Genomic DNA, 57,671 nt, shown 5'->3' on the forward strand with positions numbered 1-57,671 from the left:
CCCCGCGTATTGGGTCGCTATTGTCGAGATGAAAAATTATTAAGCTTATCTAAAGCTATTCACAAAATGACGGGATTGTCTGCGCGTGAATTTAAATTAAAGCAAAGAGGCTTTATTCGCGTCGGACATTACGCCGATATTGTGCTTTTTAACGCTGATACTATTGCTGATCTAGCAGATTTTTCCCATCCGGTAACACTATCTAAGGGCATAGAGTATGTTTGGGTTAATGGGCAATTAAGCTATCAAGCGGGACATAGCAACAAACAAATGACCGGAAAAAATAAAGGTGCAGGACGCTTTTTGAAACACGAAGCGGTTTCACCTAACGATTAACAAAAACACTCTTAGTTAAGGAATATGAAATGACAATTAAGCGCTATGGCAGTGAAGGTGGACAAGGTACTGGCGGGCAACATTTACCCTTTTCACGAGCCGTTGAAGCGGGTGGCTGGCTCAGAGTCTCAGGTCAAACACCTATGCGTAATGGTGAAGTTGTTGAAGGCGGTATTATTGAGCAGTCACGTATCGCGATTGAAAACTGTATTGAAATTATGGCTGAAGCAAATTATCGCCTTGAGCATGTTACCCATGTGTCAGTGGTGTTAACTGATGCCCGCTACTTTCAGTCTTTTAATAAGGTATTTAAAGAGTTTTTTGGCGAACATCCACCAGCACGTATCTGTTTAGTGGCTGATTTAGTGGTGGACTGTAAAGTCGAAGTGGATGTGACTTGCTATAAAGCACCGTAAACCGCTGACAGTGAAAGAGTGAACATTTTTTAAAAGGAGTCAGTGTGAGTATCGTATTTACCTTAGCTTTTATTGGCTACATGTTGTTAATGATAACGGTCGGTTGGTGGGTTTCTCGACAGCAGAAATCTGGCGATGATTTTCTCCTTGCCGGGCGAAATGTGCCTTTATTGCTGTCGTTAGGAACCACCATTGCGACTATGGTAGGCACAGGCTCTTCCATGGGGGCGGTTGGTTTTGCTTATCATAATGGCTGGGCTGGTGCTTTATATGGTTTAGGTGGCGCGTGCGGCATTTTACTCTTAGCGTGGATTTTTGCACCTGTACGAGGTTTGCAATTTACCACCATGAGTGAAGAACTTAGCTATTATGTGGATAATAATGCTTATGTTAAAAACATTGTCGCTTTTATTATTTATGCGGCCAGTATCGGTTGGCTTGGTGCCCACATTATTGGTGGAGGTATGTATCTGTCTTGGTTGACGGGTATGGACCTTCAATGGGCTAAGTTACTCATCGCATTAAGTTTTGCCATTTACGTCATCATAGGTGGTTACACTGCCGTGATCTGGACTGACTCTATTCAAGCTTTAATACTCTTTATCGGCTTTATTGCGATGGCTTATTTCTCTGTTGAATATGTTGGTGGTTGGCAAGTGATGATGTCAGCACAGCCTACCGAAAATACTAGTTTCTTGGCTTTTGAAAAAATGGGCACCTTACCAGCATTTTCTTTGGCACTCGCTGTTTTAGTTGGTGTACTCGCAACTCCCTCATTTCGTCAACGGATATATTCTGGCAAAAACGTTAATACGATTCGTAAATCATTTATTTACTCTGGTGTACTTTATTTAGGCTTTTCAATCATTCCAGCCATTATCGGCATGAGCGCATACAGTATCAACAATGAATTAGATAATGCCGCTTTTGCTTTCCCCTATATTGCGTTAAATGTGATGCCGTTGGCGCTAGGGGTATTAATTATTATCGCTGGTATTTCGGCCACCTTATCGAGTGCTAGCTCTGATGCCATTGCGGGTGTTAGCGTCTTGTTGACTGATATATATCGCTTAGTAGTAGGTCAGCCACCAGAGCAAAATAAAATGATTTTGTTTTCTCGCCTTGGGCTGGCTTTTACCATTGGAACCGCGTTATTACTGGCGATGATGTCAAATGACATTATTAGCTATATTACTAAAATGATTGCTATTTTAATGTCAGGCATGTGCGTCTGTGGTTTATTGGGGCGCTTATGGTCGCAATATAATTGGTATGGAGCAATAGCCACGTTATTTATCGGCACGGTGACCGCTATTGTCGTTAGCATCAATAAACCTTTACATGAATACTTTGGTAATCCGATATTGCCGGCTATTATTTTTTCGGCGCTAGCCGGTATAACGATAACGCTACTGACGTCTCGTTTGCTAAAAAGTGAGCAAGTTGCCGATAGCCAAGCGAATGTTACCAGCCAAAGGGCAGCGAAATGATAAGTATCCTGTTTTTTGGCGAATGCATGATTGAAAGTCATGCTAAAGGAATGTTTCGGTTTGGCGGAGATAGCTTAAACAGCGCACTTTATCTTGCTAGGGTGACATCTCAAGAAAAAATTATGGTGAGTTATGCGACCGCTATAGGTCAAGATAACGAAAGTTCACAGCTGCTGGCAAAATGGCGGCAAGAAGGCATTGATACTGGCTTTGTCAGCAAGTTAGAGGGAAAGCCGCTTGGGCGATATTCAATAAGTAATAATGAACAAGGAGAGCGCAGCTTTCGTTACGAGCGTGATGATAGTGCTGCTAAATATTACTTTTCTCAATCCAACAAGGCCTTTGAAGCCGCCTTGCTCAACAACACAATAGATTACTTTTATTTTACCGGTATTAGTCTTGCGATTTTATCAGTTCAAGATTGCCAGTATCTGTTTCGACTGCTAACAAAGTTTAAGCGTCAAGGTGGGCGAGTTATTTTTGATAACAACTACCGACCGATATTATGGCAAAACCGTCAACCTTTACCGATTTATCATCAGGCGATGAACTTAGCTGATATCGCCTTTCTCACCGATGAGGATGAATATGCTCTTTATGGTGGCGATACTATTGCATCGATACTGAGCCGTTATCCATTGTCCTCACTCTGTGACGGAGTTGAACTTGTCATTAAACAAGGTGCTAAGCCTTGTTTAATTAGAGCGGCAGAAAAAGATATAGCTCTACAACAGATCTCAACTCCTGAACTAGCTAAAGAAAAAATTATTGATACTTGCGCCGCCGGCGATGCTTTTGCCGCAGGCTACTTAGCAAAGCGCTTAAGTGGCGAATCAATAACAGTATCAGCGCAATTTGCTCATGTACTTGCAGGTCGAGTTATTCAATATCCAGGTGCCATTATTGCGCCTGAAGATATGAGTGACTTAATGCCGTTTAGCGCCCCTGAAAAAATTAGAGGTTGAACTAACATTGAAACAATTAACATTGAAAAAACTAACAAGAATAATCGTTAACATAAGAAAGCTTGTATCGCGCCTGCGACTACTCGTTATCTCTTTGAGTATAATACTTTGCGCTTTTAGTGGTCTTGCGAGTGACTCGATACGACAAGACAATGTTAATACGCCTAATGATAATTGCCTGACACTTATGCCATGCCCTAAGCAGCTGATAAAAGCTGATGGCAGTTTTATGTTAACGCAAGCACCTAAGCTGTTTGTTTCAGGTATGAGTGAAAAAAGAAAACAGGCTGCGCTCAAACGTTTTACTGAGCAAGTTAAAAGGGTACCGGGTTTTGCTTTTCAAGGCTTTATACCGGTTGAAGATAGCAATTTGGCTGATGTTAAATTAATTATTGGGCGCGATAATAATGCAGAACAGGGCAATTATTTGCCTCAGTTAGGTGATAACGAAAGCTATCAACTGACCATCACCAAAGCTGCTATTCATATTGAAGCGGTCAGCGATTTTGGCGCCTTGCATGCATTAACTAGCTTGCTACAAATTATATCGATACCTGAACTTTCAGCGACAGTGACGCAAAAAAAGTTCTTAACATTACCAGCGCTACAAATTAATGATCAACCACGTTTCCAATGGCGAGGTTTACTTATTGACAGTGTTCGGCATTTCATACCGCTTAATGCCATCAAACGGCAGCTTGATGGTATGGCGGCGGCTAAGCTCAATGTTTTTCATTGGCATTTAACCGATGATCAAGGCTGGCGTATTGAGTCTAAAACTTACCCTAAATTGCACCTACTTGCCTCAGATGGCTTGTATTACACCCAAAAAGAAATCAAAGAATTAGTGAGCTATGCCAGTCATTTAGGCATCAGGGTTGTGCCTGAATTTGATTTGCCGGGTCATGCTTCAGCGATTGCGGTTGCTTACCCTGAGCTTATTACTGAAAAAAACAACTACGTTATGGAGCGTCAATGGGGAGTATTTGAGCCATTACTTGATATCACCAACCCTAAAACTTATCGATTTATTGAGGCTGTTATCACAGAGTTAACGGATTTGTTTCCTGATGAGTATCTACATATTGGTGGGGATGAAGTCAATCCAAAGCAATGGCTTGGCAGTAAAGATGTCAGCGCCTTAATGCTAAAGCACAATTTGAAAGACGCTGATGATGTGCAAAGTTTTTTCAACGTAAAGCTGCAAAAAATTCTTAGCAAGCATAAGCGAAAAATGATGGGCTGGGATGAAATTCATCACAAAGACTTGCCTCAAAATATCGTTGTACAATCATGGCGAGGCTTAGATTCACTTAATCGCATAGCGGGTAGTGGCTACCAAGCATTATTATCAGCAGGCTTTTACATCGACCAACCGCAAACGACAGCTTATCATTACCGTAACGACCCGTTAGCCAATATTGCCTTAGCGAGTCAAAAAGCCAACCAAGTACAGCAGCTGCAAACAGGCCATCAGTGGCGCACATGGTCGTTTACTATGCCGAGGTTAAAGGGCAGTGCGGTAAAAGGCTCATTAACCTTAATCTCTAATGAAAAAAACAATAAGCTTATTGGCTATTTGAAGCTTAATGAACATCACCACAAAGAAGTCGCAATTCATTCTTCACTTCAAGAGTTACAAGATAATCAGGTTATTTTTTCGCACGACAGTTGGATGGGGCCAATGCGTTTTGAATTATCACTGTCAGCAGCAGAAGGGCTTAGTGGCTTTACTTTGCTCGGTAATAGCTATTACCCGATAGAGCCGAATGGCGCAGCGCTTAAGGGGCAAGTACCAATTACCTTGCAACCGCTGCTTGCTATTGAGCAGGCTGAAAATATATTAGGCGGCGAAGCGACATTATGGTCAGAGCTGGTTGACGAACAAAATATCGATTTACGCACTTGGCCACGCTTGTTTGCCATCGCCGAACGTTTTTGGTCACCCGAGTCGCTAAAAGACAGTGATGATATGTATCATAGGTTAATGATTATTGATGACTATGCTGCTGATATTATTGCTTTACAGCATCAGGAACAACTACTGGCAGGATTTACCAATTTAATTGCTAAGCCCTCTGAAGAGCAGCAAGAACTTGCTGCGCTAGTTACTTTAGCTGAGGCATTAGAGCCTGCCCATTATTACACCCGCCATCATCTGAAATATCAAAAAAATCAGTACCATCAAAATGCAGCGTTAAATAACTTTGTTGATTACCTGCCCGTTGAAAGCTATAGCCTGATCATGATGGAAGGTCACCTAAGAGATTATAAATTAGGGGATAAATCAGCATTACTAAAACTGGAGCAGAAATTCTTGCTTTGGCAAGAAAACGCTAAAAAATTATCCATGTTAATAGCTCAAAACAACAAGTTATCTTCGTTGTCAGCAGTTGTTTCTGATCTGCAAAAATTTAATCACCTAGCGTTAACAATAGTAGATGGTTGTATGAGTGATAATTTCTACAACAAAAAGTCGCTAAGGAAATTGGATAATAAATTACTTGCCTTACAGCAAACACCAAAAGAGATAGTGATAGCTGCAATACCTTTGGCGCGTAGCTTATTAAAACACTGCCAAATGACGAGCGAATAAAGCTTATTCACACAATTTTAATGAGAAGAATTTATGTTAAAAATTTTATCGCTGGCGTTTGCCATTTCCATGTTGGCTGTTTTTCAGGTAGCAAGTCATGAAGTAAATAATAACTCAAATAAGTTATATATCAGCTCTGATTGGATAACTGATGGTGTTTTTACTCATGGTGTTGAAGGCCCAGCAGTGGACGAAAATGGCGTGTTATATGCGGTAAATTACCAACAACAAGGCACTATCGGAAAAGTTACTGGCAGGAATAACAGTGAAATACTGTTAAAGCTTAGCAACAATTCGGTTGGCAACGGCATTCGCTTTGACCGCAATGGCAACATGTATATTGCGGACTACATTAATCATAATATTTTAAAAGTCAGTGCCGCAGGTCTTAAAGATAGTGATAAGCACGCACCGATAGCAGAAGTATACGCTCATTCACCCTTAATGAATCAGCCAAATGATATTGCCATTATGTCAAATGGGATCTTGTTGGCGAGTGATCCTAACTGGACAAAAAACACGGGGCAGCTATGGCGCATCAACCAAAACGGTGAAGTGGCTTTATTGGAAAAAAGCATGGGCACCACCAATGGCATAGAAGTGAGCCCTGATAATAAAACGCTTTATGTTAACGAAAGTGTGCAAGGTAACGTTTGGCAATATCAGCTATCTGCCGACGGCAGCATTAGTCATAAAAAACTTTTGATTCACTTTGATACACATGGTTTAGATGGCATGAGAGCAGACAAGCGCGGCAACTTATATATCGCGCGTTATGGCAAAGGCGTTATCGCTATTGTTTCACCGCAAGGTGTGCTTTTACGTGAAGTAAAACTTAAAGGCCAATTTCCAACCAATGTCGCTTTTGGCGGCAGTGATGGTAAAACCGTATTTGTTACCATGCAAAAACGTGGTGCGATAGAGACGTTTGTTAGTGAATTTTCAGGTCGCAGTTTTCTTGAAAAGTAGGCAGAAGGAACTAAAAAGGCTCCCTGAGGCTTCCGGTTATTGTCTATAGGCTTGGATAAATGAGCTTAAAAAATAAGCGAGAGAAAAATAACTAAAAGCATTCTAACCCAGCAGAGATAAAATAAAGGCACTCTTATGAAAAGATATAGAAGATTTTTTAGCAAGCTGTTGATTAAAATTTTAATTATGCTGCCTGTAACCGTATGGGCTGTTTCAGAAGCAGAAAAACTACCTGTGCGTGGTTTTGCCATTGCTTCACCAACCCCAGCTAATTTTAATCATTTTATCGATTTTGTTAACAACGATTTGTCAAAAACAGCGGTTAATCAGTTGTTTCTTAGAATTAACTACAATTATCAGTTTAAGTCTCACCCAGAGCTCGCAGAAAAAAATGCCCTGACTGAGTTGCAAGTAAAAACAATCGTTAAAACCGCGGCACAATATAATATCGAAATTATTCCGATTATTAATATGTTAGGACATCAATCTTGGAAAAAAGACATTATTCACTCATTGCTCAGGGTTTATCCTGAATTCGAAGAAAATCCCGGTCTGAAACTACTCGATAAAGATTTTTATACCCGTGCTTATTGTCCGAATCACCCTGATGTTCATGATGTGGTGTTGGCAGTGATCGACGAATTGATTGAAGTGTTTGGTGCTAAGGGCATACATTTGGGGATGGATGAAGTGTTTATTTTGGGTGAAGATGGCTGTGAACGCTGTAAAGGAAAAAATAAAGCCGAACTCTTTGCTAATGAAGTGAATCTGTTCCAAGCGCATTTAGCAGAAAAAAATATTGCTATGTATATATGGGGCGACAGGTTACTAAACGGCCACACCACAGGGCTTGGCAAGTGGGGCGCTTCAAAAAATGATACTGACAGTGCAATCGATTTGATTTCTAAAAACGTTATTATTTGTGACTGGCAATATGAGTCTGCACCACCAACACCTGGCTATTTTGCGGTAAAAGGCCTAAATGTTATTAGTGCATCATATCAAGTGCCCAGTGTTGCTGAATTTCAGGTAGCTAATATGATAGCGATGCGCGCAAACAGCAACGACACCATTAAAAACCGCTTGCGTGGAGTAATGCATACCTACTGGGGAAGTTTTGATAGTTTTTATCAATGCTATCAAGGTAAGGCTTGCGATCATAAAGAACGCGCGAATGCGGTGAAAACCTTTAACAAGATTTACCCTAAGATAAAAGCTAATAACTAGTGCTACTTTTTGTTTTGTGAAGGCTAAATTATATTGTTTAGGGATTATTGTTTTATGTATATATTGGCGACTATATTTGATAGTATTTTATTGTGAATTATCTGCGTTCTCGTTAAATTTGTGAGTTAACTTATCTGTCAACTCACAAATTTCAGTAACCGCTTGGCCTATACGATAAAAGTCGGGTGTTTTGTTAAAATTCCTTTTAATCAATGCTTTACATTCAAAAAATGGTGCGCGGCATTACTCAGTGGCTTGATAATATTTCTAAGTTGATTTGTCTATTACACTTATTATCTAGATAGTACATACCGGAACTGAAATTTTGACAGCTAAAAATCGTTTAGTGAAATCAGTGTACTCAGAAATCCAATTCAACCTTTCCTAGATTGGTTTTTACTAATGAGCGTATTTGCTCTGCTAAAAGTTTATAAAAACTGCGATTAGGCGAGTTTATTCGCCATGCCAAGACATGAGTACGATAGAGTTGTAACTTCTCCACTTTTCTGATGCTTAGATTTTGTAGTTGGTGTATTTCAGAATGTATGTAAAGTGAGGGGAGAAAGGTTAATCCCATCTTCATCATTACCATTTGACGTAAAGCGTCGAGGCTGGTGCCCTCGTAATCTCTGGCAATATTAGCACCGAGTTCTGTGCACAAGAACTCTATTTGATGATAGCTACTATATTGCTCTTCCAGCGTTAGTATATTCTGCCCGCTAAGGTGGTGGCTTTCGATTTTTTTTAACTTAGCCAACTGATGATCCTTAGGGATAGTTAGTTGAAGCGGTTCATGAAATAGCACCTCGGTTGTCAAGCCTGAGTTGCTGAAAGGCAAAGGAGTCAGTACCAAGTCCAGACGCCCTTCCAATAGGTCGAGTTCTAGTGTTTTTGGCATATTTTCCCTGACAAAAAGTTTCAGTGATGAGTAGGCATCTTGTAGGCCGGGCAAAATATGTGGAAGCAAGTAGGGGCCAACGGTTGGGGATACACCAACAAGGAATGTGCCTCCCGGCCCGCGATTGATCATATCCGCTTGATCCATAAATCCGTGCATTTGCTCAATAACTTGTCGAGCACAACCCAACAAATCTCTACCTGCTGGCGTTAAGGTAGCGCCGCTACGACTGCGCTCAATTAAGGTCAGATCTAAGGTTTTTTCTAGGCTGTAAATTTGAGCTGTCAGCGTTGGCTGACTGATATTTAGGCGCTCTGCTGCACCACGAAAAGTAGTGGATTCTGCCAGACTGACAAAGTATTTAAGCTGTTTAATTGTTGGGGTGTTAAGCGCCATTTTAATACCTATTTTATTAGAGTTTTTTTCGTAGGTGATAGCTATATGCTATCAATAAAATGTAATAATTTCTATTGCCCTATCACAGCCCGATCTGCAAAGTAGGTTTGTACTAACAGTGCAGGCGAAGAGGAAACGGCAATGGATAAACTGGCCAAAGGCGCTCAGAAAATCCAGCAGTAACCCAGAGAACCGTGATTATCAAGCCATTGCTTAGTACTACGGAGCTGCTTATTTTTATTCACTAGTATAATTATATGGAATGTGATTATGAGCCTATTATTTGTTGATATTCTGATTTGGAGGTTTCGCACATGACCAAATCAATACTTGTTGTTGCAGACGAACATGACAATTTATCTATCGAAAAAGCTCATAGTATAGCCTCTTCGCTAGATGCAAAATTGGAAGTGGTTCGCTTCTTGTGCAACCTAGATACTGAAGAGGAATCTCAGCGTCAGCAAGCTATAGAGGAAGCTAAACAAATTCTAGTTCATGACACTGCCAATATTTGTGGTGAAGACGTCCAAGTAACTTGTAGTGTAGTCGCCACCGACGATATTGCCGATTCAATAATGAACGCATGTAAGCAAAAGAAGTTTGATTTTGTCGTGAAAATAGGGCATCGAACAGAAAGCCTTTTTCATACCCCATTGGATTGGCTCCTCATGCAAAAGTTACCATGCCCAATCTTTTTAGCAAGCAATCGGAAATGGAAAAGTAAACAAGTTATTGTGGCAGCCTTAGATTTGTCAACGAAAGATAAGCTAAAGCAAGATTACAATAATATCGTATTAAAGTGGACGGCCCTGTTGTCTGATGTTTTTAATTATGAAACCCATATTATTTATAGTATTCCCGTTGCGAGGCCTTTATTAGAATTTGATGTTGTTGATAAACGAGAAGTTCAACAAAGAAAACAGCCTGAAGCAGAAAAGAATCTGTCATCGCTGACAACGAACTTTAATTTAGGACATGCCCATACCCACATCACTGTAGGCCCAGCGGAAAAAAATATTCCTTCTCTTGCTAATAAGCTAAAAGCTGATTTAGTCATCATGGGGTGTGTTGGACAAAAAGGACTGAAAGATTTTCTATTCGGTAAAATCGCAGAAAACACCCTGCATTATTTACGCACCGACATTCTAATTTGTAGAGGCCGGCGAGCCAAAATTAGAAAATAGATTTTGGCATCGTATGTAAGGAGTATTTATGAATATAAGTCAAAAGCGCTTTGTTAAATGCTTTGCAGGTAAATTATCTTTGTTATCTATAAGTTACATCAAAATAAATCGGGTTTTTATTAATGTATTTTACTAAATGGGCAATATTACTTTCTATATTTTGGCTGTTGCTTTCAGGCTACATCCAACCTTTGTTACTTGGATTTGGCGTAGCATCGGTTGCTGTTGTGCTTTTAATTCTAAAGCGTATGGATGACATTGATAAAGAGCCACTGGAAATTGGTACAGGCCTTAAATTTATTCAATACCTTCCGTGCTTGTTCGGGCAAATTATTCGTTCCAGCATTCAGGTAACTCAACTCATTTGGGGGTCACCAAGAAAGTTGACGCCAGCCTTAGGCAAAGTAAGAGTGAAAGATATTCCTCAACATAAACGTGTTTTATATGCAAATTCAATAACACTGACTCCCGGCACATTGGCCGTGGATTTGGTTGATGACGAACTAACGGTTCATGCATTGCAAGAATCTTCTGTTGATGAACTAGCAAATAGTGATATGGAAAGGAAGATAGTCAGCATATGGGGTAAAAACAAATGACTATAGTTTACGCCGTGGTATGTATTGCAATTTTAGTTGTGATGGTAATAGCGCTAGCAAGAGCATTTTTCGCACCAACCGTGTATGACCGTATTTTAGGTGTCAATATGTTTGGCACAAAGACAGTGTTATTTATCGCTGCGGTTGGTTACCTGATGGGACGCCCTGAGTTTCTCGACATTGCTATTGTTTATGCACTTATTAACTTTATAGGAATGGTCGCGGTACTCCGTTTTTTTGAGGATACGACACCTGCTAAATAGGTGCCTGATTTATAAGGATGAATATGCTTTTATTAGACGTTATCAGTAGCATCCTGCTAATTGCAGGTGTATTTTTTGGGTTAAGTGGAGCAATGGGGATTTTCAAGTTTCCTGACTTTTTTACCCGCATTCATGCTGCAAGCATTACTGACTCGATCGCCACTATATTGATTATTAGCGGGTTGCTTTTACAAACCTCTTTCGACTTAAACACTGCAAAGCTTATGTTTATTCTAGTGTTTCTAATGATCACTAGCCCAACTGCTTCTCATGCACTTGCTAAGTCTGCCCGCCATGGAGGATTACTGACACTGACGGAAGTTAAAGAGAATCAACAGGAGAAGATGCGTTAATGGCTGAGCTGATTAATTTAGTGTTGCTAGCAATGCTGGCACTTACTGCTTTGCGGGTTATATTCTTAAAAGACTTATTAGCTGTTGTTATGCTGTTTGGTATTTTTAGCTTTTTGTCTGCGTTGATATTCATAAACCTTGATGCTGTTGATGTTGCCTTTACCGAAGCGGCAGTGGGAGCGGGAATTTCTACGGTTTTAATGCTTAGCACTTTGACTTTAACTGGCCGGAAGGAAAAAGAGAACTTTCACTCTTCGTTTTTGCCTTTATTGGTTGTATGCATTACTGGCGCCGCACTGATATACGGTACGCTTGACATGCCCGCTTTCGGCGACCCAAATAACTCCATACATCAACACGTCGCCCCTCGATACATAGAAGAGTCGCAAAAAGAGGTTGGATTGCCCAATATGGTGACCTCAGTTTTAGCTAGTTACCGGGGATTTGATACGCTTGGAGAGGTGGTGGTTGTATTTTCTGCCCTTATTGCTGTACTTTCTTTGTTAGGCGTTAGTAGAGAAAATAAGAAAGATGCTCCAGAGTCGGGTCTAAAAAGCCACTACGTACTCCACGTTGTCGCCAAACTTATTATTCCTCTTATCATTCTTTTCGCACTCTACGTGCAGTTTCATGGTGATTTTGGCCCTGGTGGCGGCTTTCAGGCTGGAGTAATAGCCGCCGCAGCGATTATTCTATACGCCTTGGTTTTCGGCTTACCCAATGCATTCGCCGTGATCGGACCTAAATTTTTGTATTTTATGGCTTCCGCGGGCGTTTTACTATACGCAAGTGTGGGGGTGTTCAGTATGTATAAAGGTGGAAATTTTTTAGATTACAACAAAATCGCAGCGGAGCCATTAGCTGGTCAACACTACGGCATTATTATTATTGAATTAGGTGTTGGTATTACCGTTTTTGCCGTTATGTTGAGTATTTTCTATGCCTTTAGTAGCCAGATAGAGAGGTCAAACGTCAAGTGAATTTTATTCTCGAACATTATAACTACTGGGTCGTCGTCTTTCTGATGATGACTGGTTTTTACATTGTTATATCTGCTAACAATCTTGTTAAAAAAATTGTTGGTTTGAATGTATTTCAAGTTTCTGTATTCATGCTGTATATCACTATGGGTAAAGTTACTGGCGGCACGGCACCTATTGCTGTTGAAGGCGCAACTCAATATTCAAACCCCTTACCTCATGTACTTATTCTTACCGCTATTGTTGTAGGAGTAGCCACAACGGCGGTCGGGCTAGCACTCATTGTTAGGATCAAACGAGCTTATGGCACGGTTGAAGAAAATGAATTTGTAGATAAGGATGACGCCATCTAATGCTTGAACAACACTTAGCTGCACTTCCTATAATAATTCCTTTAATTGCAGCACCTATCACATTACTTCTGGGGCGTTCATTGTTTACGTGGCTTTTTGCAACGTTAATCAGTGCACTAGCCTGTTTTTTCTCTTGGCAATTGTTAGTTACTGCGTTATCTGATGGTGTGCTCAGTTACGCACTTGGTGGTTGGTCGCCGCCATGGGGAATCGAGTTACGTGTCGATACTGCCAATGCCTTTGTGCTGTTAGCTGTCTCTGCACTTTCAACCTTGGTATTAGTCTATTCTAAAGACAGTATCGAAAAAGAAATTGCAGCATCTAAGCATTCTTTATTTTATACCGCACATTTGCTTTGCCTTGCTGGCCTTTCCGGTATTTTATTGACGGGTGATGCCTTTAACCTATTTGTATTCTTAGAGATTTCTTCTCTGGCAACTTATACATTGGTGAGCTTAGCGTCTGATCGTCGTTGCTTAACGGCGGCGTTTCGTTATCTGGTGATGGGGACCATAGGGGCCACCTTTATTTTGATTGGTGTTGGCATGCTCTACATGATGACCGGCACCCTTAATATGCTCGATTTAGCGAGTAGAATAGATCTCTACGATAGCAGCCGCACGATCAACACTGGCTTGGCGTTTATTATCGTTGGCGTCAGCATTAAGCTTGCATTATTCCCGTTACATATGTGGTTACCTTCCGCTTATACTCACGCACCGTCCGCTGTTACTGCATTTTTAGCTAGTACTGCTACTAAGGTCGCTGTATACGTGATGATTCGTTTTGTCTTCACGGTATTCGGGGTGGATCATGTCTTTGAAGAAATGAGGATGGATCTGATTTTGATGGTATTAGCTACTGTTGCTATCTTCAAATCTTCATATACGGCAACCGTACAAAGTAACATCAAAACCGCACTTGCCTACAGTAGTGTTGCTCAGATCGGTTATATGATTCTCGGCCTCAGTTTAGTCAGTGTAACAGGGCTGATGGCTAGCTTTATTCATATATTTAATCATGCGCTTATGAAAGGTGCGTTGTTTATGGCCGTTGGCGCGGTGTTTTATCGGGTTGGCTCCGTCGATATAAAAGCATTCAGGGGGTTAGGGAAGCAGATGCCCCTCACTATGGCAGCATTTACTATTGCTGGTCTCAGTATTATAGGCGTACCTTTGACTGTTGGCTTTGTAAGTAAATGGTACTTAGTCAGTGCAGCACTTGAGCAAAACCATTGGCTTATTGCGGCTTTAGTTTTGGCGGGATCTTTGTTGGCTGTCGTTTATATTGGCCGCGTTATAGAGGCTGCCTATTTTCAAGAGTTACCTGAATCGCAAGACTCAGATAAGATTAAGGAAGTCTCTTGGCTTATGTTGACGCCAATGTGGATTCTCGTGTTGGCCAACATCTATTTCGGGGTTGATACAAGCCTAACTACCGAAGCCGCCAGTTCTGCGTCTGAATGGCTCTTCCAAAATACAGAAATAACAACTATTAGTCAGGAGATGCGCAAATGAATCTCTGGCAGGGCGTAGAGCCTTCACTACTCATTAGTCTATCTATTTTGATGCCCTTGGTTGGTGCGTTACTTGTTATCATAACTGGCAAGATACCGAACCTAAGAGAAGCGGTAACCCTAACAACGGCAACAATTTTATTTACGATTGTACTTGCCATCACAGACCACACCTTCAAGGGTGTAGAGATGCATTTGCCGTTAGTTGAATTATTTCCAGGGCTAGGCATTAGCTTTAATGTTGAGCCACTGGGAGTGCTTTTCGCCCTAGTTGCCAGCTTTTTATGGATTATTACTAGCATCTATGCCATTGGCTATATGCGGGGACATAACGAACAAAATCAAACACGATTTTTCTGTTGCTTTGCGCTGGCGATAAGCTCGGTCATGGCTATTTGTTTTTCCGGCAACTTGCTTACCCTGTTCATCTTCTATGAAGTGCTGACCCTTTCGACTTACCCGCTTGTTACCCATGCCGGTAACGACGAAGCCAAAAAGGGCGGGAGAATTTATCTGGGTATTTTACTTGGCACTTCTATCGCTTTTTTACTTCTTGCGGTGCTCGGAACCTACAGCCTAACCGGAACCTTAGATTTTCGCGCGGGCGGAATTTTTGATGACTCTCACAACAAGGCTATTCTTGGCGCCCTGCTTGTTTTATTCTGCTACGGCATTGGTAAGGCGGCAATTATGCCTTTTCATCGTTGGTTACCCGCCGCAATGGTTGCGCCAACCCCTGTGAGCGCACTGTTGCATGCGGTAGCGGTGGTGAAAGCAGGTGTGTTTAGTATCTTAAAAGTTGTTATCTATATTTTTGGTTTGGATGAACTTAAAAACCTCGGCACGACAGATGTTATGCTTTATATCGGCGCCGCGACAATACTGCTTTCTTCTTGCATTGCGATGAGCAAAGATAATCTTAAGGCACGTTTAGCTTATTCTACCGTAAGCCAGTTGAGCTATATCGTTGTTGGTGCATTGTTAGCATCTTCAATAGCAAGCGCCGGTGCGGCATTACACATCGCAACGCATGCGGTGGGTAAAATCACATTGTTCTTCTGTGCGGGCGCCATTATGGTTGCTAGTCACAAAAAAAATATCAGTGATATGGTTGGTTTGGGTAGGCAGATGCCGATCACTATGATTGCTTTTGCTATCGGTGCCATCAGTATCATTGGTTTACCACCAATGGCCGGAACTTGGAGTAAGTGGTACCTCACGATAGGCGCACTGGAGGCAGATAAATTATTTATTGTCGCCATTTTGATGATCAGCTCGCTGATCAATATCGCTTATTTGCTACCTATACCTATCAAAGCGTTTTTTAATCCTCCGGCTGGAGAATCAAAACCCTGGAAATGGGCAGATACCAAAGAAGCTCCTCTGCCAATGTTAATTGCTCTAGGTGTGACTTCGCTGGGGTGCCTGGTACTGTTTATTTATCCTCAGCCTTTGATCGACTTAATCAATCTAATTCCAGGCGTTTCGACTCATGTTGACATAACTAATAATTTAAATGGAGAGGGCTAAATGGCTGAACAGCATGAACCCAGTGGCTTTTTCGATAAGCCAGAAAACATTAAGAAAATGCTCAAAGTTTTCTATGTAATCTGTGGCCTTTTAGTTGTCGCCGACTTTATTGTCCATCGCCACATATATCACGACTGGGAAAATATACCGGCTTTCTATGCTATCTACGGTTTTGTGGGTTGTGTAGTTCTAGTTTTAATTGCCAAAGAATTACGAAAAGTGATAATGCGTGGGGAAGATTATTACGATGAATAGTGTCATACCATTTCTTCCTTTGCTGATTGGAGCGATTGCTGCGATTGTATTACGAGGCTGGTTACGCAATATATTAATGCTGGCTGCCCCTATTGTAGGGGCGCTTAATTTAATGGGCTTAGAGCACGGCGTATTCTGGTCACTTGAGTTTATGGGTTATGCACTTGAGCCTGTTCGTGTTGACAAGCTCAGTCTGATGTTTGGCTACCTCTTTCACCTCGCGTCATTTATCGCGATTGTGTATGCACTTCACGTAAAAGATACCATGCAACACGTCGCTGGCCTTGCTTATGCGGCAAGCGCAGTAGGTGCAGTATTTGCCGGTGATTTACTGACGCTATTTGTGTTTTGGGAACTACTGGCGTTGACGTCTGTATTTCTCGTCTGGGCTCGCAGAACCGACCGGGCGTACTCTGCTGGAGTTCGCTACCTAATCTTTCAAGTGTTATCCGGGGTTTTACTGTTAGCGGGACTTTTGATCTTTTTGCAGGTTAATAACAGTCTGTTGTTTAATCAAATATCTTTGCAGCATGACGGTATGGCACAAATAGGCGCATGGCTAATCTTTTTCGCCTTCGGAATTAAATGTGCCTTCCCATTTATGCACAACTGGTTAACTGATGCCTATCCTGAAGCGACACCGACAGGTACCATTTTCTTGGCTTCATTCACCACTAAGGTGGCTGTGTACGCTTTTGCTAGAGGATTTCCTGGTGAAGAAATTCTTGTTTGGATTGGCGTAACCATGGCATGTTTCCCAATTTTCTTTGCGGTTATCGAAAATGATCTTCGTCGCGTATTAGCCTACAGTTTGATTAACCAGATCGGATTTATGATGGTTGGTATCGGTATTGGGACCGCTATCGCATTAAATGGTGCAGTTGCTCATGCCTTTAACGATGTCATATTTAAAGGCCTGCTCATGATGACAATGGGAGCCGTATTGCACATGACAGGCAAGATTAATGGTTCTGAGCTCGGAGGTTTGTATAAGAGTATGCCCAAAACCACAATACTTTGTATTGTCGGCGCAGCTTCTATTTCAGCATTCCCGCTTTTCAGCGGCTTTGTATCGAAGTCGATGATCATGGCGGCAGCAGTAGCAGAAGGTTATGACGTTGTTTGGTTGTTATTACTGTTTGCTGCCGCTGGGGTATTCCACCACGCGGGTATTAAAATTCCATATTTTGCATTTTTCGCCCATGATTCTCGCATTCGAACTACAGAGCCTCCTAAGAACATGCTCATTGCCATGACCTTAGCAGCTATTGCTTGCGTTGTATTAGGTAGTTTCCCTGCGCAAACAGTTTACGCCCTGTTACCTTGGGAGCATAATTATCAGCCTTATGATGTTACTCATATTTTAACACAGCTTCAGTTGCTATTCTTCTCGGCACTCGCTTTTGTTTGGCTAAACCAGCGCAACATGTACCCACCTGAGCTGCCATCAACTAATCTCGATACTGACTGGTTCTATCGTAAACTAGCACCTGCATTTGTTAGAAGGTTTGCCAGTAAAACTTACGGCGCTTACGAGAAACTGGAGATGCTTGCGATTATGTCGATCAAGCAAATGATCCAGAGTTCATATGATTCGGAGTCGGGTAAACCAAAAGGATACTTCGCAAAGCTTTGGCCAATAGAAACTATGGTTGTATGGGTGGCTGGATTGCTAGCGCTTTATTTAATGCTCTATTACATGCTTGACTTGTTTTGATCGCACAGAGTAATACCACAGGGAGATTATTCGTCTAAAGAGATAATATGGCCGATAAATAATTAATTATTTATCGGCCGCCGAGCTGGGGCTCTTGTTAGCCACTAGCCATTTATCTTTTAAAGTTCATTTTTTATATTTTTCTCAAATGCGTGAATTTTAAATTCTTTAATAACAATGAGCTATCTATGTTGTAGACGTTAACTTAGGTGTCAGTTTACATTTTCTACCAAGCCTGGCAGTAATGCGGTGGTTTACTTTTATTGAAGTTAAATCTCTGCGCCAATATAGTGCTTTAAGCTATTTCTCCCTCACATTTATTATGGTTTAGTTTATTGAACTATTGATAATTATTTGATGCACCCTCTGGGGCGAAGTTGTTGCAAAACCACTTCAATACTAAAGATATCGAGTGAATGCAAATATGAAACAATTAAGGAAGCATATTAAAGACTGTTTAACGTTTGTGATTTAAACGTTAACATTAGTAATATCGTAAATAAGGTTTGCTGAATGATGGATTAGGCAGCAAATATGTGCCTAATGACAGAAAAACAGAAAATTTTAATTGTTGAAGATGACCTCGATATAGCTGAAAGCCTTACCCTTTTTTTTCAGCATCATAATTACCTTGTTAAACATATTAGCGATGGAGCTATTGTTGTAAAAGAGGTTAGCGCCTTTCTGCCGGATCTGATCATTCTTGATATTATGTTGCCAAACCAAGACGGGGTAACCTGTTGTAAGAATATCCGGCAATTTAGTAATGTCCCCATAATAATGCTAACAGCAAAAGTAGAGCAAGGGCATAAGCATGAGGGCTTAGTTGCTGGCGCTGATGATTATGTTTGTAAGCCATTTGATGTGATGGAGTTAGTGTTACGCACTAAAGCTATTATATCTCGCACCTATGGACAAGTTAGTTATAGCAAGGTTTCGGTAAATCAAGCAAAAGCACAAGTTAGTTATCAAGGGAAAAACGTTGTTTTATCGACGATTGAATTTAACCTGTTTTATTTGCTTTTTAGTCACCCAGAGCGCATTTATTCTCGTGAAGATATTTTGCATTTAGCCTATCCACAATATCGCCATATCACCGACAGAACAATTGATAGCCATGTAAAGAAGATCAGAAATAAATTCAAAGAGCTAAACATTGATGAAAATCCTATAGAGTCTATCTATGGTGCTGGTTATCGCTATGGCCTTAAGTAACGTGCCACCTGTTATAGCTTTAGCGCTACGCTCGTTAGTGTCGCCAGCGTTAGTTTTAACGGTATTACTTAGCTGCATTTTTGTTAATGCAGCAAAAGCTCAGTTGTCAATACAAGCAAAATTAGCTGAAGTTATAGGCGCATCTAAGGCCGATGAAGCGAAAGTTGAGCATTTGTTGACTGAGGCGACTGGATTAGAGCTTATAGCCGTTAAACTTAAGCTGATTAGCATTTATCGAAAAAGTGGCCAGCCAAGTAAGGCTGAATCTATGTTGTCAGGCTTGCTTGAAAACTTACCCCAGTATGACAATAAAATGAAAATTGAAGTGCTTATTAGTCAAGCTCAACTGTTACGTAGCGGTAATAATTATGCTCAGGCAGCGGACGTTATGTTGTCAAAAGTATTGCCGCTAGTTCCTTCAAATTCCCCAGAACTGGGTAGAATTTATCAGTTAACTGGCGTGTTCTTTCGACTACAAATGAAGTTAGCAAAAGCCAAAGAATACTATATTTTGGCATTGAAGCATTTCCGTGCAGCGAACGACAAAAGTGGTGAAGCGAAAGTTTATAGTAACTTAGGCGTATTGCATGAGTCATCTGGTGATTTAGCTTTAGCAGCGGAATATCAAAAAAAAGCGATGCGCTTTTTTGAGCGGATCAATGATGTTGAAGAATTGGCGACGAATTACTTTAACCTTGGCGAACTTTATTATCGTTCGAAAGATTATCAAAATGCTTTAACTTTCTATGAACGAGCATTGTCGATCGACATGAAACTTAATAATATGCAAGATGTCGGTTATGATTATCACCGTATCGGAACTTTGTATTTTCAACAAAAACGCTTTGATAAAGCGCTAGCATCTACACAACAAGCCATTGAGATATTTTCTCAAGAGTCGGCATTTCAAGTTTTGTCTCGTTCATATATACAACAAGCTAAAATCCATCGAGCAATGGGTAATAGTGCGGCGCAGTTTAAAAGTTTACGGCTGGCTGAAAGCGCAATAATAAAAGCGCCGTCTGATCATCAGCTAAGGATTGTTTGGCATAGTTTTGGCCAGTATTATTTAGATCATGGCGACTATTTAAAGGCGAAAGTTTACGCTGATAAATCTTATGTATTAGCGGATGATTTAGGGCTACTAACTTATCAATTAAGTGGCAGCTTATTGCAGGCAGATATTTATCAAAAACTTAAAAACTTTGAACGTGCAAATCACTTTTTACTTAAGTCTATTGATTTGAGGGCGCAACTAACAACAGAGCAGCATATTAAGGAAACTGAGCGCCACAAACATGATATTAATTTGTTACAAGAACAAATTAAGGTAAACAAATTAGAAGAAAAACAGCAACAAACCGAGAAAGAAGTTGTTGCACAAAAATCAATGAACCAGCGTAATTTAGCCATTTTTATAGCTGTTACTGTGTTATTTATTGTGCTGTTTTTCTTACTTTATCAGCGTCGAAAAATTGCGCTATTAAAAGCTAACCTTTATGAAGATGCGTTAACACAGAAAAATCAACTATTGGCGGACGTCTCTCATGAACTGCGCACACCTTTAACGGCGTTGAAACTGCAAGTAGACGCTTTGAAATACAATTTGGTTGAAAATGTTGATTTAAGCTATCAAAAATTAAGCGAAAAAGTGATGGATATTAATCGCTTAATAACGGATGTTTATGAATTAGCTACCTCAGATGTTAATGGTTTATCTTTTAATGCCGAGCCTTGTGATGCGATTGAGCTGATTAATAAATGGCAGACTGAGTTTCAGCAATATGTTGAACCGCAAGGGTTCCAGTGGCGTCTTAAATGCCATGTTCCTTCAGCACAAGTAAACATTGACCAAGATAGAATTAAGCAAGTTTTATCTAATCTTATTTGCAATAGCGTTAGCTATACCGAAAAACCAGGTACAATCCAGCTCTCTGCAAATATCAGAAAGCAATCACTTGTTCTCATTGTTAAAGACACAGCACCAAGTGTTAATGAAGATGAGCTAGAACAAATATTTGAGCGTTTATATCGTGTTGAAAAATCGAGAAGTCGGCAATCAGGTGGCTCTGGTTTAGGGCTGGCGATTAGTCAACGAATTATTGAAGTACACCACGGAGAAATATTTGCAAAGCAAAGCAATATTGGTGGCTTGGCTGTGATTATAAAACTACCGCTACTTTAAGCTATTTCTTCTTTTAGTTTTGTTTCCACATTTCTTCCTTATTTGTTTGTTAAGTTTGTTTCAAGAACTTAATCAAACGATACATAGCTTATGTTATTTTTTATTTTGGCGGTTTGCTCTCTTTTGGCATTAATTGCTGTTTGCTGGCCAAGTCGTGTTAGCAGTGCGCGAAAGTTACGCAAAACTAGGTTTGTAAATGCTAACAAACAATTTGTTGCTAATACTAGCTATCAGGCACAACAACCAAGTGATGCTTGTCTTGAACAAGCCATGCAAAAAAAAATTCTACAAAGCAATGTACGCACAGTTGCTGCGCTTAATACTGAGCTAGAAATTTATCGTGCCTATGATGATGCGCCATTGCCAGAAGCTGTCGTTGATAAAGTTTTAGCAATTACCTTAATAGATGAGACGGCTTGTAGTCTCGAAAAGCTGGTTGTTCTTGAGTATCTATATGGTTCGATCCAATTCAAGCATTTCGACAGCTTAAAAAGCTTATTTTTACGTTACGGAAAGGACAACTACTTGTTCGCCATTGAAATTTTTAAGTTAATAAAAGCAAGTAGTAAGCACACAAAACCAAGCCAAGTTACCAATATTACAACAGCTGAACACATTAGGGCGCGGTTTGAGCTACTTGATTTTATCTGTCAGCAAGTGGCTATTCCCCCCGAGCTAATATCCACTGCCAATGAAAGCATACCTGTGCTTGACCGAGCGTAAACAAAAGTTCAACACCATCAAACCAAGTTGCCCCAAAAAATTTTAGAACAGCAGGAACCGTAAACGATGCAAATGAATGCTCAGCTGGTAAAGTCAGCAATTAAGATTGTTAATATTATATCGCCACAACTCGCTTATGATTTGTTGAAAAAGCAATTACTGTTTCCGAAAAATCAGCCAGAACAATGGCCTGATGACGTTATCAAAGTTGTCTTTAAAACACCGTTTGGTAATGTAAATACTTACAAATATGGTAGTGGTAAATGCATATGGTTACTCCATGGCTGGTCTAATGCTTTTCAGTATTGGCCGCTGATGAAAAAACTAGCTAGCCAAGGTTATAGTTGCATTGCCATTGAAATGCCGCCAGTAAATCAAGTACATCGTATATCAATGTCATTACCAAATTGGATAAAGGCGTTTGACCTAGCAACAAAAAATATTCATGAACCTGCGCATGTTATTGCACAAGGTATAGGAGCGAGTGTGCTGGCAAATAGTTGTTGGCTATCTAACTATCAATATGACTTAACCTTGATCTCTCCGGTATTGCATTATTTAAATAGTTTAAAGTCTTTTGTGCGTAAAAATAATATCCCTGAAGCCTTACTTAACCGTTTGGTGAATGAAGTGCTTGCACAAGATAAAGTGCACTTAAAAGACCTTGATGCCACCGTTTCAATTAATAACTTTCCAGGGCGAGTGTCAATTTTCTATAGCAAGCTTGATGATTTCACCTCGATTCAAGCGATTAAAACCATTGCCAGCAGTGAAAATCGCAAAGTTGTGCATTTTAAAGGAGCAACCACACACAAAATAATTAACAGTCGTTCACTTGTTTGCGCAATTAATGCCAAGGATAATTCTTTAGGTATGGCGGTTTAATTCAGTTTTGTCTATTACTAAACTCACTTTGTACTGCGGCTATATTGGCAAAGTGTTTTACATTAAAAGTTTGCCTTTCATGCCACTTGTATTGGCTATATACTTTTTACTATCAAGTAACTAAAAGTGAAATGCCTAGCTTTTGTTTAGGCTAAATATCGTGAAAATTGATAAAACAAAGCTGAACAACCTGTTACGTAGTGGTTTAAATCCGGAAATAAAAACCCGTAAACAACTTGCTGCCGTTTTAGGCTTAGATCCTACCTCATTAACACGTTGGTTTGCGACCCGAGATCGCTTGGGTAATCCTAGATACCCAGTAGTACCTGATCGGCATGTTACTAAAATATTGCAGCTCTTCAACCTTGAGGCAAAACATTTATTACTTGATGATGAAGAGTTTAGAGAGTATTGCTTTCAAAAATCTTTGGTACAAAAGCAAGGACAATCGGAGTTTGAGCAGAAAAACCTACGTCGGCTTGAGAACATTGCGCAAAGAAGGCTGTCAATTCCTAGTCGCTCGGACGCCACCATTAACAAAAAACACTATTTGCTAGCAACACCTTTAGCTTTGTTATTTATTGCCTTTGGTTTCTTCGCGTTCAATGACCAGTATCTAGCGGCAGATAATAGTGAACGCTTGTATTTTGATAGTGGTGAGGCTTGCTGGACAGGTTACTCTTCAGCGCTAGGGCAGTTCGCTAAAAAAGATCCTGCCGACCCTTGTCACTATGCTAAATTGTTTCACCGCGCATTATATTTATTGAAAGTGAGTAATGAAGAAAATAGTGCGGGGTCGTTAAATGGTGAAGGCTTGTCGGCCAATGAATTTTACATCACTTTTTTGTCAGAAAAGTTAGATGAGCGTCGCAATCAAGAGAAAGTTTATTTGAATATTGAACTTGGTAAAAAAGAGCTAAGTCGACGCAATCATCTAAAGGCCCATCAGCACTTTCAAGTGGCGAAAGAATTACAAGCCATGTTGAATAATCCCGATGCTAAATTAACCAATGAAATATCTGCTTATTTAACTAAGTTGGATGCCAAACTACCTTAATTTTACATTTTCTAGCCTAAATTCTTATTTACGCTGTTAAGGCGGATAATCTCCAAATTAGCCGAATTAATAGACGAAATTGACACATAGTTGGCACTTTTATGTGTTTTTTATTACTTTTTTATTGGATTTTAATGTTTTTTATTTCAAATTGTACTTGAGATTTGACACACATTGGGCCTTTAGAACGCTGGAATTAACGCTTAAATTTAGTAGCACAAAGCACTGTTGTAACGGTTGAACATGTTCAATAGCAACAGGGCTAATCTTGAAACTAAATTGGAGAGTTAGCATGACAGCAGTGAGTGCAACGGGTCTATCCGAAAGTCGTGAATTTACAAAAAACTTCTTAGCATTAAGCGCTAAGTTTTGGTTGATTACCGCTATTGCCGGGCAATGGCTTTTTGCTTATTACATCATGGTTTTTTATGGCAGTAGCGCCTTAGAAGGTGATTGGCAGACTTGGTCGCGCAGAATGATACACGGTATTATCGAAGGAGATTGGCTTGGTAATCTTGCGGTTTTTCTCCATATTCTTTTGGCATTTGTCATATCATTTTGTGGACCATTGCAACTAATTCCGCAGCTACGTAATAATTTCCCGCAGTTCCATCGTTTCAATGGCCGTTTATATATCACTACTGCATTAGTGATGAGTGTTGCATCCATTTATATGATTTGGACCAGAGAGGCTATTATTGGTGGTTTCTTCGGCCAGCTTGGCACATCTTTAGACGGTGTGCTCATTTTTGTCTTTGCGATCATGGCACTAAAAACAGCAATGGCAAGACGCTTTGATCTGCACCGACGTTGGGCATTGCGCCTATTTATCGTTGTTAGTGGCGTGTGGTTTTTTCGTGTTATCCGTGGCTTTTGGATGTTTATACATGACGGCAGCTCACCTGGCACCAATGGCAATCTAACCGGCCCTTTTGATTTAGTTTTAAACTTTGCTGGCTATCTTGTGCCGTTACTTATACTTGAAATCTATTTACGCGTTCGAGATAAAGGCCAATATTCCGCGCAACTTGTCTTATCAAGTGTCATATTCGCATTGACCATTGCCATGGCAATAGGCATCTATTCAGCGGCTCATATATTTTGGCTACCTAATATTTAATGAGCAGTTTTATATTTGTTTAGTGATGTTGATATTAATCATTATTTTTAGCTTTGATAATGGCGTGAATGATCAGGAGGTAAAATGCATATTCCCGATAAAAGAGTAGCGAGTAAGCGTTTAATTACATGGCTTGTGCTAATAGTAACTTCATTGATAGTGCTCTTTTTTATTTGGCAGTATTTAAATAAAAATAGCCAGCAAGTAAATGTATCTCGTGACGAGTTAATTATTGCTACGGTTGAGCAGGGCGATTTGTTGCGCGAGGTTCGGGCACCAGGAAAATTTGTGCCGATTGAGGCCAATTTTATTGCCGCAACATCAAGTGGCCGTGTTAAGCGTGTATTGCTGCATGCCAGTGATGAAGTTGACGTTGGCAGCACGATTATGGAATTAGAGAACCCGCAATTATCTCAGATGGTGGCAGAGGCAAAGTTAGATATCGAGGTGTTAAAAGCGCAATATCATGCATTGGTGCAAAAATGGCAACAAATGACACTCAAACAGAAAATTGTTGTTGCCGATTTTAATGCCCGCTATGCCATGGCGAAATTGCGAGAGAAAGCTAACCAAAGTTTGGTTGATACCGGTGCTGTTTCGAGTATTGACCACGAAGAATCAATCGTTATGTCACAACAATTAAAAATTCAATCTCAGTTAGAGTTTGAATTACTGCAAAGCTTACCTAAGATGCAAGCAGCAGAATTGTTGGCGGCACAAGCGAAAATCGATAAAGCACAAGGGCTTTTGGCACTGCAAGAACAATTAGCCGGTGAATTGTATGTTAAGGCAACGAGCAAAGGCGTTATTCAAGATGTGTCGGTGCAGGCTGGCGAGTCTTTTAGAACCGGTGCCGTATTGGCAAGAGTTGCTGGTAAAAATAATTTAAAGGCCCAACTTAACGTGCAAGAAAGCCAAGTTAAGGACGTTCGTAAAGGGCAAACGGTAATTGTGAAAGTGAATGGGCGTCAAGCACAAGGCTATGTGCAACGAATAAACCCCGTTGTGCAGTTGGGGGTTGTCAACGTTGATGTGCACTTTGATGACGATATTTTTAAAGATGCCCGTGCAGATATGCGCATCGAAGGAATTATTGAATTAGAGCATATTACCGATGTTTTAAAAATAAAGCGCCCAGTGTTTAGTCAAGAATATTCGGCTCGCAGTTTATTTGTTGTTAACCCAACCGCGACAGAGGCTGAACGTAAGCTGATCACATTTGGTCGCTCGTCTGTTGACGATATTGAGATTGTTTCGCCGCTGAAAGTGGGTCAGAAAGTCGTGGTATCATCGACACAAAAGTATAGCGAAATTAACAAAATATCATTGCGCTAATGAGCCCGTTTAATAAAGTAAAAAGGACACCTATTAATGCAAAGCTTAATTGAAGATATTTTATTTGCCGTCAAGAGTTTTACACGGGCGCCAGCGATATGTGCGCTAATTGTATTAACGCTAGCGCTCGGAATTGGCGCTAATGCGGCGATTTATAGCTTAGTGCACAATGTATTACTTGCACCTTTGCCTTTTAAAGAAGGTGAGCAATTAGTTAAGTTGAAAACCAACCAGCCTAATATTGACCGCTATGACGTACCGGTTTCAGTACCGACGGCATTAGATTATATCGACAAAAATCAAAGTTTTTCACACTTGGTTGAATATCATCAAATGCCCTTTACTTTGCTTGGCCACGGCGATGCATCTAATGTTGAAGCGGGTGTGGTTAGTTGGGATTTCTTTGAAATGTTATCTATTCAACCTCTGCTAGGGAGAACCTTTCTACCAGGGGAAGATGAGCCAGGAGCATTACCATTAATTGTGCTCTCTCATCACTATTGGCGAGAAAAGTTTGGCAGTGACCCTGATGTTATTGGCCGTAATTTAGAAATGAATAACGCCGTACACCAAGTGATAGGCGTATTACCACCTCTACCGGCATACCCGTTTAAAAATGATATTTGGATTGGCTCTTCTTCATGCCCAGGCCGAGGCAGTGAAATGTTCATTAGTCGTCGAGATCGACCTATTTCTATGATGTACGGCAAATTGAAAAAACAAGTGAATTTGCAAAAGGCGAGTCTTGATTTAAATACCATTGCCGGTCAATTGCTTGCGCAATATCCTGAAAGTTATCCGAAGGCCGCAGGTTTAAGCAATACATTAACACCTATGCGCACTGATATGGCGGGTGAATCTGGCCCTACTTTTTATTTATTGATGGGCATTACCAGTTTGGTGTTACTGATCGCGTGTGCGAATGTTGCGAATTTGAATTTGGCACGAACCGCAGCACGTAAGCAGGAGTTAGCAATTAGAGAAGCCTTAGGTGCTGATCCTCGCCGAATTGCGCGGCAGGTATTAACTGAGAGTATTTTATTGTCAGTCATCGGCGGTATTCTCGGCTTATTATTGGCATTTTTATCGGTTGGTTTATTAAGTAACTTCGCTAATCTTTACACGCCACTGGCGAGCGAAGTAAAAATTAATGCCAATGTATTAGTTTTTTGTATTCTAGTGTCTGTGCTTACCGGTATTCTTAGCGGTGCCACGGCGGCATTTAAAAAACGTAATATCAATCATGCCTTAAAGGAAGGTAGCGGTAATATTACCGCCAGTGGCAGTAGTATTAAACTGCGGCAAGTATTACTGGTCGCGCAATTTTCACTGTCTTTTATTATTTTAACCAGCGCGTCATTAGTAAGCTTAAGTTTATACCGCTTAAACGTGCAGGAAACAGGTTTTGATACCGTTGATATTATGGCGGTAGATTTATCCTCAAGTGCGACAAACCGTGAGCAAATGGTGGTGGAAGTGGCAGCTAAATTAACATCGCTGCCGGAAATAAATAACGTCGCTTTTTCTTCTGAAGTGCCGTTACAGCAAGGTCGAGATAAACGCCGTTTTTTCCAAATTGAAGGGCAAGCTCCTGTTCACGTTGATGAACGTCCTGAAGCATTGAAAAATGAAGTGTCGGCAAATTTTCATCAAGTGCTGAATATTCCATTATTGCAGGGCCGTTATTTACAAGATATCGATGATAAAAACAGCCCGAAAGTTTGTTTAATTAGTCAAAGCTTTGCAGAGAAGTATTTTAACAACGAAGAGCCTGTAGGTCGTCGAATATCGTTAGATGAAGGGGTTACTTGGCTGACAATTAAAGGGGTAGTGGGTGATATCCGAGAAGTCGGTATCGATATAACTCCCGTGCCGACCTTCTATGTGCCATGGATTGCCAATTGGCATTATGATTTGCAATTGTTAGTCAATACAAAAAATTCTGAGGCGCAGTTATATAAAATCATTCGCAATGTTATTGATAGTATTAATCCAAAACAAGCGATTGCAAGTATAGATAAATTCACCTTTATTAAAGAGCGCTCCATAGCATCTGCTAAATTAGTTGGGGTATTAATGTCTCTGTTTGCCTTACTCGCATTTTTAATCACCTTAAGCGGTGTAATTGGCATTGTTACTTACAGTATCAGTCAACGTAGAAAGGAAATTGGTATACGACTGGCATTGGGAGCAAACCCTAGACAAGTACGTCGATTATTTGTCTTGCAAGGAGTGACGCTGTGTTTGGTTGGTTTAAGCATTGGCGCCAGTATTATGATTTTTATTTCGCCATTTCTTCATGAATTGTTATTTAAAACTGAAGCAGTCAATTTTCTTATGTATACGGCAGTTGCTGTTTCGGTGATGTTAGTGGCGACAGTAACAACTTTTATTTCAGCGAAAGAAGCCACTAGAGTACAACCTAATCAGGCATTACGTGAACAGTAAAATATAATGGAATAGGAATTAAATGATGATAGAAGAAACACCATTGATTTGCTTAAGAGATCTTACCAAAAACTTTATCACCGATGCGGGCGTTATTAGTGCGGTAAAGGAAATAAACTTGACAATTAATGCTGGCGAATATGTCAGCATTGCTGGGCCGTCCGGCTGCGGAAAATCAACATTGTTATCCATTTTAGGTTTACTTGATAGCTCAACTCACGGCGAATATTTGTTAAACGGACATCACGTACACGAGTTAGATGTTTATCAAAGAGCGACAATTCGAAATCAAGAAATAGGTTTTATTTTTCAGTCATTTAATTTAATTGGTGATTTAACGGTATTGGAAAATGTCGCACTGCCTTTATCTTATCGAAAAATGAAGAAAAAGCAGCGCTTAGAAATCGCCATGAATGCGCTTGAGAAAGTGAATATGGCGGAACGGGCGAAGTTTTATCCGGCACAGTTATCAGGAGGTCAGCAGCAACGCGTTGCTGTCGCTAGAAGTTTGGTGGTTGATCCATCGGTATTACTTGCTGATGAGCCAACAGGAAACTTAGACTCTGCTAATGGCGAAGCGATTATGGACTTGTTTGATGAACTTCATGAGGAAGGGCGCACGATTTGTATGGTGACCCATGACGCTCGATTTGCCAAACGAAGCCGGCGAATTGTTGAGTTAGATGATGGTGTTTTGCGATAGCCCTGAATTACATTATTGGGTTAGCTTATTTTAACACTTTAAAAATCAAACTCGTTGTAAAGTATTAAGTTAATGCGGCACTACAATCAATACGTGATGTCGCTGTTAATTTTGCTATAGATTAGATTTGGATATCTCGTTTAAGTTGCTAACTACATTGCTGCGATGAATGATCAGGTGTTACTTTTAATCATTAAATCTAACGAACACTAATGCTGGTATTTTTGTGCGGTGATAACTTATTTAATGACCTTATTTCGACGGGGAATAAATTTAACTTTGTTGTAAACAATTCTATAAAGTGCTATTTTTTTGCCGTTTAAGCAACTAATACGTGTCTTCACTATTTAAAAAGCAAGCTTGGTTCCTACCATTAATTTTTGCTTGATATAGTGCTTTGTCAGCTAGGCACATCATATCTTTAAGGGTGATATCACTGTCGGCAGTTATGAGTGTTGCGCCGATACTACAGGTTAAGCGCAATTCACTATTATTAACCAAGGAAACATGACGAACATTTGCTAATATTCTTGCACATACCTTCTCAAGCTCTGTTTTTAATATCGCAGGTAAAATAACAGCAAATTCTTCACCTCCAATTCGCGCATGAAAGTCAGTATTATTTCGCAAGGCTTCATTTACGGCATTTGCGACTGCCTTTAAACATTCGTCACCAATGTCATGTCCGTAGGTATCATTAACACTTTTAAAGTGATCTAAATCGTAGATGATCAGCGCCATAGGCCAATTTTGACAGCTATCACTGTTAATGACTTGCTTTGCATATTCTTCAAAATGGCGGCGATTGGCTATTAGCGTTAATGCGTCAGTGCGCGCTAGCTGGTTTAGAGTATTAGTTCTTTGCTGAACTTTTATTTCAAGTTCGTTCGATAAATTACGGGCGCGCCTTAAGGTGAATAACATACTGACAAAACCTAGCAGCGAGAAAGCGATAAAAATAATGTAAGCGTATTGTACCGTTCTGGTGATCTCTTCATCGTCGCCACTGAGTGGGATGCTAATATCAACTGCGCCACGTAAATCGCCAACTTTCCAGTCTTTTTTGGGACTTGCTGGGTGGTAGTTGTGACAATCGACACAGCTTTTTTCCATAAAAATAGCTTCGGCATGGCGCAGTACATTTTTGTTGCCAATCATTTCAACACGTTCAAATACAGGTGTTTGCTGGCTGAGCTTTGCTAATGCCAGTTTTTGAAAGTCGTCTTGAGGACCTCCGTTGGTAGCGCGGCTGATAAATGGATAGTTACTAAATGTATGAAGAATTAATCCTTCATCAGGCGCTGATATTGCTTCACCTAATTCAATGGCAAATGTTGCTGGGTTTGGTACAGCGTATTGTTTTTGATGGTATTGTGATTCTATGGATATGTCAGGATGATTGCGTAATTTTGCCACAGCATTTTGACTATATGAAGTTCTAGCCTGATTTATTGTCGACACCAACACAGCTGCTGTTCTGGCAGCTAATGCTGTCGATGCAGAATACTGTAGTTTTTTAATGGCAATAAGCGACACTATTGCCATTAACATAAAGAGCAAGGTAAAAACTGCAATCACTTTAGTTTGAGAAAATGTCATTCGCTACTGATTAATAAATACTGCAATAAAAATTAGTCATATCAATAGTAAAGCACAGATTTAGTCACTGCGATATAGGTGAGTATAGACTTTACTTTGCTACACCTAATAGACCGCTATTTTAAGAAAAACTTACTTTTAATTTAAAGCACGGGTTAAAAGTGACAAAGATCGTTATTAAAGGTCATTTTGAATTCGGGTTAGGTTGTTTCGCTAGTGAAACAACTTCCTAAATTAGTTGTGTCGATTTCGGAACATATGATTTTCTTGTGAACATTAGGGTGTGGCTAACTGTTTGAAAAACAGTTGTTTTTGTTTTTTTGAAGTTGGCACTCATCTTGTTATTACCTAGGAAGAGAAAATAAACACTAAAACAGTATTGAATTACAGATTGGCTAACGATTAATAGAGGTATAAATGGATACACTTAGAATTAAACCTAAGCAAGCATTATGGAAAAAGTACTGGTTTATTATTCCGCTTTTGTTGGCTGTTTTTCTAGCGTGGAAATTTAGCCAGTATTTTGGGGACGCTTCATACATAGTTGAACATGAGAAATTGGTAACGGCAAAGGTTGAACAGGGAGTCTTTCAAGTAAATGTCCGAGCAACAGGGTTATTAAAACCGGAAAATATTCGCTGGGTATCTGCACAAGTTTCTGGCCGTATTGAGCAAGTTTTTGTTAAAGCGGGCGCAAAAGTAAGTGCAGGAGATGTGCTCGTTACATTGAGTAACCCGGAATTTGAAAGAGAGTTAGAAAAAGCGCGTTGGGAATTACAAGCTAATAAGGCTGAAAGTAATGCGGCTTATGTCTCGTTGGAGTCTCAGTTGGTTGATATTGAAAACTCAGTGGTTGCGGCAGAATATAACTATTTGTCTGCCAAGTTAAAGCTTGATGCTGAAACAGCCCTAATGGAGCAGGGTAATGCAACAGTGTCTGCATTAGATTATCAAAAAAGCCAGTTAGCGGTTAAGCAGCAAAAACAATATTGGTTGGCACAACAACAAAAAGTAGCAAAAATGAAATTAACTATGGCGGCAACTAAGCAAGCACAGCAAGCTAGGTTAGGGTTAATGGAGAACAATTATCAGCGAGCATTGGCACAAGTTAAGGCGCTATCGGTTATGGCATCAACATCAGGTGTTATTCAGCAAGTGTCACTTGAGTTGGGAGAGCGAACACAAGTTGGTAGCAGTGTTGCACTTATAGCAGACCAAAGTTCGTTGTTCGCGGAGTTGCAAGTACAGGAAGTGCGGGTGAAAGATATTAAATTAGGGCAAACCGTACATATAGATACCCGAACCAGTCAAATAACAGGCAAGGTTAGCCGTATCGACCCTGCGGTGAAGTCAGGTATGGTGCAGGTCGATGTCAATCTTATCGGTAACTTGCCTGCAGAAGCTCGTCCAGAGCTAACGGTTGATGGCTTAATTGAAATCAGCAATATTGAAAATGCGTTATTTGTAAATCGCCCAGTTTTTGCGCCGAGAGATAGTCAAGTGGATTTGTTTAAGCTCACTGTAGATCAACAGTTTGCAGAAAAAAAGCAGGTCAGCCTTGGGCAAAGTTCAGTTAATAAAATCCAAGTGCTTTCTGGCTTAACTGTTGGTGATGAAATTATTATTTCAGATACCAGCAGCTGGCAAGAACACCAACAAGTATTAATAAATTAATTATCGCTTATATAACAATAAACGTCTTAAAGGATACATTATGGAAGCATTATTAAAGTTGAACGATGTTAGTAAAACATTCTTAACTGAAGATATTGAAACAAAAGCATTAAATGACGTCAGCTTAGAAATAAATAAGGGTGAATATGTCGCGTTAAGTGGTCAGTCGGGATGTGGAAAGTCAACCTTACTATCTTTGCTGGGCTTACTTGATTCACCTACAACAGGGCAATATTGGCTGGCGGAAAATGACGTATCTTCGTTAAGTCGAAATCAACGTGCGGAAATTCGTAGTAAGGAAATAGGATTTGTTTTCCAATCGTTTAACCTAATTTCAGATTTAACTGTGCTAGAAAACGTTATGTTACCTTTAACTTATCAGTCAGGGTTATCAAAGGCTACGATAGAAAACCGCGCCAAAGCTGTGCTTGAGAAAGTTGAAATGGCGCATCGTAAAAACCACTTTCCGTCACAACTTTCTGGCGGACAACAGCAGCGGGTTGCGGTTGCAAGAGCCTTAGTTAATGAACCTAAAATTATTTTGGCAGATGAGCCAACAGGGAACTTAGACTCAAAAAATGCCGAGTCAGTATTGCAGCTATTCGAGCAATTGCATCGAGAAGGAGCAACCATTTGTATGGTAACACATGATCCAACTTCAGCGAAAAGAGCGAGCCGTTGTTTGGAGATGTTTGATGGGAGGCTAATAAAAGACAGTCTAAATAGCACAATAAAAAGTAATACTATTTCCACACTTGACGTAGCGGTGGGGTAGATATTATGTCGGTATGGTTAGATATTAAATATGCATTACGCCTATTGTTTAATGCACCAAAATTTACGGTAATGACACTTGGCGTATTAATCGGTGGCTTGTCGATTAGCTTATTTACCTTTTCATTTTTGTATACTTCCATTTATAAACCTTTGCCTATTCCTGAAGGAGATACGGCAAAAGCTTTGGCTGTTTTTGAAGACGGTAAATATCGTTATTTACGAAGTTTTGAATATCAGGCAATTAAAGATAATGTAGCAAGTTTTGCAGAGTTTGGTGTTTACGATACCGGTGACATGCGCATTAATATTAAGGAGTCTGGTAAGAGCTATTACGGCAGTTATGTTCGTGCAGGATTTTTTGAATTTAGCCGCATAAAGCCAATTTTAGGCAGAACAATAAATGAAAATGATACCTTAATAGGAGCGCCTGCTGTTGCTGTGATTAGTTATGAAATTTGGCAAAGCGAATATCAAGGTAATGAGAATATATTAACGCGAAGTATTAAGGTTGACGGTATAAATACCGATATTATTGGTGTTATGCCAAAAGACTATCGCTTCCCAAATATGTCGAAGATCTGGCTACCTCTAATAAATAGCGTGTTAATGGAATCACCAATACATAGCGAGTATTTATATGGCTACGCCCGACTTAAAGAGGGAGTGAACATTGCAGAAGCTGAACAGGAATTAACGCAGAAGGTTAATCAAATTTATCAGCAAAATGTAAAATTGTTTGATTTACCGAAAGTACAAAAAAGTGTCAAACTGCTAACTTTTCAAATGGCGCAAACGGGTAACGACGGTGCCATTGCGTTTGCTGGGTTAATGACAATTTCATTATTAATTCTTTTACTTGCGTGTATTAATGTTGGTAATTTACTGTTGGCGCGCTCTATTGAACGCCAAAAAGAAACAGCAATTAGGGCTGCACTGGGGGCGAAAACAGCACGTTTAGTAAGTCAGCTACTGTGGGAAGGGGTTATTATTGCAAGTGTTGGTGGCTTATTGTCTGTGCTACTTGTAGGCGCTGCACTAGATTATACCGAAGTGGCTATTCATTCGTGGTTACCTGGGGGCGGGTCGTTTTGGTGGCATTATGGTATGGACGGTGCAACATTATTAATGGCGGTGGTTTTTACCTTAGTCACCATCTTGCTATCAGCGTTTCTACCTGCTTGGCGTTCTGCGCATCAAGATATAAATAACACATTAAGAGACGGCACCCGTGGAGCGCAAAGTAAAAAAGCGGGACGAATTTCAAGAATATTGGTAACAACTCAAGTTTTTTTAGTGGCGTTATTAATGTTAATAGGCTCAATAACGGCTTTCATATCTCATAAATTTATTAATCTTGAAATGGGCGATGATTACTCTAATGTTATGACCGCACGCTTTAGTGTGCCTGAAAAGAAATATCCAGAGCCTCAACAACAAATAGCCTTGATGCAATCACTCATAGCGAAGTTAGAGCAGCACCCTAATTTAGTTGGCGTGATCAATCATAATTGGATTGGTGCATCGAAAGTGATGCTAGAAGGGCATGAATATCTTTCTGAAGAGGATAAATTGCTTATCGATGTTGCGTCAATTATTGGTGATAGTGCAACCGTTGGTGTGAATTTAGTTGCCGGACGTCAATTTACTCACCTTGATAAAACAGGCAATCGTAAAACCGCCATTATTAGCCAATCAATGGCGAAACGTTATTGGCCCGGAGAATCGCCGCTAGAGAAAAGCTTCACGGTGAATATTAATAATGTTGATGAAAAAGTTTTTATTGTCGGAGTTGTGACTAACCGCATGAACGCTAGTGCTATGTTTGGTAGTTTAGACAGTGCCGACGAAATTTATCTCTCAGGTTTACAGTTTTTCGATCCTTATCAAATATTGTTATACAAAACTTTGCCTAATACACAGCAACCAGAAGAAATTTTTTACCAAGCTATGTTTGCCACAGATCGAAACATAGAGCTAACTTACTCCGTTCAGGGAGCCAGTGAGAATAGAAATAAAATGCGCGAATCTATGGGGCTGATGTCTGAAATTACCTTTGGTACAGGCTTTTTCTCCTTACTTTTAGCTATGGTGGGAATTTATGGCTTAACAGCAAATTCCGTTGCACAACGTACACATGAAGTGGGTATTCGACGAGCCGTTGGTGCTTCTGATGGTGACATATTAAGAATGTTTCTAAAACAAGGTGGTAAGCAGTTAATTATTGGGCTTAGTTTGGCATTATTAATATTCGCGTTAATTTCGTTTGGTTTTCATAAGTTTACTGAAGGGGTGTTCCCTACTTATATTTACTTTACTCAGGCATTAACCGTAGTTTTTGGCTTAACGATAGTCGTAATGTTGGCTATATATTTGCCAAGTAAAAAAGCTGTTACTATGGAGCCTAGTATGGCGTTACGTTACGAATAAGCTTTATAAAAAAGATATATCCTATATATTTTAGGGTATATCAATGCTCATTTAGATAAAGTGGATAAATTTTCGAGTTATGCGGTAAATATGAAAAGAATTTTAATAGCAGATGACGATATAAATATTATCGCAGGTCTGAAGTTTCTTTTAGCTGATTATGGTTATGAGACCTTAACGGTAACCACGCCACAAGCGGCGTTAGAAAGTGTTGAAAAACAGTCAATAGACTTAATTTTATTGGATATGAATTTTCAGCAAGATACCACTTCTGGGCAAGAAGGTATTGAGTTAGTAAAGAAAATATCGGCAACCGGCTTAGATATTCCAATTGTGGTGATGACAGGCTGGGCCACCATAGATATTGCAGTTGAGGCAATGCAAGCTGGCGCCAAAGATTTTGTTCAAAAGCCTTGGCAAAATGAACGCATTGTCAGTGCTATTGAAACACAAATTGCACTGGCCAGCTCTGGGCGCTCGGTGCAGCGTCTTAGTCAACAGAACCAAATACTGACATCGCAAGCTCACCCGAATGATAGAGCTGGCATTATTGCTAACTCAGCTGCTATGCAAGAACTTCTTAATAGTTTAGAAAGCTTGGCTCAGAGTGATATGAGCATTTTACTCACCGGCGATAATGGGACTGGCAAAAGTATGCTTGCTGCATATGTTCATAAGGTGTCAGCGCGAGCTAAATACTCTTTTGTGCCAGTAAATATGGGGGCTATTCCTGCGAGTTTATTTGAAAGTGAAATGTTTGGTCATGTTAAAGGCGCGTTTACTGATGCAAAAGAAAATCGCATTGGCCGTTTCGAGATGGCGGAAAATGGAACTTTATTTCTTGATGAATTAGCAAATATTCCGCTGGCCCAGCAGGCCAAACTCTTAAGAGTACTAGAAGAACAGAAGTATGAAGCAGTAGGCAGCAATAAGTCATTACATGCAAATGTTAGGGTGATATCCGCGACAAATAGCGATTTGCAAAACGATATTGCTGAAAATCGATTTAGACAAGATCTTTACTTTCGCCTGAATACCATTGAATTGAGAGTACCGTCGTTAGCTGAGCGTATCGACGATATTCCAGATCTAGCTCAGCATTTTCTTAAAATGTTTAGTGGTAAATACCATAAAAATTGCCCCTTATTGTCAAAAGAAGCATTAATGAAGCTGCAAAGCTATCACTGGCCAGGGAATATTCGTGAATTAAGCCATACAATGGAAAGGCTGTTATTTACTTGTAAACAAGAAATAATTAAAGCTGAAAATATTAGTTTAACTATGCCTGAACAAAGTAACAGCCAAAACTCAGCGTTAGACAAGGGGCAATTAACCCTTGAACAGGTTGAAAAAAATACTATGGTTGAGCGGTTGCGATTACATAACAACAATGCGACAGAAACAGCTAAGTCGCTAGGGTTAAGTCGTAGTGGTTATTACCGAAGAATGGCTAAATATGAGTTGGATTAATAAGCACTGGCAAGCGGTCAAAATAAACCTTAAGCAATATCAAATCGGTCAACAAGATAAACTTATTTTGTTAATCATTTTACCTTGTGTGTTGATCACAATATTCTCGTTATTGTTGACGAATGCCTCACCCTACTTAATTGCTTTTATCCTAGTTTGTCTGAGCTTGTTATCTAGCTATGTTTTCATTGCCACTCGAAACTTGGCCCGCTATCAAATAAGAACACTAGCCAATTTAATTGAATCTATGATTGATGGAGACTATTCACTGCGTGGCCGACTTAAGGGCAATCAAGCATTTCATGAATTGTTGCTATTAATTAATAATCTCTCAGAGACACTGGCGCAACATAAGGTGTCGGCAACAGAATCGCGAATTTTACTTGAACTGATTGTTGAACAAATGGACGCCATGGTTTTAGCGACAAATCCTGATGGTAAGTTGGTCATGGCAAATGCGTCTGCTAAAGCATTGTTGCTAAATAACATAGAGCATATTGCCGGAATATCACTAGGTGATTTAAAACTGGGAAAGAAGCTGCAAGATGCTGAATCAGGAATTGTCGAGTTTACGTCAGCGGTCAATAAAAACGCAGAATCATCGTTAGCTTTTGAAGGTGATTTTTTTCTTCATAAAGAAAGCTTTTTACGCGATGGACAGCCGCATAAACTATATTTATTGACCAACGCAGAACGTTTACTTATGGAAAAAGAACGTAATGCTTGGCAAAGCGTTTTGCGGGTACTTAGTCATGAAATTAATAATTCTTTAACGCCAATCTCAACGATTAGTCAATCAATACAAACTAAGCTGCAACGTAGTATTGATAGCAATGTTGCTTTTAGCCAACAAGGTTTAATTGACGGCATGAATATTATCAATGAGCGCGCGGATTCATTGAGTAGTTTTATCGCCAGCTATAGCCAATTAGCACATTTACCTAAACCGATATTTGAGCTTACTCCCTTACGAACATTGATTGAAAAACTGGCAAAGTTATTCCCTAGCTGTGATTTTAAAATTGCCGATAGCACCAATATCAAGCTGATGGTCGATAATAAACAGCTTGAGCAAGTCCTAATAAACTTATTTAAAAATGCCATTGATGCGATGATAGAAAATGAACGAAAATTAATAGAAATACATTGTCGAGCGCAACAACAATGGCAACAAATTGTTATTAGCGATTATGGCTGTGGCGTGGCCAATATTGATAATTTATTTGTGCCATTTTATACCACTAAACAGCAGGGAAGTGGCATTGGCTTGGCCTTATGTCGTCAAATAATGTTTAGCCATCATGGCCAAATTAAAATTCAAAATAAACGACAAGGCCCAGGTGTTGAAGCCATTCTTGCTTTCCCGATATAGCTTAGGAAAATTAAACAATAAATTTTTCTAAGAGTAATTGTTGTTGATTCACTTCGTCAACTAACGTTTCATTACTGCTCACTTGTTCTTGAGAAAACTCGCCAACTTGTAAGCTAATGTCATTAATATGTGTAGTGTTTTTGTTGATCTCTTCAATAACTACACTTTGCTCTTCAATCGCGGCAGCAATTTGAATGTTTCTATCCATAATATCTTTTACTGAATCAGAAATGTTTTCTAATGTTTCATTTGCTATTTTGGTATTTTCAACACATGATTCGGCCTTTTCACGACTTTCATTTAATGAAATTTGCACTTGCCCAGATGAATCTTGAATTTGCTCTATCATAGTTTTAATTTCAGTGGTTGATTCTTGTGTTCGAGAAGCCAAGGTTCGTACTTCATCGGCGACAACGGCAAAACCTCGACCTTGCTCACCGGCACGGGCTGCTTCTATTGCAGCATTTAATGCTAATAAGTTGGTTTGCTCTGCAACGCCATTAATAACAGAAAGCACTTGTTCAATATTATTACTGTATTCGGCAAGCTGATTACTTAACTCCTGTGAAGATGAAATAGTTTGTGACAGGCCAACTACATCATTGCTTGTTTTACTAAACAATGCTCGACCATCATCAGCACGTTCATTCACAGATGAAATGGATGTTGCTGCATCTTGGGCACTGGCGGCAATATCCATTGATGTTTGGCTCATTTCATTCATTGCTGTCGCTAAATTTTCAACGAGAGCGCCTTGTTCATTTAATTTCGTGCTCGATTCACATGCTAACTCTGTTGCATTGTTACTGTTATTAACCACCATGCCTGCTTTTTGTTTAATGTCTTTTACCAGTTGCTGCAAAGTATCAAGAAATTGATTAAAGTTGCGCGCGACAGCGCCACATTCATCATTGTTTTTAATGGTTAATCGTTGCGTTAAGTCGCCTCCGCCGGAGGCAATTTCAGCAATCGCGGTTTCTAATTCAAGTAATGGCATCAGTAATTTTTTGGCAAGATGACGTAATGAAAAAATACAAATAGCAATACCGATAATTGCAAATAAAATTGTTTGAGTGGTTAGGCTGGAAAGTGATTGGTACACTTTGTCTTTTTCTAATAAAACCCCTAAGTTCCAACTCATACCAAACTGTTTTTTAAGTGGAAAAAAGTAAATTAACTTTTCTTTATCGTCATGCTCGATAGTGATGATTTTTCGATTATTGCTCGGTGAAATATTGTAAATGGCGCTAGTGTTTTTACCGTTTAAGCTTGCATCAGGGTGCGTAATGATATTGCCATTTTCATCGGCGATAAATGCCAAACCAGTATTGTTAAAATTTATGGTATTAACACTGGTTGCAATACTATCTAGACTTAAATCACCACCAATTACGCCCTGAAAAGTGCCATTACTTGATATTGGTGCAACCACAGATAACAATAACTCTTTTGTTGCTGCATCTATATAGGGGGCAGTAAAAACCACACCATTACTGCTTTGGGCTAATTCGAACCAAGGACGGTCGCGAAAATCAACTCCTGCTGGGTTTTGTCTATTAGGGTCGTTTGAACGTAATTGAGTCTCATTAGCCAATGTTCCAAACATTAGGGAAAAATCTTTGTTTAATGAAGATAGTTCTAATGCTTTTTGAAAGTTATTTGCTGAGTAATCACTCTCAATAATATTTTTTAGCACGTCAATTTGTGATGTTTTGCTGGTTAACCAATTGCTAATACCTTGCGCAAGCAATGACGAATTATCTTCAACATAGGCCTGAGTTTTTTCCTGTAGCGAGCTGCTGATTAAGATATAACTGGACAGTGAAAGCAGTGAAACAATAATAAAAACCACCATCCCAGACGCTACCGAAAACTTTGTTCTGATATTCATATTCAAACCCATAATTAAAAAAACGATACGCTTTAATATATAGTCTACACTTTAAGAAAAGTGAAAATTGAAAGTGATTTTTATGAGAAAAATTAAAGAGTTTGCTCGCTTACCAGTATTAGTGTTGTTGATATTAAGTCCGATGTCGTTCGCTACTGACGACATAACCATAAGTGAGTTAAAGCAGCAATTGGCCGTGTTAAAAAAGCGCATTGAGCAACTGGAGAAGCAGCAAACGGCAAATACCCAGTCTCTTATTAATTCGGCAAAACCACCTTCAAAAAATATTACAGCAAAGGGTAAGGATACTAAGGCTTTACCAGCCAGTAACCCAGCAAACAAGGTAAAGCTTTATGCGACTGTTCGACCAACATTAGGATATATTGATGAAGATAACACTCAGCAAATGGATGTTCGCGATGCACTTTCTCATGCAGGCGTTAAGGTAACCAGTGAATTTGATGAAAACTGGAGTGCAACATTGCATGGTGAATGGGGTATTGATTTATCTAATAATGGCGACTTTGGTAAAGCACGGCAGGTGTATGTGGCACTTAATAGCCCATTAGGCAGCCTAGGAATTGGTAAGCAAAGGCCGGCAAATTACCTCTTTATTGCTGAATATGTCGATATTTTCAATCATGCAAGTAGCCCATTTGCTTATGATCCAGAGAGTATCTTCTTCGTTGATAACTTACTCACTTATAAATATAAACACCAAAACCTTACTTGGATGGCTGCTGCGCAGTTTAATGGTGAGGACGGTAATAATTACAGTGACTTGATTAATTTTGGTGCCAGTTATGACAAAGGCGGTTTACATGCTGCAGCAACGTATTTAAGTCAGCAGGCTAACATAAATAATGTTGATGTAGGAGATGATGAAACGTATTCAGCAGCGCTGGCATATGACTTTGACAACGGGTTGTACTTAGCGGTTGGTTATCAAGACAAAGATTACCAAAGAACAAATGGTGATGTTGATCGAAGTGGTCATACTTTTGATTTATCGGCGGCTTATTGGCTAGCGAAAGAATACCGGTTAAAGCTTGGTTACTTTGATTTTTCTGACGGTAATAGCCATGATTTATCAAAAGACTTCAATGGTTTTAATACTACCTTGGAATGGGTGCCAAAACCTTGGTTAAGGTTTCATGTTGAATATTTGCAAAGAGATTTTGATTATTTAGCGGACTTTTCGTCGTTATCTATTGGCTTTCGCTATGACTTTAGTCAGCAATGGCAATATTGAACTAAGGCCGTTTTTCGATGAATGCGATTAGCAGAGTTATAGGTTTTTTATTGGCGTGGTGTTTACTCTTTATACCGTTAAAATTTGTTGCAAGTGCCGAATATATACCACAAGTGACAATTTTAGCCGATGACAGTTACCCACCATATTCTTATGTTGAAAATAATGAACTTAAAGGTATTTATGTTGACATTGTAAAAGCAGCTGCCGAGTTAATACATGAACACTATCAAGTAGATTTACAAGGCGTACCTTGGAAGCGGGCGCTAATGAAGGTAGAAGAAGGCAGTGTTTTAGCAATATTACCCCCTTATAAACATATCGAAGAGCGTGAATATATTTGGCCTTATTCTTTGGCGATTATGAGTGAAACTGTGGTCGCTTATTGCCAAAAACATATTAACATCATTGCTTATTTTGATAAGCACTCAGCGGATTCGTTGCCGACACTGAATATAGGAATCAATTCAGGTTATATGATTTTTAGTGATGAAATCAAAGCTGCCGTCGCAGATAAGCGCATGAAAGTTTGGGAAAATAGGAGTACAGATGCCAACATCATGAAATTACAATCTAAGCGCTTAGATTGTTATCTAAATGACAGATTGGCGATTCAGTACGAATTATTTATGCTGAGTAAGCGTCAACAACTCAATTTTGATGATGTGGTTGAGTCACTCATTGTGATGTCTCAAACTGCTCATATTGGTTACAGCAATAGTGATGCTCAACAGTTTCCTTATAAAAACGATTTTGTTAACCGTATGGATGATGCATTGCAGAAAGTTAAAAATTCTCAACAATATATTGATATTATTGAGAAGTACTTACAGTTATAAAGCGTTTGTGGATGTTATTGATAAATTAATGGCCAAGGGGATGATTTATTAAACAGTGATTAACGGGATGTGACATTGGAGGAATAAAAAGAATGTCGAGCGTATTCATAGATACCTTCATTAAAAAGCATCAGCTTTCAGGAGATTTTTTAGCTGTTGCCGAACGTTATTTAGTTCCGCTTGCTGAATGTTTTTTGCGTAAGTCAACTCTATCTAAAGAGCCTTTTTTTGCTGGTATCAATGGCTGCCAAGGCTCGGGGAAATCAACAATTTCTGCATTTATTCAAGCTTACCTCAATACTTGTTATCAATTAAACGTAGTTAATATGTCATTGGATGACTTTTATTTAACGCAACATCAGCGCTTAAGTTTAGCTAATAATGTTCATCCTTTATTGAAAACTCGCGGTGTGCCAGGGACCCATGATGTTGATGAATTGTTTCACGTATTGAGCCGTTTGAAAAAGAATTCAGGCGAGCTGGAGGTACCGCGTTTTTCAAAACTAAATGATAACCCTTGTGCACCTTACCGTATTAGTTTGCCGGTTGATCTAGTCTTGATTGAAGGTTGGTGTTGGGGGGTTGCAGCACAACATCATCGTGAGCTTATTCAGCCATGCAATACAGTTGAGCAGGTACATGACAAGGATTTGGTCTGGCGTCAGTACGTTAATACTTGCTTGATAGAAAATTATACGCCTTTATATGCTTTTGTTGATTTCTGGTTGTATTTAAAAGCGCCGTCATTTGATTGTGTTTACCAATGGCGGTTGCAACAAGAAGAAAAATTGCGTGCTAGCCAACCAATAACAAAGCAATCGGCGACCATGTCGAATAAGCAAGTTCAAGCGTTTGTACTTTTGTTTCAACGACTCACCGAACATGCGTTAGCAACTATGGGAGATAAAGCCGACGTTACCTTATATTTCAATCAAGATCGGCAAGTACTATATTGCGATAGCGTAGAAACAAATAAAACTTAAGTGTAAGTTTCAGGCATTGAAAATATCGGTTTGTCTAATGTTTGCGTGTAAAAAAAGGCAAACAGTAGGAAGTCTGTTTGCCTTTGCTTCTTTCTCGTATTATGCACTTTACGTAAGTACTAACGTTGTCTACTAACTGTTAAAAATTAACCGTTAAGTTTTGCTTTTCTACGTAAGCCAAAACATGCAACAAATGCCAGCATTAACCAACCGAATGAACCAGAAGACTTTTTCTTCTCTTCAGCTGGGAATGTACAACTACCGTCATCTTTGTTTGCTGTTGAATCAAAGTTAGTCGCTGTGCTATCAGTACAACCTAACTCAATACCGTCAGAATTTACTGTTAACATAAAGCTAGTTGTTGCTTTGTCAGTTGCCACATCAATATCAGCAACAGTAACCGTTACCTCTGATTTTCCGTGATAATTGGCTTTTGGAGTTACCGTTAAGGTTGCTCCTGATGCTGTTTCAACTGATGTAAAGCTTGCAATTGCCTCGCCCGATACAGATACAGAGTTGGCAGTATTTAGGTCATCGATAAAAGTAACATTGATGTCAAAATCAGTATTCTCATCAGTGCTCATGTCATTTATATCAACTAAGGTAATGTTGCTGTTAATGGCAATTGTTTTACTCATATTAATGTCAGCCATGCCTTCAATGCTAGATACCGCAGAGAATTCAAGCTCACGACCAGAGAAGTCGTTTGTAACATCAAAGTTTAAAGTGACACTAAATTGTGAAGACTCAGGGCCAACATAGTCATAACAAACAATTAAGTCATCTTTAATGACTTCATCTAAGTTATTCAATGCAAATTGTTCGCCTTTATAGCCTGTTAATGGGCCGTAAGCATCAAATTTGTCAGAGTAGCCTTTAATGCCGATTGAACCACGACCATCCGTGCTACCAAAGTCGATATTGTCGTACGCCATGATTAATTCGAACTCGCCATCATTATGACGAACATTTGCATTAATCAGTACTTCAAAGTCAAAGCTGTTGTCGCGACGATCCCAAAGTGTTTTACCTGCTGCCCAGTCTTGACCAGCATATGCATAATCACTGGCGTTATCCCATTCGATAATCGCCCAACCATCACCAGTAAAGCCCATTGAAACACCAGAGTTCCATGATAATTCAGTATTAAATGATTCTCTATTGGTTAGTGGGTTACCTGCACGCCATAGTGGCGCAACAATTTCGTCTGGGAAACCGTCAAATGGTAATGGGAAGTAAAAATCCCAGAACATTGGACGTTGGTCAAACATGATTGCACCGTTACCGCCAATTTTTAATACATCAGGTGCAAGGCTTTCTTTGTTGTTATATAAGTGGAATGAATCTGCATGACCACCGAACAGAACAGATGTTTCAAATACGTTAGTATTCGCCCATCTAAAGCCAACATTGGTGTTGTTACCATTTTCATCCAAACCACCAAATAGCGGGTTAATACCAAAATCGCTCATGTTAATGTAGCCACCTGGATTCGGGTTGCCAACATCAGGAGCCATACACATTTCGTTAGTTGCGTTAGTGGTAATATTATAATGAGGAACAACGGCACCAGTATCAGGTTGTGTACCAGAAATAGTTAGGATGTTACCTTCAACACTAAGTGTTGCGGCATCAGCATTAGACTTCGCCAAATCGCTATCTGTTAGTACTACACCTTCAGGCAATGTTGTTGTAATAGTGAAATCACGGTCAGCACCTGAGTTGTTAGCTAGAACATTGAAACTTACAGCAATGTTATCTCCGGCTTTACCTGCGCTTTGGTTACTGCTCATACTAACATCGTTAACACCACGTGTTAGCTTAAAGCCGATAGTACCTAAGTTACCTGCATTTGCAGCTGACGTACCAACATCAACAGCAGTGTAGTAGATATCACCTTCGGACATAGCCATATTCCAGTTAACATCTAAGTCAACGGTATCAGTGCCATCGCTTGCCGGTAATTCAGCGGCCATGTTACTTGCTACATCGTTGGAAATTACGGCAGTTGCTAAGGTGAATGTTTCTGGGATTAATGGAAATTCACCGTATTGGTTATTTGGGTTATGAAGAATAGCCCAATATGTTCCTGGCTCAGGATCATTTAAGTTACAGAAATTATCGTGACTTGGAGAGTTTGACAAACATAGAATTTCCGTTGCCGGCTCAATTTTGCCATCGCCGTCATAGTCTTTACCCATGTATAGTCTAACATTACCTTGTTCGAAGGTACCTTTTGCTTCAGACTCCGTAAGGCCTAGTGTTTCAATAACTAAACGCTTGGTATTTGCAGGAACCTCAATGAGTTTGGTGAATGTTGCGTCTTCATCAATGGCAAACTCTGTTATGTCTTCAGGATCAGGAGTGTTGATCATCCAAGGTGGAGTAATATCATCATCTTTATGCAAAACGACATTTTCAACTTCTGCTTTAACCGGAGCATAAACTCGACCTACAGGATTATCAGCTTTTGGTACGCGAATACCACTGACACGATAAGCGCTATCATCACGATGGGCAGTTGCCGCAACACGTGTTGGTAATTCACCTGCATCGTAGCTAAACGCCATCGGCCAGCGTGAATCAGGAATATTGTCATCGTCGGCTGTTAATACTAATGCTGAATGAAGCTCACCTTCGCCATTACCCCAAATGCCCTGTGCAGCAGCTATCGAAGCTTTAACGACTATTGTTTGAGTTTCACCAGCTTTCAATGTGAAAGTTGATGGCGAAGCTTCAATAGTAATACCTTGTTCATCCGTTTGGATGTTCATGTCAAACGCCCAACTACGAACGGCTTCATTTGAAACTGTCCATGTGCCGTCACGTGTTGCTTTTACGGTTCTTACCCAAGAGCACTCAGGTGAACAGCTAAAATCAACAAGGTTTGGCATGTTCAGTTTATGTGGCGTACCGCCATTGTATGGATCAGCTGCTTTAAAGTTCTCTGCGGTTTCATCCATGATTAAACCAGCTTGTACGGCATTAGCAACATTAATGCGGCCAGCGCCAGCGCGATAAATTTCAGCTTTACCTACTACGTCATTCTCATCGTTTAAACGGTGATACTGAACAACATTGTCTGCTGTCATGGCTAATGCAGACTGTACTTCTGCTGCGGTCCAAGTTGGGTTTGCTTGACGAATTAATGCCATTGAACCTGCTACATGTGGTGATGCCATTGATGTACCGCTAATAGCAATATAATCAGTACCAAATGAATTAGTTAGATATGGATTTTCATCAGAATAAGCGGCATAAACATCAACCCCTGGTGCTGCTAATGTTGGTGCTAATGTTTCGATATTGCGATATGAAGGACCGCGTGAAGAGAAATCAGCTAACCAGTCACCATTTTCTTCGTCTATTCTACGCTCGACAACAGTCGGCTTAATGGTAATTTGATGGCCCATTTCATCGTATGAATCAATCCAATCAGCAATGCCGTCAGTATTGTCAGGATGTTGCCAGCCAAAATCTTTACCGTGAAATTGCTCACTAGTAAAGTGAACCGAAGGAATAACATAACTATCAGCTACTGTACCTTGTGTTGGGTCAGCATTGAATAAGATAAAACCATCAGCACCACCAGCTTGAACATTTTCTGCTTTTGCTGTTCTCGCGTTAGCGGCGGCGTCCGTTGGGTAGTGGCGTTGACATACAACGATGACATTCGTTGAACCGTCAGCGGCTCCTGGAATTGCCGTACCATCTTTAAAGAAGTCAAAAGTGCCGGCAGGGTAGCTATTAACACAGTAACCATTCCAGTCTTTTGAGCCACTGCTATCTTCATAGTCTTTCGCCCAAACCACAACACCGCTTAATTCAGTAGTATTGATTGAACCACCTAGTACAGGGTGATCAATGCCAGGAGGAACTTCACTACCTAAAGCAGGATCAATAAAGCCGTTGTATTCTACAGATGTTTCAATGGCAATTTCACGATCGTGCGTAGTTGCTGCAACTTGTGCCAACCAAGGTGAGGAGTTATCAACACCACCCATACACTCTTGACTACCACATGATTGGCCACCATTGCCGGCAGCAGCAGCTACGTTAATACCGGCTTCACGAGCAGATAAAAACGCTAGCTGTACATCGTCAGCCCAAACGTTTTTGTCTTGGCCACCGATAGAAAAGTTAATTACATCAACACCATCAGTAATAGCATCTTCGATACTTGAAACTAAGGCTTCACCCGGACAGCCTTGCTTATTTTCATCATTGTTACCAACACATACTTGGTAAGCTATGATGTTTGCATGAGGGGCTACACCAGAAATAACGGGAAATAAATCTGCTTTGACTAGGTCACCATCAGCTTTACCGTCAGCATCGGCGATTTGCGTTTTAACAAAGTCAACGTCGTTTAATACATTACCTGCAGCCGTTGATGCTGTGTGAGAACCATGGCCTTGATAATCTTCACCAATAGCTGGCCAATCAGCTCGAAAGCCTTTATGAATATCGGTTACAGACTGATAGGTACGAATACCGATGAGTTTATCATTACAGCTAATAAACTCTTTAAGCTCATCATCAGCACAATTGCCTACATAGTTGCCTGTACCCCAAGGGTTAACGTGATTGTAACCGTCGTCACCAATATCAGCAAATGATGGGTGATCGCTGTTTACGCCGGTATCGATTACAGCGATGATTTGACCTTCGCCTTTATATTTCATTTGGTCAACGGTTGCTGCGCCAGTCCAAACTTGATCTGCCCCTATTTGTATTGGCCCTTGATCTGATAGTAAATCATAAAATTTTGAACGTTGAACATTAACAACATTGCCCATGCTAGCAACTTCTTTGGCTTGTTCTTGCGTCATGGTCATTGAAAAACCATTGAGTGCTTTAGTGTATTGTTCTCGAACTTTATTGCTACCCGTAACTTTTTGTACTTCGCTGATTACATTGCGTTGTGTCGCTAGCAGTTGTTGTTCATATTTTTGAGCGGCACTAACGCTTGTTTTCCCATTGCTATATAGCTTGTTTATGCCCTTAGTTTGCATTTCTTGTGCAATAGCTGAGCTCTTATCATTGGCAACAATGGCAACGGGCTGGTCAACTAAGCGAACAATATAGGTATGTTCGCCAGTAATACCTTCTTCTTCAACAAACTTACCGTATTGTCTATTGATATGTACATTAAGACCTTCATTTCGCATCATATTTTTCTGCGATGATAATGCTGCTTGTTGGCGTTGTTTAATTTGTTCAGCAGTGACTTTAACCGGCTGTAATTTTTGTGCGGCCGAAAGCGGCGTTGCGGCGTAAGCTGCACCTGCACTATATGCAGCGACACTAATAGCTAAGGCTATTTTTTTTAGTTTCATTTTACTCTCTCTCGTTTTCTTTGCGTTTAAATACACAATTCGCCAGAAAGTAACGCACATATTTATTGCTGAAAATGTACAAGTTTGTACCATTTAAAAATTTATCTTCTGTGCATATTTATTAAATTATTGACAAAAACTAACGTAAAGGCAGATAACTTGGGAGGGGCAATAAAAGTCTGACCAGTAATACACTAGCTATAGTTGCATTTGTACAAAAGTGTAGCATTTGTACAAAATTGTAACGCTTTGTAGTGGTGGATTATATCAATGAGTAATTTTAAGTTGTTGAAATTGTGGTGTTTATTTTGGTGGTGTTAGCGAGAGGGAGAATTTTCACCGTATTGTGTAACTATATTGATTTGTAATTAATTATACGTATTGCTACATTGACGGCATCATAATTCTGCTGGTAAATCAGAGAATTTTTTAATTTGTTGTAAATAATTATCATGAAGTGTATCGCATTTTTGTATTTTTTATTCGCTTTGTTGGCAACAGCAAGTACACATGCGAATAATGCTGTTAATACATCCCAATTAGTTGAGGCTAACAAGTGGCAGTTAGGGCTCACTTTAGGCTATGGGCAATTGCGTCAGCCTGTTGCTAAACAGGAAAATATTAAACTATTTGTTATTCCTGACATTCGTTATTATGGCGAAAAATTTTCTGTTGAAAACTTAAATATTTCATACGCACTAATGCAACAACCAAATTTAGTTGTTGAGTTAGTTGGTAAACAAAATTTTGATGGTATTTATTTCCCTGGCGACCATCGAGATGCTTTTGCCGCGGTGGCTGCAAGTGGCACCTTTATTAGACAACCTATGTTTAATAGTAAAGATTTACAACAGGCAATTGATGCTGAAGAAGTTTTACCTCAACACAGATCAATGTCGTATATGGCGGGTGCTGAATTTCGTCGTTACGGAAATTTAGATTTTTTTGTTTCAGCATTATTTGATATTAGTAATGTTCATAATGGCTATGAAATTGATTTTAGCGTGCGTTTTCAGCAAGAGTTTTCATCAATATCGAGTGATATAGAAATTGGTTATATTCATAAAAGCGACAAAATGAGTAACTACTATTACGGTGTTGATCACGCAAAGTTTGAACAAAATAATCATAGTTTAAGTAGTAGCAACAATTTTTACCTACAGTACACAACAGCCTATCCAATTGCTGAACATTGGTTTGCATTAGCAGTTGTGAAAAAACAATGGCTAGATTCAGATATTAGACGCAGTCCTGTTATTGAACGGTCAAATATATTGTCATATTTTGTTGGCATTAAGTATATGTATTAGTGCCATGAGATTTATTATTCAATCACTTACTTTTATCATCTTACTTTGGTCGATTACGACCAAGGCGAGTGATGCGATTGTGATTGAATCATTTGAAATAAAGCCCAGTATTTGTATTGTGGCTAGAGATAATAATTGCCAGCAAAAAATTCATTTTCAATGGCGATTGAGCCAAGCAGGTGCAAGTTGTTTGTACCGTGTTAAGGAAAGTAAGCCACTTTATTGCAGCGAAATGCAACAAAACACCTCAATTGTGTTGGCGATGACCGTTGATAAAAATAATGAATTTGTTTTGCGCGTATCTAACCACTTAGCTGCAGAAGCTCGACAACAACTAATTGTAAGAGAGTTAGGTCGAGATGTACGGCAATCACGTCGCCATTTATGGAGTGTATTTTAATGCAAGCGTTAATGAATGAAAGTACATTTAGTGAACGGAAAACAAAAATTTTACTTATTGAAGATGATCAGCGTTTAGCCCAGTCAATTACCATTTTTTTTACCTCGCAAGGATTTGATGTTAAACACTTTATTAATGATGAATGTTTGAACTCACTGATCGAACATGAACAAATTGACATTATTATTTGCGATATTATGTTACCTGGTAATGATGGCTTTCGTATATTAAAGAAAATACGCGCTTTTTATCACGGCCCTTATATATTTCTTAGTGCATTAAACGACTTAAAGAATCAGCTAAAAGGTTTTGAGCTCGGCGCAGACGATTATATTTGTAAGCCTGTTGATCCTCAGTTATTACTCGCAAAAGTCAAAGCATGTTTGCAACGCTCAGTTAATGTAGAACAACAAGATGTTTTAACTATTGGAAACCTTACCATTGATAAAAACAATCGCTGGGCACGTTTTCAGCAGCAAGAAATTTTATTGTCACGACATGAGTTTGATTTACTTTGGTTATTGGCAGTGAATTATGGTAAGCAAATTACGCGAGAGTATTTATTTGTTAAAACCTTAAAACGTTCTTACGATGGCCTTGACCGAACCATTGATGGTCGCGTAAGTCGCTTACGTAAAAAACTATTAAGCTATGAAGGCTTATCGTGTCGAATTAACACTATGTGGGGCCAAGGCTACATGCTGACGGTCAACGAGTAAGCCTTTGTTTAAAGCGTTTATTAAACACTACTTATTGATTGTAATAGGTATTGTCTCAAGTATTTTACTTGCTGATTATTGGTATAATAATAGTCAAAAAGCGGTAACAATAACACCTCTTGAGTTAACCGATACTTTACCACTCATTCAAGCATATTGTCGTAGTGAAAACTGTCGCGAGCAAACAATCCCGTTTGCATTACCTGCCATGTTAGTTGATAAAACACGGATAATGTTTCCTCCCGCGCAAACACAACTGCTTGATAACGGCAAAACAGTTTCTGTCGCAGATGCACAAGGTGGTAATTATTATTATATCTATTATGACAATAGTGCATATCTTCAATTGGGCCCCATAGTTACACCAACGCCAGAAACCAACCACTTATATACCAGTACATTTTATATTTTATTAGCGGCGGCACTATTTTTAGGGCTTTATCCATTATTTCGTGATATGGCCAAACTTAACGATGTTGTACGTAAATTTGAAGCTCAACAAGAATTGAAAGCTAATGACTTTCCCGACTCTTCTTACTTTCAGCAAATTTTTCTGACAATAAGGGGAATGCTAGAAAAAATAGGACGGCTTGTCGCTTTGCAGAAAGAACTTTCTGACACGCTTTCACACGAAGTGAGAACTAGCCTTTCTAGTGCTAAGTTTACCTTGTCAGCAATGACAGGTGAGAGCTATGAACAAATGAAGCCATTACTTGATGGTGATATCTCGGACATAGAGCGTTTAGTTCAGGAATATTTAAGTTTTTCAAAGCAAGAACAGCAATGCCCGTCGCTTTTGTTAAAGGCTCAGTCGCCGGTGGCAATTGTAGAAGAATATATGGCAAAGCTGCTGCGATTTTCTGATAAGAAAATTAACTTTATCAATAATAGCCAAAGCATGGCCTTAATTGATGAACGTTACTTTTCTAGGGTCATAAAAAACTTGATTGATAATGCGCTAAAGCATGCGCGCTATGAAGTTATTATTACCTTATTTGATGACGACGAACGTTTAGTTTTCCAAATTGAAGATGATGGACATGGTTTACAAAGTGAAAAATTTGAAGATCTGTTTTTGGCATTTAACCGAGAAAAAGATGATTTAACTGGCTATGGCTTAGGTCTTGCGATAGCTAAAAAAGTTGTTGACTGGCATCAAGGTGAAATTATTGCCATGAATAGCAAAGTCCTCTCTGGGGCAATGTTTATTGTTAAATTACCTACCGCGGAAGATGAACAACAAGTTGTAAGCCAGCAAATTACTGAGTTTAATTAGTTTAATGGGGTAAAATTAGTGCTTGATGGCGATAAGTGATGGGAAAAACTTGTTTCAGAAAGTGTGCTAGAATCTGCGCATTTATTGCATGCCACCTATTGACGAATTTATGAGTGTTTCACCTTTCGGTTTTACTGCCTTTACAGCTGATGTTTCTGGTTTTCCCATTCCGCAACAGTTTACCTTTCCATTTTACTATCAGCCGAATCAACTAGCGCGCATTGCATGTAATGAATTAATGGCAAAGCTTTCAAGTCATAGCGCTTGGCAACAAATTTGTGGTTTATCAGCTAGTAGCAATATTCATGATAATATGACTACGGTTGGTAAAATGTTTGGGGTGTTGGTGGTTAAAAATGCTCAGCAGCAACTGGGTTATTTAATGGCTTATTCAGGCCAACTTGATACTGTTCCTCATGGTATTGCTTTTGTACCTGCAATTTCAGATATGCAAATACATGATGAGCAATTTCTTGCCGAGAAAAGTGCCATTAATGCGCTTAACGATGATATTAACGCGATAGAAAAAAGTGCTGAATTTGCGCAATTGCAAAGCCAATTGGTAACAGCAAAGGCATCATATCAACAGGAGCTTTTAGCTCAGCAAGCGGTAATGGTTGAAGGTCGAAAACAACGAAAGTTAAAACGTAAGGAAGCAGAGAAGCGATTATCTGCAGAAAAATTAAGCGCACTGCATGCCGAGTTAGCCGGGCAGAGTATTGAACAGAAAAAAACTTTACAAGCATTAAAGGTTAAATGGTCAGAAAATATAGCAGCCTTTGAAGCCAGGTTAACTGTTATAACAGATAAAATTTTAGCACTGAAAAAGCAGCGAAAATCACGTTCTAAACACTTACAAAAGAAGCTTTTTAGCCAATATAAATTTCTAAATGCTAAGCAAGAAATTAAAGATCTTAATAAGGTTTTTGCGGAATTGCCCGATCGCACACCTCCAGCTGGCTCTGGCGACTGTGCCGCACCTAAGTTGTTACAATATGCCTATCAGAGCAAGCTACAACCAATCGCTATGGCGGAATTTTGGTGGGGAGCAGCACCTAAATCAGCCATCCGACATCATGGTCAATTTTATCCATCATGTTATAGCAAATGCCAACCAATACTTGGCCATATGTTACAAGGCTTGAATGTTGAAGCGAATCCATTACTCATTAACCCAGCACAAGGCAAAGATTTAAGTGTTGTTTATCAAGATGATGACATACTTGTGATTAACAAACCGGCTGAATTTTTATCTGTGCCAGGAAAGAATATTGAAGATTCAGTATATTTAAGAATTAAGAATCAGTTTCCACATGCCAGCGGTCCGTTAATTGTCCATCGCCTAGATATGTCGACTTCAGGTTTGTTAGCCATAGCGTTAAATAAACGTGCTCATAAAGCATTGCAAAAGCAATTTATTGAACGTAGCGTTAAAAAACGCTATGTCGCTATGTTAAATAAGTGCTTGCCTGAAGATAGCGGCGTTATTGACTTACCATTACGCTTAGATCTCGATGATAAACCACGACAATTGGTATGTTTCGAGCATGGGAAAAAAGCGCTAACCCATTGGCAGGTTGTGGCGCGTAATGATGAAAGTACATTAGTACACCTTTATCCTGTTACTGGCCGTACGCACCAATTGAGGGTGCACTGTGCGCATCCGCAGGGGTTACAAGCCCCAATTGTTGGTGATGACCATTATGGTGTTAAGGCAAATCGCTTACATTTACATGCAGAGTATTTAGCGTTTAAACATCCTATTACCAAAGAAGATATGGCGTTTGAGGTTGCTGCAGACTTTGCGTTTAAAGCTAAGCCTGCATAAATACTTGGCGAACATCATTCTCTTAGCAATAAAGAAGCGAAAAATTCGCCGCGGAGTTACAATTTTCTGCCTAAACGTTTTTCTATTTGTTTTCGCTCCCAGTCAGCACCAAAAAGACTAAATACTTCAAAAACACTAAATCCGTGAGATATTACGCCTATTCCCCAACCTAATGCAGCCCACCAAGCCCAATAATAATCAGGGCTGGTTATAAAGTTGATAATAAATAGACCTGTTATAACAACTAGGTAATTTACAAGGTGGCCATAAAATCCCTTAATATCTTTAACATGTTCAATAATCTGGCTTTCTTCTTTGCTTATGTTGTCAGCGGTGCTCATGTTTTCCTCCGGTAATAACTCTTCTAGTGTAACTTCAAAAACGGCGGCGAGAGCTTTTAAAGATTCTAAACCTGCTTTTTGGCCTCTTTCAATTCGCTGTATGGTTCTAATATTTAAACCACTCAATTGCGCTAATTGTTCCTGAGACCATGCACGTTTAAGTCTTAGTTTTCTCACTATCATTTCTAATTCCTTTTTACTATTCGAGATTTACTATCTATTAAAAATATCGCTGACACTACGACTTGTATCCGACAAAAATGCGACAGTGCTTAAAAATCAACATCTTACAAACCTAATAAATATAAAGTATTTAATAGATGAATGATTAGAATGTTACCTTATCAAGTAATGTTGCAGCTTCGTCAAAGTCATATACTTCTATTTTTGTCATAACATTATTTAAGGTTTTGCTAACTTGATGCTGCTCTGTCATGGCAATTAACGCTTGAATGGTGTCAATTGCGACAACATCATAATTTTCAATTTCTACTCTCAATTGTGCTAAGTACTGCTTGCAGATTGTTGGATCAAATGCTGATTTTTTGTGACTTCTGGCTTTAAGCTGTACTAATGATTGTTGAATTTTTTCCAGCTCTAGTTGCGCCAGTTCTAGGTCTTCTTGAACGGTCGCCTCATCAATTGCTGAACTTTCAATTTTGCCAGCTAATCGACTGAGTTCTATTGCACCTATATTACTGGCGACGCCCTTTAAGGTGTGAGCTAAGAACTCTATGTTTGCGTAGTCATTTTTTGCTAAAGCGTTCGCCATCGGCTCTACTGCGTTTTCGTAGTTATCTTTAAACTTCAATAGTAACCGATGATAAAGCGCATGGTTGTGCTGAGTAATAGCTAAACCTGCTTGCGTGTCAATACCAGCTAACTCGGGAATACTAATATTATTAGCATTGCCGGTATTCGTTTTGGTAGGTAGAGCATTTCGGTCGCTAGGCGTTACCCATTGCGCTAGCTTTGTAAATAATTCACCGGTATTTATTGGTTTGCCGATATGTTCATTCATACCTGAGCGAAGTGCTCTTTCTCTATCACCAGCCATGACATTGGCGGTCATGGCAATAATAGGTAAGTCAGTAAAGCGTGCATCTCGTCTTAATTCTCGCGTTGCAGTGTAGCCATCTTTTACTGGCATTTGACAGTCCATGAGTACACCATCAACGGATTCATTATCGAGAAAATCTATGGCTTCTTGGCCGTTATTGGCGATATGAACATTTATTTGGTGGTGGCTGAGGAGTTCAACGGCAAGTTCTTGGTTAATGGCGTTGTCTTCTACCAGTAAGATTTTTGCACCTTTAAGTGCATCGATAGCAGCCTGCTCTTCTAGTGGCATAGTTTTATGCTTAATTGTTCTAAGGTTTTCTTGTCCTAAAGTAATCAGCAAACTATCTAGTAAATTTGATGAAGTAATAGGCTTGCAGGTGACATAATAATTTTTATTTTGCTTAAGTGCTTGTGCAGGTATCTCTCGTCGATTTGGCAATATATGTAAAATTGGTAAAGTTGGACAGGCATCTCTGATTGAATGAATATCAGTGTAGTTCTCTTCTTCACTACATTTTGATAAGTCAAAAATTAACGCATCAAAATGATGAGTTTGTTGACTAAGTTCCGGTAATGCGTGGCTAACTGAGGCGTAATTTTCAACCACAAACCCAAATGATTTTAGAATGCGCTGCAGTATTGATTTATAAGTATCGTTGTCTTCTATTAAAGCTAGTTTAAGCCCTTGAATTGACGATAAGTGCGGCTTGTTTTCTCTAATTTGTTCTATGGTTTGGGTTTGATAACTAATAGTAAAATGAAATTGGCTACCAGCATTTTCTTCACTTTCTACCCAAATTTCTCCGCCGAGTAACTCGATAAGTCGTTTACAAATGGCTAGCCCTAGGCCCGTGCCGCCGTACTTTCTTGTTGTTGATGCATCAGCTTGATTAAATGATTGGAAAAGTTTTTCCTGCTGCTCAGCTGTCATACCAATACCAGTATCACAAATGGAGAATTTTAATGTCACCTTGTCGTCATGTTTACTGGTACAAGAAATATGAACTTTAATTTCGCCATGGTCGGTAAACTTGGCGGCATTACTGCCTAAATTAGTTAATATTTGCCCAAGACGTAATGGGTCACCTATAAGGTCGATAGGTACATTTTGCTCAACATCGAAAATAAGCTCGGTGCTTTTTTCGGTGAGTTTATCAATTAATAAATTGCTTAGGTTATCGAGGATATCGTCAAGGCAAAATGGTATCGATTCAATATCCAGCTTATCTGCTTCAATTTTTGAGAAGTCTAAAATGTCGTTGATGATGCCAAGTAAAGATTCTGCGGCGCGGTTAACTTTAAAAATATAGTTTTCTTGCTGTGGGGATAGTTGTGTTTTTAGCGCTAATGACGACATTCCTATAATAGCATTCATGGGGGTGCGAATTTCATGAGACA

General features: G+C 39.6%; 45 protein-coding genes (2 of these 45 running past the window's edge). 39 read left to right on the forward strand and 6 right to left on the reverse strand.

Going from position 1 to position 57,671, the window contains the following annotated elements:
- The 7 genes from AC27HL_RS06860 to AC27HL_RS06890 all read left to right on the forward strand — a co-directional run.
- Nucleotides 1-336, forward strand: the 3' end of a protein-coding gene (locus AC27HL_RS06860) for an N-acyl-D-amino-acid deacylase family protein (RefSeq protein WP_487080075.1). Its footprint begins 1,170 nt before the window's first position; the window shows 336 of its 1,506 coding nt (coding positions 1,171-1,506); the start codon falls outside the window, past its left edge; the stop codon is at nucleotides 334-336.
- Nucleotides 337-365: 29 nt separating this feature from the next.
- The gene (locus tag AC27HL_RS06865; protein ID WP_487080077.1) at nucleotides 366-752 is read left to right on the forward strand and encodes a RidA family protein; all 387 of its coding nucleotides are present in this window, start codon (nucleotides 366-368) and stop codon (nucleotides 750-752) included.
- A 44-nt stretch (nucleotides 753-796) separates the two neighbouring features.
- Nucleotides 797-2,242: a sodium:solute symporter family protein gene (locus AC27HL_RS06870; RefSeq protein WP_487080079.1), complete on the forward strand. Its 1,446-nt coding sequence runs from the start codon at nucleotides 797-799 to the stop codon at nucleotides 2,240-2,242.
- Entirely contained in the window at nucleotides 2,239-3,207 is a 969-nt protein-coding gene (locus tag AC27HL_RS06875; RefSeq protein WP_487080081.1) for a sugar kinase, read from the forward strand. Before AC27HL_RS06870 ends, AC27HL_RS06875 begins: the two co-directional genes overlap by 4 nt.
- Nucleotides 3,208-3,301: 94 nt before the next feature.
- Nucleotides 3,302-5,803, forward strand: coding sequence for a beta-N-acetylhexosaminidase (locus tag AC27HL_RS06880; RefSeq protein ID WP_487080083.1), 2,502 nt, complete (start codon nucleotides 3,302-3,304; stop codon nucleotides 5,801-5,803).
- Between the two features lie 69 nt (nucleotides 5,804-5,872).
- Complete coding sequence (locus tag AC27HL_RS06885) at nucleotides 5,873-6,772, forward strand: SMP-30/gluconolactonase/LRE family protein (RefSeq protein ID WP_487080747.1); 900 nt, start codon at nucleotides 5,873-5,875, stop codon at nucleotides 6,770-6,772.
- 135 nt (nucleotides 6,773-6,907) lie between these two features.
- A complete protein-coding gene (locus AC27HL_RS06890; RefSeq protein WP_487080085.1) occupies nucleotides 6,908-7,999 on the forward strand; it encodes a family 20 glycosylhydrolase in 1,092 nt (363 codons plus the stop codon).
- A 361-nt stretch (nucleotides 8,000-8,360) separates the two neighbouring features.
- On the opposite strand, the gene AC27HL_RS06895 is transcribed toward AC27HL_RS06890, so the two are convergent.
- Nucleotides 8,361-9,293: a hydrogen peroxide-inducible genes activator gene (locus tag AC27HL_RS06895; protein ID WP_487080087.1), complete on the reverse strand. Its 933-nt coding sequence runs from the start codon at nucleotides 9,291-9,293 to the stop codon at nucleotides 8,361-8,363.
- A gap of 314 nt (nucleotides 9,294-9,607) precedes the next feature.
- Between AC27HL_RS06895 and AC27HL_RS06900 the strand changes: the two genes are divergently transcribed.
- The 19 genes from AC27HL_RS06900 to AC27HL_RS06990 all read left to right on the forward strand — a co-directional run bounded on the left by AC27HL_RS06900 (nucleotide 9,608) and on the right by AC27HL_RS06990 (nucleotide 29,714).
- Nucleotides 9,608-10,477: a universal stress protein gene (locus tag AC27HL_RS06900; RefSeq protein ID WP_487080089.1), complete on the forward strand. Its 870-nt coding sequence runs from the start codon at nucleotides 9,608-9,610 to the stop codon at nucleotides 10,475-10,477.
- 122 nt (nucleotides 10,478-10,599) lie between these two features.
- Nucleotides 10,600-11,076 carry a Na+/H+ antiporter subunit E gene (locus AC27HL_RS06905; RefSeq protein ID WP_487080090.1) on the forward strand — a complete coding sequence of 159 codons (477 nt, stop codon included), beginning with the start codon at nucleotides 10,600-10,602 and terminating at the stop codon, nucleotides 11,074-11,076.
- Nucleotides 11,073-11,339, forward strand: coding sequence for an MrpF/PhaF family protein (locus AC27HL_RS06910; RefSeq protein WP_487080091.1), 267 nt, complete (start codon nucleotides 11,073-11,075; stop codon nucleotides 11,337-11,339). The genes AC27HL_RS06905 and AC27HL_RS06910 overlap by 4 nt, the downstream gene beginning before the upstream one ends.
- Nucleotides 11,340-11,362: 23 nt before the next feature.
- A complete protein-coding gene (mnhG, locus tag AC27HL_RS06915) occupies nucleotides 11,363-11,692 on the forward strand; it encodes a monovalent cation/H(+) antiporter subunit G (RefSeq protein ID WP_487080093.1) in 330 nt (109 codons plus the stop codon).
- The gene (locus AC27HL_RS06920) at nucleotides 11,692-12,672 is read left to right on the forward strand and encodes a DUF4040 domain-containing protein (protein ID WP_487080095.1); all 981 of its coding nucleotides are present in this window, start codon (nucleotides 11,692-11,694) and stop codon (nucleotides 12,670-12,672) included. The genes mnhG and AC27HL_RS06920 overlap by 1 nt, the downstream gene beginning before the upstream one ends.
- Nucleotides 12,669-13,025: a cation:proton antiporter subunit C gene (locus AC27HL_RS06925; protein ID WP_487080097.1), complete on the forward strand. Its 357-nt coding sequence runs from the start codon at nucleotides 12,669-12,671 to the stop codon at nucleotides 13,023-13,025. The genes AC27HL_RS06920 and AC27HL_RS06925 overlap by 4 nt, the downstream gene beginning before the upstream one ends.
- Complete coding sequence (locus AC27HL_RS06930) at nucleotides 13,025-14,542, forward strand: monovalent cation/H+ antiporter subunit D family protein (RefSeq protein WP_487080099.1); 1,518 nt, start codon at nucleotides 13,025-13,027, stop codon at nucleotides 14,540-14,542. The genes AC27HL_RS06925 and AC27HL_RS06930 overlap by 1 nt, the downstream gene beginning before the upstream one ends.
- Nucleotides 14,539-16,071, forward strand: coding sequence for a monovalent cation/H+ antiporter subunit D family protein (locus AC27HL_RS06935; protein WP_487080100.1), 1,533 nt, complete (start codon nucleotides 14,539-14,541; stop codon nucleotides 16,069-16,071). Before AC27HL_RS06930 ends, AC27HL_RS06935 begins: the two co-directional genes overlap by 4 nt.
- On the forward strand, nucleotides 16,072-16,326 hold the full coding sequence (locus AC27HL_RS06940; protein ID WP_487080102.1) for a hypothetical protein: 255 nt from the start codon (nucleotides 16,072-16,074) through the stop codon (nucleotides 16,324-16,326).
- A complete protein-coding gene (locus AC27HL_RS06945) occupies nucleotides 16,319-18,043 on the forward strand; it encodes a Na(+)/H(+) antiporter subunit D (protein WP_487080104.1) in 1,725 nt (574 codons plus the stop codon). The genes AC27HL_RS06940 and AC27HL_RS06945 overlap by 8 nt, the downstream gene beginning before the upstream one ends.
- Nucleotides 18,044-18,586: 543 nt before the next feature.
- On the forward strand, nucleotides 18,587-19,258 hold the full coding sequence (locus tag AC27HL_RS06950; protein WP_487080106.1) for a response regulator: 672 nt from the start codon (nucleotides 18,587-18,589) through the stop codon (nucleotides 19,256-19,258).
- Nucleotides 19,245-21,443 (forward strand): tetratricopeptide repeat protein, encoded by a 2,199-nt coding sequence (locus AC27HL_RS06955; RefSeq protein ID WP_487080108.1) that lies wholly within the window; start codon nucleotides 19,245-19,247, stop codon nucleotides 21,441-21,443. Before AC27HL_RS06950 ends, AC27HL_RS06955 begins: the two co-directional genes overlap by 14 nt.
- 90 nt (nucleotides 21,444-21,533) lie before the next feature.
- Entirely contained in the window at nucleotides 21,534-22,166 is a 633-nt protein-coding gene (locus AC27HL_RS06960; RefSeq protein ID WP_487080110.1) for a hypothetical protein, read from the forward strand.
- A gap of 66 nt (nucleotides 22,167-22,232) precedes the next feature.
- Complete coding sequence (locus tag AC27HL_RS06965; RefSeq protein WP_487080111.1) at nucleotides 22,233-23,051, forward strand: hypothetical protein; 819 nt, start codon at nucleotides 22,233-22,235, stop codon at nucleotides 23,049-23,051.
- 160 nt (nucleotides 23,052-23,211) lie between these two features.
- On the forward strand, nucleotides 23,212-24,108 hold the full coding sequence (locus AC27HL_RS06970) for a hypothetical protein (protein ID WP_487080113.1): 897 nt from the start codon (nucleotides 23,212-23,214) through the stop codon (nucleotides 24,106-24,108).
- 292 nt (nucleotides 24,109-24,400) lie between these two features.
- On the forward strand, nucleotides 24,401-25,228 hold the full coding sequence (locus AC27HL_RS06975; RefSeq protein ID WP_487080114.1) for a DUF2306 domain-containing protein: 828 nt from the start codon (nucleotides 24,401-24,403) through the stop codon (nucleotides 25,226-25,228).
- Between the two features lie 84 nt (nucleotides 25,229-25,312).
- Nucleotides 25,313-26,563, forward strand: a complete 1,251-nt coding sequence (locus tag AC27HL_RS06980; protein WP_487080115.1) for an efflux RND transporter periplasmic adaptor subunit — start codon at nucleotides 25,313-25,315, stop codon at nucleotides 26,561-26,563.
- Nucleotides 26,564-26,599: 36 nt separating this feature from the next.
- Nucleotides 26,600-29,011 carry an ABC transporter permease gene (locus AC27HL_RS06985; protein ID WP_487080117.1) on the forward strand — a complete coding sequence of 804 codons (2,412 nt, stop codon included), beginning with the start codon at nucleotides 26,600-26,602 and terminating at the stop codon, nucleotides 29,009-29,011.
- 22 nt (nucleotides 29,012-29,033) lie between these two features.
- Nucleotides 29,034-29,714, forward strand: coding sequence for an ABC transporter ATP-binding protein (locus AC27HL_RS06990; RefSeq protein ID WP_487080119.1), 681 nt, complete (start codon nucleotides 29,034-29,036; stop codon nucleotides 29,712-29,714).
- A gap of 327 nt (nucleotides 29,715-30,041) precedes the next feature.
- Here AC27HL_RS06990 and AC27HL_RS06995 read toward each other — a convergent pair whose 3' ends face one another.
- A complete protein-coding gene (locus AC27HL_RS06995; protein WP_487080120.1) occupies nucleotides 30,042-31,313 on the reverse strand; it encodes a diguanylate cyclase domain-containing protein in 1,272 nt (423 codons plus the stop codon).
- A 417-nt stretch (nucleotides 31,314-31,730) separates the two neighbouring features.
- Here AC27HL_RS06995 and AC27HL_RS07000 point away from each other — a divergent pair, with 417 nt between their 5' ends.
- From AC27HL_RS07000 to AC27HL_RS07020, 5 genes are all read left to right on the forward strand, one after another.
- Nucleotides 31,731-32,987, forward strand: a complete 1,257-nt coding sequence (locus AC27HL_RS07000; RefSeq protein WP_487080122.1) for an efflux RND transporter periplasmic adaptor subunit — start codon at nucleotides 31,731-31,733, stop codon at nucleotides 32,985-32,987.
- A 40-nt stretch (nucleotides 32,988-33,027) separates the two neighbouring features.
- On the forward strand, nucleotides 33,028-33,762 hold the full coding sequence (locus AC27HL_RS07005; protein WP_487080124.1) for an ABC transporter ATP-binding protein: 735 nt from the start codon (nucleotides 33,028-33,030) through the stop codon (nucleotides 33,760-33,762).
- A 5-nt stretch (nucleotides 33,763-33,767) separates the two neighbouring features.
- Nucleotides 33,768-36,191, forward strand: a complete 2,424-nt coding sequence (locus AC27HL_RS07010; RefSeq protein WP_487080126.1) for an ABC transporter permease — start codon at nucleotides 33,768-33,770, stop codon at nucleotides 36,189-36,191.
- A 90-nt stretch (nucleotides 36,192-36,281) separates the two neighbouring features.
- Nucleotides 36,282-37,661, forward strand: a complete 1,380-nt coding sequence (locus AC27HL_RS07015) for a sigma-54-dependent transcriptional regulator (RefSeq protein ID WP_487080128.1) — start codon at nucleotides 36,282-36,284, stop codon at nucleotides 37,659-37,661.
- The gene (locus AC27HL_RS07020) at nucleotides 37,648-39,033 is read left to right on the forward strand and encodes a sensor histidine kinase (protein WP_487080129.1); all 1,386 of its coding nucleotides are present in this window, start codon (nucleotides 37,648-37,650) and stop codon (nucleotides 39,031-39,033) included. Before AC27HL_RS07015 ends, AC27HL_RS07020 begins: the two co-directional genes overlap by 14 nt.
- Before the next feature lie 10 nt (nucleotides 39,034-39,043).
- Here the strand turns inward: AC27HL_RS07020 and AC27HL_RS07025 are convergent, their stop codons facing one another.
- The gene (locus tag AC27HL_RS07025; protein ID WP_487080131.1) at nucleotides 39,044-40,924 is read right to left on the reverse strand and encodes a methyl-accepting chemotaxis protein; all 1,881 of its coding nucleotides are present in this window, start codon (nucleotides 40,922-40,924) and stop codon (nucleotides 39,044-39,046) included.
- 82 nt (nucleotides 40,925-41,006) lie between these two features.
- On the opposite strand from AC27HL_RS07025, the gene AC27HL_RS07030 reads away from it, so the two are divergent.
- The 3 genes from AC27HL_RS07030 to AC27HL_RS07040 all read left to right on the forward strand — a co-directional run bounded on the left by AC27HL_RS07030 (nucleotide 41,007) and on the right by AC27HL_RS07040 (nucleotide 43,998).
- Nucleotides 41,007-42,176, forward strand: coding sequence for a porin (locus AC27HL_RS07030; protein WP_487080132.1), 1,170 nt, complete (start codon nucleotides 41,007-41,009; stop codon nucleotides 42,174-42,176).
- 17 nt (nucleotides 42,177-42,193) lie between these two features.
- Entirely contained in the window at nucleotides 42,194-43,015 is an 822-nt protein-coding gene (locus AC27HL_RS07035; protein ID WP_487080133.1) for a substrate-binding periplasmic protein, read from the forward strand.
- A gap of 92 nt (nucleotides 43,016-43,107) precedes the next feature.
- The gene (locus tag AC27HL_RS07040; protein WP_487080135.1) at nucleotides 43,108-43,998 is read left to right on the forward strand and encodes a kinase; all 891 of its coding nucleotides are present in this window, start codon (nucleotides 43,108-43,110) and stop codon (nucleotides 43,996-43,998) included.
- Between the two features lie 146 nt (nucleotides 43,999-44,144).
- On the opposite strand, the gene AC27HL_RS07045 is transcribed toward AC27HL_RS07040, so the two are convergent.
- Nucleotides 44,145-49,337, reverse strand: a complete 5,193-nt coding sequence (locus AC27HL_RS07045) for a S8 family serine peptidase (protein ID WP_487080136.1) — start codon at nucleotides 49,335-49,337, stop codon at nucleotides 44,145-44,147.
- A 452-nt stretch (nucleotides 49,338-49,789) separates the two neighbouring features.
- On the opposite strand from AC27HL_RS07045, the gene AC27HL_RS07050 reads away from it, so the two are divergent.
- The 5 genes from AC27HL_RS07050 (at nucleotide 49,790) to AC27HL_RS07070 (ending at nucleotide 54,870) form a co-directional block, all read left to right on the forward strand.
- Nucleotides 49,790-50,647, forward strand: a complete 858-nt coding sequence (locus AC27HL_RS07050; RefSeq protein ID WP_487080138.1) for a MipA/OmpV family protein — start codon at nucleotides 49,790-49,792, stop codon at nucleotides 50,645-50,647.
- Between the two features lie 4 nt (nucleotides 50,648-50,651).
- On the forward strand, nucleotides 50,652-51,047 hold the full coding sequence (locus AC27HL_RS07055) for a DUF3019 domain-containing protein (protein WP_487080139.1): 396 nt from the start codon (nucleotides 50,652-50,654) through the stop codon (nucleotides 51,045-51,047).
- Complete coding sequence (locus AC27HL_RS07060) at nucleotides 51,047-51,766, forward strand: response regulator transcription factor (protein WP_487080141.1); 720 nt, start codon at nucleotides 51,047-51,049, stop codon at nucleotides 51,764-51,766. The genes AC27HL_RS07055 and AC27HL_RS07060 overlap by 1 nt, the downstream gene beginning before the upstream one ends.
- 4 nt (nucleotides 51,767-51,770) lie before the next feature.
- Nucleotides 51,771-53,042 (forward strand): sensor histidine kinase, encoded by a 1,272-nt coding sequence (locus AC27HL_RS07065; RefSeq protein ID WP_487080143.1) that lies wholly within the window; start codon nucleotides 51,771-51,773, stop codon nucleotides 53,040-53,042.
- Nucleotides 53,043-53,151: 109 nt separating this feature from the next.
- Nucleotides 53,152-54,870, forward strand: a complete 1,719-nt coding sequence (locus tag AC27HL_RS07070) for an RluA family pseudouridine synthase (protein WP_487080145.1) — start codon at nucleotides 53,152-53,154, stop codon at nucleotides 54,868-54,870.
- A gap of 56 nt (nucleotides 54,871-54,926) precedes the next feature.
- Here the strand turns inward: AC27HL_RS07070 and AC27HL_RS07075 are convergent, their stop codons facing one another.
- Nucleotides 54,927-55,394, reverse strand: coding sequence for a 2TM domain-containing protein (locus tag AC27HL_RS07075; protein ID WP_487080147.1), 468 nt, complete (start codon nucleotides 55,392-55,394; stop codon nucleotides 54,927-54,929).
- Nucleotides 55,395-55,539: 145 nt separating this feature from the next.
- Nucleotides 55,540-57,671: the end of an ABC transporter substrate-binding protein gene (locus AC27HL_RS07080; RefSeq protein WP_487080148.1), read on the reverse strand. It continues 3,475 nt past the right edge of the window; only the last 2,132 of its 5,607 coding nucleotides appear in the window; the start codon falls outside the window, past its right edge; the stop codon is at nucleotides 55,540-55,542.

The sequence above is a fragment of the Colwellia aquaemaris genome, assembly GCF_057548755.1.

Bases quoted from the DNA above. Each gene is read 5' to 3' on its own strand.
- AC27HL_RS06940 (WP_487080102.1), top strand. From the start codon at position 16,072: ATGGCTGAACAGCATGAACCCAGTGGCTTTTTCGATAAGCCAGAAAAC.
- AC27HL_RS06995 (WP_487080120.1), bottom strand. From the start codon at position 31,313: ATGACATTTTCTCAAACTAAAGTGATTGCAGTTTTTACCTTGCTCTTT.
- AC27HL_RS06885 (WP_487080747.1), top strand. From the start codon at position 5,873: ATGTTGGCTGTTTTTCAGGTAGCAAGTCATGAAGTAAATAATAACTCA.
- AC27HL_RS06935 (WP_487080100.1), top strand. From the start codon at position 14,539: ATGAATCTCTGGCAGGGCGTAGAGCCTTCACTACTCATTAGTCTATCT.
- AC27HL_RS07050 (WP_487080138.1), top strand. From the start codon at position 49,790: ATGAAGTGTATCGCATTTTTGTATTTTTTATTCGCTTTGTTGGCAACA.
- AC27HL_RS07005 (WP_487080124.1), top strand. From the start codon at position 33,028: ATGGAAGCATTATTAAAGTTGAACGATGTTAGTAAAACATTCTTAACT.
- AC27HL_RS07020 (WP_487080129.1), top strand. From the start codon at position 37,648: ATGAGTTGGATTAATAAGCACTGGCAAGCGGTCAAAATAAACCTTAAG.
- AC27HL_RS06965 (WP_487080111.1), top strand. From the start codon at position 22,233: ATGCAAATGAATGCTCAGCTGGTAAAGTCAGCAATTAAGATTGTTAAT.
- AC27HL_RS07000 (WP_487080122.1), top strand. From the start codon at position 31,731: ATGGATACACTTAGAATTAAACCTAAGCAAGCATTATGGAAAAAGTAC.
- mnhG (WP_487080093.1), top strand. From the start codon at position 11,363: ATGCTTTTATTAGACGTTATCAGTAGCATCCTGCTAATTGCAGGTGTA.
- AC27HL_RS06950 (WP_487080106.1), top strand. From the start codon at position 18,587: ATGACAGAAAAACAGAAAATTTTAATTGTTGAAGATGACCTCGATATA.
- AC27HL_RS06875 (WP_487080081.1), top strand. From the start codon at position 2,239: ATGATAAGTATCCTGTTTTTTGGCGAATGCATGATTGAAAGTCATGCT.
- AC27HL_RS06980 (WP_487080115.1), top strand. From the start codon at position 25,313: ATGCATATTCCCGATAAAAGAGTAGCGAGTAAGCGTTTAATTACATGG.
- AC27HL_RS06900 (WP_487080089.1), top strand. From the start codon at position 9,608: ATGACCAAATCAATACTTGTTGTTGCAGACGAACATGACAATTTATCT.
- AC27HL_RS07070 (WP_487080145.1), top strand. From the start codon at position 53,152: ATGAGTGTTTCACCTTTCGGTTTTACTGCCTTTACAGCTGATGTTTCT.
- AC27HL_RS07015 (WP_487080128.1), top strand. From the start codon at position 36,282: ATGAAAAGAATTTTAATAGCAGATGACGATATAAATATTATCGCAGGT.
- AC27HL_RS06955 (WP_487080108.1), top strand. From the start codon at position 19,245: ATGGCCTTAAGTAACGTGCCACCTGTTATAGCTTTAGCGCTACGCTCG.
- AC27HL_RS06865 (WP_487080077.1), top strand. From the start codon at position 366: ATGACAATTAAGCGCTATGGCAGTGAAGGTGGACAAGGTACTGGCGGG.
- AC27HL_RS06910 (WP_487080091.1), top strand. From the start codon at position 11,073: ATGACTATAGTTTACGCCGTGGTATGTATTGCAATTTTAGTTGTGATG.
- AC27HL_RS07035 (WP_487080133.1), top strand. From the start codon at position 42,194: ATGAATGCGATTAGCAGAGTTATAGGTTTTTTATTGGCGTGGTGTTTA.
- AC27HL_RS07010 (WP_487080126.1), top strand. From the start codon at position 33,768: ATGTCGGTATGGTTAGATATTAAATATGCATTACGCCTATTGTTTAAT.
- AC27HL_RS06895 (WP_487080087.1), bottom strand. From the start codon at position 9,293: ATGGCGCTTAACACCCCAACAATTAAACAGCTTAAATACTTTGTCAGT.
- AC27HL_RS06945 (WP_487080104.1), top strand. From the start codon at position 16,319: ATGAATAGTGTCATACCATTTCTTCCTTTGCTGATTGGAGCGATTGCT.
- AC27HL_RS06905 (WP_487080090.1), top strand. From the start codon at position 10,600: ATGTATTTTACTAAATGGGCAATATTACTTTCTATATTTTGGCTGTTG.
- AC27HL_RS06985 (WP_487080117.1), top strand. From the start codon at position 26,600: ATGCAAAGCTTAATTGAAGATATTTTATTTGCCGTCAAGAGTTTTACA.
- AC27HL_RS06975 (WP_487080114.1), top strand. From the start codon at position 24,401: ATGACAGCAGTGAGTGCAACGGGTCTATCCGAAAGTCGTGAATTTACA.
- AC27HL_RS07025 (WP_487080131.1), bottom strand. From the start codon at position 40,924: ATGAATATCAGAACAAAGTTTTCGGTAGCGTCTGGGATGGTGGTTTTT.
- AC27HL_RS06990 (WP_487080119.1), top strand. From the start codon at position 29,034: ATGATGATAGAAGAAACACCATTGATTTGCTTAAGAGATCTTACCAAA.
- AC27HL_RS07045 (WP_487080136.1), bottom strand. From the start codon at position 49,337: ATGAAACTAAAAAAAATAGCCTTAGCTATTAGTGTCGCTGCATATAGT.
- AC27HL_RS07060 (WP_487080141.1), top strand. From the start codon at position 51,047: ATGCAAGCGTTAATGAATGAAAGTACATTTAGTGAACGGAAAACAAAA.
- AC27HL_RS06930 (WP_487080099.1), top strand. From the start codon at position 13,025: ATGCTTGAACAACACTTAGCTGCACTTCCTATAATAATTCCTTTAATT.
- AC27HL_RS07040 (WP_487080135.1), top strand. From the start codon at position 43,108: ATGTCGAGCGTATTCATAGATACCTTCATTAAAAAGCATCAGCTTTCA.
- AC27HL_RS06890 (WP_487080085.1), top strand. From the start codon at position 6,908: ATGAAAAGATATAGAAGATTTTTTAGCAAGCTGTTGATTAAAATTTTA.
- AC27HL_RS06920 (WP_487080095.1), top strand. From the start codon at position 11,692: ATGGCTGAGCTGATTAATTTAGTGTTGCTAGCAATGCTGGCACTTACT.
- AC27HL_RS07075 (WP_487080147.1), bottom strand. From the start codon at position 55,394: ATGATAGTGAGAAAACTAAGACTTAAACGTGCATGGTCTCAGGAACAA.
- AC27HL_RS07030 (WP_487080132.1), top strand. From the start codon at position 41,007: ATGAGAAAAATTAAAGAGTTTGCTCGCTTACCAGTATTAGTGTTGTTG.
- AC27HL_RS06960 (WP_487080110.1), top strand. From the start codon at position 21,534: ATGTTATTTTTTATTTTGGCGGTTTGCTCTCTTTTGGCATTAATTGCT.
- AC27HL_RS07055 (WP_487080139.1), top strand. From the start codon at position 50,652: ATGAGATTTATTATTCAATCACTTACTTTTATCATCTTACTTTGGTCG.